This is a genomic window from Streptococcus sp. HMSC072C09 (genome assembly GCF_001813105.1).
In the GTDB taxonomy this organism is placed as follows: domain Bacteria; phylum Bacillota; class Bacilli; order Lactobacillales; family Streptococcaceae; genus Streptococcus.
Genome location: NZ_KV811500.1, coordinates 4,876 through 62,546 on the forward strand (window position 1 = coordinate 4,876; position 57,671 = coordinate 62,546).

Sequence of the window (57,671 nt, forward strand, 5' to 3'; positions counted from 1 at the left end):
GAGGCTAGGACTTTTGTCCCAGCCTCTTTTTCTTATGCATGTGGGGGGAGCCAAGAAAGATCGAACTGAAGCAATTGGGCTTCAAGGAGATCCTGATGGGAAATCTCTTGCTGCTCTTTGCCATTTAATCGGGCTTTTTGGATGAAATAGGCACCTGTAGTATGGGAGTTGGCGCAGATCTTGAGCTCTTGCTTGGGAAGATGGAGAAGGACTTCTTTAAAGAGGGGGAGCCCTAGATCATAGATTGGTTTTCCTGGGCAGGTTGGGTAGAGTCCAAGGGCCGACCAGATGTACCAAGCAGATAGGCTACCGTTGTCCTCATCACCTGGATAGGCTTGGAAATCTTGATGGAAAGCTTGGGAACGGATCTGGTGGATAAGGAGATTGGTATATTCGGGGTGAAGACTATGGCGGAAGAGATAGGGAATGTGAAAGCTAGGCTGATTGGAGATGGCGATCTGCCCAAATGGAGCCTGGGCCATCTCACTCATTTCGTGGATTTCATAGCCGTAACCTGTTGCTTCAAATTGAGGTCTTTGATTGGCCAGATCCAGCAGTCGTTGGGTGAAAGCTCTTTTCCCCCCCATCAATTCTATTAGACCTGAGAGGTCGTGTAAGGCTCCAAAAGTAGCCTGGATTGCAGAGCATTCTGCATAATCTCCTCCCCAGCTGGTAGGAGAGAAGGGTTCTTTAAAGTTTCCATTGGTGGATCGCGCTCTCATGAAGCCTGTTTGGGTATCATACAATGTTCGGTAGGAGAGGCTGGAAGTAGCATACCGAGTAGCTGTTTCTGCATGCCCCAATTGCTTTGCAACGCTAGCAATGCAAAAATCACTATAGGCATAATCGAGGCTGTGGCTAACGCTTTCGTGAAAATCATCGGGTAGGTAGCCAAGCACTTTGTAGGCTTCATTGCCATGGCGACCAAAATGTTGCGTGGGATCCGTTTTTTGGGCTGTCTGGAGCATGGCTGTGAGCATGTTTTCATGTAGGTCTGGTGCGATCCCTTTTGTGACAGCATCTGCGAAGACTCCATCAATGAGAGTGCCTGGCATCATCCCTCGTTCATCTGGGGCCAACCATTTTGGTAGAAAACCAGTATCCTGGTAAGTGTTTAAAAATCCTTCGAGAAAGTGACGGTAATAATCGGGGTAGACAAGGCTAAAGAGCGGAAAAGATGTTCGGAAGAGATCCCAGAATCCGATATTGGTATAAGCTTTTCCTGGTTTGATTTCATTATGGGTGACATCCAGGTGCCAGTCATTTCCCTCGGTATCTGTTTCATAAAAGGTTTGAGGAAAAAGGAGGAGTCGGTACAGGCAGTGGTCGAAAAAGGCTTGATCACATCCTCCGTTATCTTTCACTTCAATTCGTTTTAGTAGCTGATTCCATTGATCAGCTGCTTCTTTTTTAGCTTTTTCTAAAGAAAGGTGAGGAAGATGGCTGTGAGCCATGTCTTGGGACAGATAAGAGCTTCCTAATTGGACGGTCACCTCATTGCTAGCAAAGGTGAGAAAAAGATCCTGATCGATGTGAGTGACAGTCTCGATCGGCTGGCTAAATTGCCACTGGAGATAGAAAGAGTAGGAAGTATCTGCGGTATGGGCCTGATCCAGAATGTGGAAGTGACAGGTGTGGTCTGTAAGGGTCAAGTCCTCTAGTTCATTTGCTGCATGAAAGCAGAGAGTCAATTTTTCTGGCGCTTGAAAGCGCATGACAGCCCCGTAGTGGCTTGGAACCAGCTCGCTTTGAATCTGATAACGTTCCGAAAAAATACGGAGGTAGTGGGGCTGAAAAAGAGCTTCTTTGATCGAATAACTGCTCTGGCGACGGAAGAGGTCGGAACTTGTAACTTCTCCTGTGATGGGCGTGATGAGGCACCAAGCGTAGTCTCCGATCCAAGGACTAGGCTGGTGGGTGAGGCGAAAACCCTGAAAAATAGGGAGATTGGGGTTGAAAAACCAAGCTCCTTGTTCGTGTGTCGTCTGGGGAAGAAAGTAATTCATTCCAAAAGGGACTCCGGTATAAGGGAGGGTGTTTCCGTGCGAATAGTGGGGATGATTATCACTTCCCCAGCGGGTATCGATGGTCTGGCAAGTAGTGTGCATCTGGTCTCCTTTTTCTTCATCAACCTTAAATGGTCTGTGTTTTTCTTTGGACACGCAGTGGTATTTTCTTCATTGTATCAAAGTGTTGTCAAATATGATAGCGTTTTTATCAAATGGAAAATTTTGTAGAAAAAGGGCTATAGTTTGCGTATGTATTTCCCCATTGAAATCTTTTATACTGAATAGGAAAGAATCGATACGTGTGAGGAAAAAAATGACCTATTCAAAAGAAATTGTGCGAGAATGGCTGGACCAAGTAGCAGAACGTGCCAAGGAGTACCCTGAATGGGTGGATGTCTTTGAGCGTTGCTATACAGACACTTTAGACAATACAGTTGAAATCTTAGAAGATGGCTCAACCTTTGTGTTGACAGGGGATATCCCAGCTATGTGGCTTCGGGACTCGACTGCTCAGCTTAGACCATACCTTCATGTGGCAAAAAGAGATCCTCGTTTGCGCCAGACCATTGCTGGTTTGGTTAAACGCCAGATGACTTTGATTCTCAAGGATCCCTATGCCAACTCTTTCAATATTGAGGAGAACTGGAAGGGGCATCACGAGACCGACCACACCGATTTGAATGGCTGGATTTGGGAACGCAAGTATGAAGTGGATTCGCTTTGCTATCCCTTGCAGTTGGCTTATCTTCTCTGGAAGGAAACTGGTGAGACTAGCCAATTTGATGAAACTTTTGTTACGGCGACCAAGGAAATTCTTCATCTCTGGACAGTGGAACAAGACCACAACCATTCACCTTATCGCTTTGTTCGGGATACGGATCGTAAGGAAGACACGTTAGTGAATGACGGCTTTGGTCCAGAATTTGCCGTGACAGGGATGACCTGGTCAGCCTTTCGTCCAAGTGATGATTGTTGTCAATATAGCTACTTGATTCCGTCAAATATGTTTGCGGTCGTTGTCTTGGGTTATGTGCAAAAAATCTTTGCAGAGTTGAATCTAGCTGATAGTGAAAGCATCATTGCTGACGCTAAACGTCTGCAAGCTGAGATTCAAGAAGGGATCGAAAATTATGCCTACACCACTAATAGCAAGGGTGAGAAGATTTATGCCTTTGAGGTAGATGGTTTGGGAAATGCTAGCATCATGGATGATCCTAACGTACCAAGTTTGTTAGCTGCTCCCTATCTGGGTTACTGTGCTATTGACGATGAGGTCTACCAAGCCACTCGTCGGACTATTTTGAGCCCTGAAAATCCTTACTTCTATGAAGGGAAGTACGCAAGTGGACTCGGAAGTTCCCATACCTTTTATCGCTATATTTGGCCGATTGCTTTATCCATCCAAGGATTGACAACGACGGACAAGGCAGAGAAGAAATTCTTGCTTGATCAGTTGGTTGCTTGTGATGGTGGCACGGGTGTCATGCACGAAAGCTTCCACGTAGATGATCCGACTAAATACTCGCGCGAATGGTTCTCTTGGGCCAACATGATGTTCTGCGAATTAGTCTTGGATTACTTGGATATTCGTTAATGAGCTGTCGCTCAACAGATTCTTCTAAAGATTCACAAATCTATTTTTAAATTTAAGTTAGAATGAGGTTTTACTCATGGAAAATGTTGTTGTACATATCATTTCTCACAGCCACTGGGATCGTGAGTGGTATCTACCTTTTGAAAGCCACCGCATGCAATTGGTGGAATTATTTGACAATCTGTTTGATCTTTTCGAAAATGATCCTGAATTCAAAAGCTTCCACTTGGATGGCCAAACCATCGTCCTTGATGACTATTTAGAAATTCGCCCTGAAAACCGTGACAAGGTGCAGCGTTATATCGACGAAGGCAAACTCAAGATTGGACCCTTCTATATCTTGCAGGATGATTACTTGATTTCCAGTGAAGCTAACGTCCGCAATACCTTGATTGGACAAGCGGAATGTGCCAAATGGGGCAAATCTACGCAGATCGGTTATTTCCCAGATACCTTTGGAAATATGGGGCAAGCTCCTCAAATCCTTCAAAAATCAGGGATTCACGTAGCGGCCTTTGGGCGTGGTGTCAAGCCAATTGGATTTGACAACCAAGTTCTTGGAGATGAGCAATTTACTTCTCAATTTTCTGAAATGTACTGGCAAGGGGCAGATGGTAGCCGTGTACTGGGCATTCTCTTTGCCAACTGGTACAGTAATGGGAATGAAATTCCAGTGGATAAAGACGAAGCATTGGCTTTCTGGAAACAAAAATTGGCAGATGTTCGTGACTATGCATCGACCAACCAATGGTTGATGATGAATGGTTGTGACCACCAACCGGTTCAACGAAACTTGAGTGAAGCCATTCGTGTGGCCAACGAACTCTTCCCTGACGTGACCTTTATTCACAGTTCCTTTGATGACTACGTGCAAGCAGTGGAAAGTGCCCTTCCTGAACAGTTATCAACGGTTACGGGAGAATTGACCAGCCAGGAAACCGATGGTTGGTACACACTGGCAAATACGTCTTCTTCTCGGATTTATCTCAAGCAAGCCTTCCAAGAAAACAGCAACTTACTCGAGCAAGTGGTGGAACCTTTGACCATCATCACTGGTGGACATAACCACAAGGATCAATTGACCTATGCCTGGAAGACGCTCTTACAAAATGCGCCACACGATAGTATTTGTGGATGTAGCGTGGATGATGTTCACCGTGAAATGGAAGTTCGTTTTGCTAAGGTCAATCAAGTCGGAAACTTTGTCAAGACCAACCTCCTCAATGAATGGAAAGAGAAACTCGCGACTCAAAAAGCCCAGAGTGAGCATCTCTTTACGGTCATCAATACAGGCTTGCATGATAAGGTGGATACCGTCAGCACGATCGTCGATGTAGCGGTTTGTCCATTTAAGGAGTTGCATCCGACAGAAGGCTTCAAGAAAATGGCAGCTTTGACCTTGCCAGACTATCATGTAGAAGATTTAGACGGTCATCTTGTAGAAGCAGATATTGAAGACTTGGGGGCAAGTTTTGGCTATACCTTGCCTAAGGATAAATTCCGCCAACCCTATATTGCACGTCAAGTGCGCGTGACGGTTCCGGTTCATTTGGCAGCCTTGTCTTGGACGACCTTCCAGCTCTTAGAAGGTAAAGCACCTCATCATGATGGTCTGTTCCAAAATGGGGTGATCGATACACCATTTGTAACCCTTAGTATCGATGATGGTTTAACCCTCTATGATAAAACGACCAATGAGGCTTATGAGGATTTCCTTCGCTTCGAAGACCGCGGTGATATCGGAAATGAATATATCTACTTCCAACCAAAAGGAACAGAGCCGATCTTTGCTCAACTGAAAGGTTATGAAGTTCTAGAAAACAATGCTCGCTATGCCAAAATCTTGCTCAAGCATGACTTGACCATTCCAGTCAGCGCAGATGAAAAATTGGATGCAGAACAAAGAGGCATTATCGAGTTTATGAACCGCCAGGTAAGACGCTCAGAAGAGCTGACAACCATCCCTCTTGAAACGGAGATGACCATCTTTGTAGATGACCCGCAAATTCGCTTCAAGACGCGCTTCACCAATACAGCCAAGGATCACCGTATCCGCCTCTTGGTGAAAACTCATAACACGCGTCCAAGCAACGACTCGGAAAGCATTTATGAGGTGGTGACACGGCCAAATAAACCGGCCGCTTCTTGGGAAAATCCTGAAAATCCCCAACACCAGCAAGCTTTCGTCAGCTTGTATGATGACGTCAAAGGGGTAACAGTAGCCAATAAAGGTTTACATGAATATGAAATTTTAGGGGATGATACCGTTGCCGTGACCATTCTTCGGGCTTCTGGAGAACTTGGTGACTGGGGCTATTTCCCAACACCAGAAGCACAATGCTTGCGGGCCTTTGAGGTGGAATATGCAGTAGAATGCCATCAATCTCAGGGGCGCTTCTCCGCTTATCGCCGAGCTAAAGCTTTACAGACACCGATGACTAGCCTCCAAGTTGAAAAACAAGAAGGAAGTGTAGCGGCGTCTGGTAGCTTATTCAAGCATACAGCCTTGACACATCCTCAGGTTTGCCCAACAGCCTTTAAGGTGGCTGAGAATGAAGAAGGTTATGTCCTTCGTTACTACAACATGAGTCAAGAAAATATCCGCGTGTCTGAAAAACAACAAACCATTCTTGACTTGTTGGAACGCCCATACCCAGTCCATTTAGGATTATTGGCACCACAGGAAATTCGTACAGAACTCATTCAAAAAGAAGAAATTTAATTTCAAAAAGTAAACATAAACAGAAAGGAGGAGCGAAAAAGTAAGAACCAACTGCAGATTCGCTCCTTTTTGCAGGTGAAAGCAATGACCATTGCAACAATTGATATCGGAGGGACTGGCATTAAGTTTGCTAGTCTAACTCCTGATGGAAAGATTTTAGATAAGACCAGCACCCCAACTCCAGAAACTCTAGAAGATTTATTGGCTTGGTTGGACCAACGCTTGTCAGAACATGACTATCGTGGGATTGCTATGAGTGTTCCAGGAGCGGTCAATCAAGAAACAGGTGTGATCGAGGGGATTAGTGCCATTCCTTATATCCATGGTTTTTCATGGTACCAGGCCCTTGCTCATCACCAGCTACCTGTCCATCTAGAAAATGATGCCAACTGTGTTGGACTTAGTGAACTGCTAGCTCATCCTGAGATTGAAAATGCAGCCTGTGTTGTCATTGGCACAGGGATTGGCGGGGCCATGATTATCAATGGCAAAATTCATCGTGGTCGCCATGGCTTGGGTGGAGAGTTTGGTTACATGACTACTATCGAACCAGCAGAAAAACTCAACAACTGGTCACTATTAGCTTCTACAGGAAACATGGTTCGCTATGTCATCGAAAAATCTGGTCAAACCGACTGGGATGGCCGTAAGGTTTACCAAGAGGCTGCAGCAGGCAATGCCCTTTGCCAAGAAGCCATTGAGCGGATGAATCGTAATCTTGCTCAAGGCTTGCTCAATATCCAGTATCTAATCGACCCAGATGTCATTAGCCTAGGTGGTTCTATCAGTCAGAACCCTGATTTTATCAAAGGGGTGCAAAAAGCAGTAGACGTCTTTGTGGAAAGATATGAAGAGTATACAATTGCGCCAGTTATCCAAGCTTGCACCTATCAGGCAGATGCCAATCTCTACGGTGCCCTTGTCAACTGGTTACAGGAGGAAAACCAATGGTAAATTTTACCGGAATTAGCAGTAAACAACAGCAAGCTATAGACTTACTTCAAAAGCACATTTCTCTACCAGATGTAGAAGTGGCAGTCGCTCAGTCTGACCAAGCTTCTATCTCTATCAAGGGTGAGGGCGGAGAATATCAATTGACTTATCGCAAACCTCACCAACTCTATCGCGCCTTGTCTGTTCTCGCAACAGTATTAGCAGAAGGTGATAAGGTGGAGATTGAGGAGCAAGCGGCTTATGAAGATTTAGCCTACATGGCTGACTGTTCGCGAAATGCGGTTCTAAATGTTGCATCTGCTAAGCAGATGATTGAAGTCTTGGCGCTCATGGGTTATTCAACCTTTGAGCTCTACATGGAAGACACCTATCAGATTGAAGGGCAACCTTATTTTGGTTATTTCCGCGGGGCTTATGCAGCTGAAGAATTACAGGAAATCGAAGCTTATGCCCAGCAGTTTGATATGACCTTTGTACCATGTATCCAGACCTTGGCCCACTTGTCAGCTTTTGTCAAGTGGGGTGTCAAAGAAGTCCAGCAACTCCGTGATGTAGAGGACATTCTCCTTATCGGCGAAGAAAAAGTTTACGACCTAATCGACGGCATGTTTGCTACTTTATCTAAACTACAAACACGCAAGGTCAATATCGGCATGGACGAAGCCCACTTGGTTGGTTTGGGACGCTATCTCATCTTAAATGGTGTTGTGGATCGTAGCCTCCTCATGTGTCAACATTTGGAGCGCGTGCTGGATATTGCAGACAAGTATGGTTTCCACTGCCAGATGTGGAGCGATATGTTCTTCAAACTCATGTCAGCAGATGGTCAGTACGACCGTGATGTCGAAATTCCAGAAGAAACTCGTGTTTACTTAGACCGTCTCAAAGACCGTGTGACCTTGGTTTACTGGGATTATTATCAGGATAGCGAAGAAAAATACAACCGTAACTTCGGTAACCACCACAAGATTAGCCAGGATATTGCCTTTGCAGGTGGTGCTTGGAAATGGATTGGTTTTACGCCCCACAACCAATTTAGCCACTTAGTAGCTATTGAAGCCAATAAAGCCTGCCGTGCCAATCAGATCAAGGAAGTCATCGTGACGGGATGGGCAGATAATGGTGGTGAAACAGCCCAATTCTCTATCTTACCGAGCTTGCAAATTTGGGCAGAACTCTGCTACCGCAATGACCTAGACCGTTTGTCAGCTCATTTCGAAACCAATACAGGTCTATCCGTTGAGGACTTTATGCAGCTTGACCTTGCCAACCTCTTACCAGACCTGCCAGGTAATATACATGGTATCAACCCTAACCGCTATACCTTTTATCAGGATGTTCTCTGCCCAATTCTTGACAAGCACATGACACCTGAACAGGACAAACCACACTTTGCCCAAGCAGCTGAGACTCTTTCTGACATTAAAGAAAAAGCTGGAGTCTACGCTTATCTTTTCGAAACTCAGGCCCAGTTGAATGCTATTTTAAGTGGCAAGGTTGATGTAGGCCGACGCATTCGTCAAGCCTATCAAGCAGATGATAAAGAAAACTTGCAACAAATCGCTAGGGAAGAATTACCAAAATTAAGAAGCCAGATTGAAACCTTCCACAAGCTCTTTAGCCAGCAATGGTTGAAAGAAAACAAGGTCTTTGGCTTGGATACAGTAGACATCCGTATGGGTGGACTCTTGCAACGCATCAAGCGAGCAGAAAATCGGATTGAAGACTATCTAGCCGGTTCTATCTCACGTATCGATGAACTAGAAGTAGAGATTTTGCCATTCAACGATTTCTACGCAGACAAGGATTTCGCAGCAACAACAGCTAACCAGTGGCATACCATTGCGACAGCTTCGACCATTTATACAACCTAAAAAATGCCAAGTTGGATGACAGATGTCTCATCCACGGTGGATAGGAGTAGAAGAGGAGCTGTGTTTACAATCGCCCTTTTCTACTCCTTTTTTAAAGCTATGTCATAAATTTGTAGAATTTTTTCTATAATTAGGAGTTTGAAAATAGAAAATGGCTATCTTATAATAAGTATTGTAAACGCTACCAAAGCAAAAACACGCTCAAGGCTCAAAGGGGGGAGTTAAATGAAAAAGTTTGTAAGGACTCTGAGAGAAAATTTCATTTTTCTTTTAATGGTCTTACCGGGTGCAGCGTGGTTAATCTTATTCTTCTATATTCCGGTTTTTGGGAATATCGTAGCATTTAAGGACTATCATATCACAGGAGAGGGCTTCATCGACAGTGTCATGAAGAGTAAATGGGTTGGTTTTGACAACTTCAAGTTCCTCTTTAGTTCCAAAGATGCCTACATTATTACAAGAAATACGGTCTTGTACAACTTAGGATTTATCTTCTTAGGATTGATTGTTTCCGTTGGGATCGCCATCATCTTTAGTGAGTTGAGATCAAAAAGAGTGGTCAAGGTGCTTCAAACCTCCATGCTCTTCCCATACTTCCTATCATGGGTTATCATCAGCTTCTTCACCGATGCCTTCCTGAACGTGGACAAAGGATTGGTCAACCACATCTTAGCTTCGTTTGGTATGAAAGCCATCAATTTCTACTCGGAATTGTGGATCTGGCCAGCGCTTCTCCTCTTCTTAGGAATCTGGAAAGGCTTTGGTTATAGCAGTGTCATGTACTATGCAACCATCATGGGAATTGACCCAACTTACTATGAAGCAGCGACCGTGGATGGTGCGTCTAAGTGGCAACGCATTCGCAACATCACCATTCCTCAGTTGTCTTCCTTGATTACAGTCTTGACCATTCTTGCAGTCGGAAATATCTTCCGCGCAGACTTCGGTCTCTTCTACCAAATCCCGCATAATGCTGGAGCGCTCTATAGTGTGACCAACGTTATTGATGTTTATGTCTACAACGGTTTGACCAAGTCAGGGGATATCGGGATGACAGCAGCAGCCGGTCTTTACCAATCGGTAGTCGGTTTGGTTCTTGTTTTAATCTCAAATATCATTGCCCGTCGCATTGATAAGAATGCCGCTCTCTTCTAGAAAGGAGGATCGTATGAAAAAATCAACCATTCAAAAAGAAAAAATTGATAATGTCGGGATCCATTCTTTCAGTAAGAAGAGCAACTTCTTCTTTACCTTGTTGTTGACCTTAGTCGGATTGACCTGTGTACTTCCCTTCATCTTCGTTGTCATGATCTCTTTGACAGACGAACAAAGTTTGGCAGTCCATGGATTCCAATTCTGGCCAGCAAAATTTGGATTTGATGGTTACCTTTTCTTGGTACAGTTCAAAGACAAAATCTTGCAAGCCCTCTTCATTACCTTGTTTGTGACTATTGTGGGAACAGCATGTAATGTCTTTATCACAACAACCTATGCTTATGCTATCTCACGGAGTACCTTTAAATACCGCAAGTTCTTTACCGTATTTTCACTCCTTAGTATGCTCTTTAGTGCAGGGTTGGTTCCAAGCTACATTGTGACCACTCAACTCTTGCAGTTAGGTGATACCATCGGGGCTTTGATTATCCCAATGTTGCTCAGTCCATTTAACATCATCTTGATGCGGACCTTCTTTAAACGGACCATTCCAGAAGCTATCCTTGAATCCGCTCGGATCGATGGGGCAAGTGAAACACGGATCTTTTTCCAAATCTGCTTGCCATTGTCTCTACCAGGGATTGCGACTATCAGTTTGTTCACTGCTTTAGGGTTCTGGAACGACTGGTTCAATGCCCTCCTCTATATTAAGAGTGACAACCTTTACCCATTGCAATACCTCTTGATGCAAATCCAAAACAATATGGATTACATCGCTAAAAACGTCGGGGTATCCGGCCAATTGGCAGGAGCTGTACAATCCATCCCACGGGAAACAGGACGTATGGCCATGGTGGTTGTGGCAACAGTGCCAATCGCCATTCTCTATCCATTCTTCCAACGCTACTTTGTAAAAGGCTTGACCATCGGTGGTGTGAAAGAATAACATCGTTCATTGAAAATCAGCAGGATTTTCAACTCATAACTTAGTCTAAAAAGAAAATAACATAAAGGAGATTTTTCTTATGAAAAATTGGAAAAAATACGCGTTAGCATCTGCTAGTGTCATCGCTCTTGGAGCTACTCTTGCTGCTTGTGGAAACCTTACAGGGAACAACAAGAAGTCAGCAACAACTGAAGACGGTAAACCAATCATCAAGATGTACCAAATCGGTGATAAACCAGATAACTTGGATGTTCTTCTTAAAAACGCCAACAAGATCATTGAAAAGAAAGTTGGCGCAAAATTGGATATTCAATATCTTGGTTGGGGTGACTACGCACAAAAAATGAACGTTATCATCTCATCTGGTGAAAACTATGATATTGCCTTTGCTAATAACTACGTGATCAACGCTCAAAAAGGTGCTTATGCTGACTTGACAGAATTGTACAAGAAAGAAGGGAAAGACCTTTACAAAGCACTTGACCCAGCTTACATCAAAGGGAACACTGTAAATGGTAAGATCTATGCTGTTCCAGTAGCAGCTAACGTGGCATCTTCTCAAAACTTTGCCTTCAACGGACCACTTCTTGAAAAATATGGTATCGACGTTTCAAACGTGAAAGACTATGCTTCTCTTGAACCAGTCTTGAAAGCTATCAAAGAAAAAGATCCAAACGTTGTTCCATTTGCAATGAACAAGAGCTACGGTGGACCTTCAGATGACTTCGACTATGTGGCTGTTGATGGACTTCCATTCGTTGTTGACTTGAAAGGTGACACCACTAAGATCGTTGACCGTTACACAATTCCTCGTTATGTAGAAAACTTGAAGACTCTTCACAAATACTACGAAGCAGGATACATTCCAAAAGACGTAGCAACGAGCGACACTGGTTATGATCTTTCTCAAGATACATGGTTGGTTCGTGAAGAAACAGTAGGACCAGCTGACTACGGTAACAGCTTGCTTTCTCGTGTAGCAAACCGTAAGATCGACATCAAACCATTTACTGAACTGTACAAGAAAAACAACACCACTCAAGTAGCTAACTTTGTTATCTCAAACAACTCTAAGAACAAAGAAAAAGCTATGGAAGTGTTGAATCTCTTGAATACTAACCCAGAACTCTTAAACGGTCTTGTTTATGGACCAGAAGGCAAGAACTGGGAAAAAGTTGCCGGCAAAGAAAACCGTGTCAAAGTCTTGGATGGCTACAACGGAAACACTCACATGTCTGGATGGAACACTGGTAACAACTGGATTCTTTACATCAACGAAAACGTAACTGATGAACAAATTGCACAATCTAAGAAAGATTTGGAAACTGCAAAAGAATCTCCAGCACTTGGCTTCATCTTTAACACAGATAAAGTGAAATCAGAAATCACTGCTCTTACAAATACTTTGAACCAATTTGCAGGTGCTATCAATACTGGTACTGTGGATCCTGAAGTAGAAGTTCCTAAGATGCTTGAAAAATTGAAATCAGAAGGTGCTTACCAAAAAGTGCTTGACGAAATGCAAAAACAATACGACGAATTCCTTGCTTCTAAAAAATAAGAACAGGTAGTTCGAAAAAGGCTTTGGAGGAATCTCCAGAGCCTTTTCATGTCTTTATGAAAATAGAACTGTAAATGAAAATCAATATTTCAATTTACCAATGCAAATAAGGGAAAGCGTTTTATTTTTATGGTATAATAGAATCACTAATTGGAAAAGAGGCTGAATGATGGGAAAAATCATCGAGTTCATTTTTACGAGAGTCTATGTTGCTATGCTGGTAACAGGGATTTTTTGGGTCTTGACGATCTGTGGGGGTGTTCTACTAGGAGTAGGACCGGCTAGTGCCACTATCATGAGCCTCTATGCGGAAAATGGCATGACCTACAAGGACTATCATTGGTCACGCGCTTGGGAACTCTTCAAAGAAAATCTACGCCCGGCCAATCAAGTCTTTTATACCTTCTTTGCCATTGAAGGGGTTCTCCTCTATGGCATGTACCTCATGGTCCAGATTCCTCACTTGAATTTCTTCCAAATTTTGGTTCTCTTGTTTAATCTGGTTTTCCTCTTGGTTGCGCCTCTAGCTTACGCCGTTTATTTGAAATTGCAAGTTCATTTTGATCTCTCTTATGCCAACAGTATCAAGCTCAGTTTGATCGGAATGTTGCTGGACATTCGTCCGGTTCTCAAGCTCATCCTTGGAACCGCGCTACTTGGTGTCATTAGCTACTATATGCCAGCCCTTCTCTTTTTCGTCTTGATCGGTGTATGGCATTTCTTTGTCAATGATATCTTTGACCCTGTTTATCAAAACATCCACGAAAAATTGGTATCCTAACGATGAAAAAAATCTGGTTAAGTACGCTTTTAAAATTCTACGCCTATGTCATGGTGGTCATTTTGACCATTATGGGCCTGGTTGTTGCGGGGATCTCTTGGAAAAACCAGCAAGCTGAAGCCGACCGGATCGCCCAACGGGTCTTGACCGAAGTGGTGACGGATCTTGAGACCTCTTATCAGCGGGTCACACAAGAAGGGCGTAGCCTCGTTGAAAACCCTGCAAAATTAGAAGGAGTTTATCGCTATTTTACCTTGTCACCATCGGAGTATGAGACTTGGCGATTGAATGCCCAATTTCCTTCGTATATCCAATTGTCCCTACATAAGAATATTGACAGCCTCTATTTGAGCAATAAAAACATCGAGGGTATCGATGTCACCTTGTCTGATTACAAGACGGTATTTGTCTCTACCCGGCAATCACAGGGAGGCAAGCAAGTCTCAGCGGACCATTACAAGGCTCCTGCGACAGCCATTCCGGTTCCTTTGACAGATCCGACTACGGGTGCTGGAGTTGGGATAGCTTATATGACGCTGGACCAAGAAATTTTGACGGCAACGATTGATAATGCCAGAGGCGATCTTCCGATCGCTGTGCGGATTTTCACTCCCTTTGGGAAAGAGATGTACCATGAAGGGGATAAGGGGCAATCAAAAGATGTTAAATGGCAAACCCGTAGCACGATCTATGGCTACAAGGTGGATGTAGCTGTTTCTGAAAGTTATCTGGTCAAAAAGGGTCTAGCTAACCTGACCACTTTCCTCTCCATTGCTTTCCTAATTTTCTTGATCCTTTACTTGTTATTACGGCAGATTTTCAAAAATTACCGTCGCCAAGTCCTTGATCTGGTCGATACCATGAATCTAATCAGTCAAGGCGATAGTGAACGACGGATTGATACCTCGACCAAGGACCAAGAACTGCTGGTTATTGGTAATATGATCAATACCATGTTGGACAATATGGATAAGAATATTCGGGATATCTATCAGCTACAGCTCAGCCAAAAGGATGCCAATATGCGGGCACTACAAGCCCAGATCAATCCCCATTTCATGTACAATACACTGGAATTTATCCGGATGTATGCCGTCATGCAAGAGCAGGATGAATTGGGTGATATTATCTATGAGTTTAGTAGTCTCTTGCGCAATAATATCTCAGATGAGCGAGTGACGACGGTTGAAAATGAGCTCGAATTTTGTCGCAAATACAGCTACCTCTGCATGGTACGTTATCCCAAATCGATCGCCTATGGCTTTAAGATCGATCCAGGTTTGGAAAAAATGAAGATTCCAAAATTCACCATCCAGCCTTTGGTCGAGAACTATTTTGCACATGGAGTGGATCACAAACGCAAGGACAATGTGATTAGTGTCAAAGTCTTGCAAGGAGAAGGGCAAGTCATGATTCTAGTTACTGATAATGGGCGCGGGATGGAAGAAGAACAGCTAGAAAGCATTCAAGAAATGCTAGCCAATCGCAATCCACGCTCAGAAATCGAAGAAAAGAGTGGTCGGCAGTCCATCGGAATTGTCAATGTCCATGAACGCATGCTACTCTATTTTGGAGATCGCTACCATATCCAAGTCTTCTCCCAACCTCACCATGGAGTGACCTATACGATAACCATTCAAGATGAATAAAGGAGACAGAATGTACAAAGTCTTATTAGTAGACGATGAGTATATAATTACAGAAGGGTTAAAAAAATTAATCCCCTTTGACCACTGGAATATGGAAGTGGTCGCAACTGCAGAAGATGCAGACCAGGCCCTTGATTATGTGCGAGAGTATCCGGTAGATGTGGTGATCACGGATGTCAATATGCCTGGAAAGACCGGACTTCAGATGATTGCTGAGATGAAGGATTTGATGCCAGATGCTGCTTTTATCATTATGTCAGGCTATCAGGATTTTGAATATGTCAAAACAGCCCTCAATTTGCGCGTGGCAGACTACCTGCTCAAACCGGTCAATAAGGTGGAGATGGGCAATATCCTAGAAAAAATCCAGCACCAAATCCAGCAACCAAGCCAAGAGTTGGCCAACCGCTTGATTCACGATGACATCTCTGAGGAAGAGTTTTGTCGGTATATCGCAGGCCGGAATTCACTGTGGATTGGGATTGCTAAGGAGAAAAAAGGTTTTATCAGCTCGTCTTACCAAGTTCTCGGGCAAAATCTTCAACTCTTTATCTCAGATCAAGAAGAAGAAGCCATGATTGAGAAGGCCTTTGAGCCACCTTATAAGGAGCACTTTCATCAATTTAAGGACCTAGTGGAGCGGAGTCTCTTTTATGGAGCGACCCCTCTCAATCAAGATGAAGAGGTCTTCCATTACTACGAGCCGGCCTACCGGGTGATCATGCAAGGAAATATCCAACAGATCTTAGAAGAACTGGACTGGTTGGAAAAAATGATCCTTGAGAAGACACCCAAGGTTTCGCTGACCAAGCAACTCTTTATCCAATTTTTGATGGATGTCTTTCATTTGTTTGAATACCTACAAGGAGATGATTTGGCCGATGTGGTCAAGAAAGTCCAAGAAGCTGCTACCTTTAGAGAGATGATTAGCTTTATCCAGGAAGAATTGTCCCGTTTCTTATCCCACTATCGGATGAACGAAAATGTAGCGAGTGTCCTCCAAGTGATTAGCCGTGATTACCAAAAAGAGCTGTCGCTCAAGGACATCAGTCAGGCTCTCTTTATCAATCCAGTCTATTTAGGCCAATTGATTAAACGAGAAACCAATGCAACGTTCGCAGAACTCCTCAACAAACAGCGGATTAAGGCTGCCCAGCAGCTCCTCTTATCGACCAATGACAGCATTGAAGATATCTGCTATAAAGTTGGTTACAGTAATGTAGGCTATTTCTACAAGGTTTTCCGTAAACTCTGTGGGAAATCGCCTAAAACCTATCGCTTACAAGTCATGACAGAGCATACAGAAGATGAGTAAAAGGCTGAGACGATTTGTCTCAGCTTTTTAATTGAAGATAAAGTCTTCTTAGAAACTTTCCTTAGGTGAGTAGATAACAGAAGGTCAGAGACTCTGAAGCTAAGTTTTGAGTATTTTTTAATTTGACAAATATAAGTAGACAGTGTATACTTTATAAAAAGTAGACGGCGTATACTTTGATAGGGAAAGGTGGTCAAATGAAACGGAATACGGAAGAACTGAAAGAAAAGTTAATTTCGGTCGGCATTGAAGAAATTAGAACTAACGGGATTGACCGGATGTCTATGCGTACAATAGCTCAAAAATGTGGGGTGACTCATGGAGCTCCCTATAAGCATTTTGGAAGTAAAGATAGATATATTCAAGTGGTTATGGAACACTTATCAATGTTCTTTTTGACAAATATGATACAAGGGATTGATACTTCCATAGATGCAAGAACTCAACTAATTCTGATGGGCTGTAACTTTGTAAGGTTTGCCCAAGAGGAAACCTATCTATTTGAAGCATTATTTATCAAATTTCCATATAACTATTTGGAGCTATCCCAGGAAACTATTTCAGTCAACTCCTCTTTACCAGGATTTGAACATTTTAAGTCGGTAGCGTTAAGACTTAAAGATGAGGAAAATCTTTCTAGTAGTGACGCAGAAATTTTGATCCATTTTTGGAGTTTTATTGCTGGTTTGGCTCTATTGGTAAGGAGTCCCGTTGGAGAAAGCTTTAAAGAAAATGATGTTCAAAAGACCGTCAGAACGATGCTTGATATTTATATAAAAGGAGATAGCTGATGAATGTTTTAATAATCTATTCACATCCGAATGAAACAAGTTATAATGCATCAATCCTTCAAACTGTGCAAAAGCATTTAGCACCAGAGCATAGGGTTAAAATAGTAGACTTATATAAAGAAAACTTTGATCCGGTTTTACGTTTTGATGAAAGGCATAAAAGGAGAGATTTACAGCATAATGAAGACATGAAACCGTATAGAGATTTATTGAGTTGGGCGGATCAGTTGATTTTTATTTTCCCTACTTGGTGGAGTGGAATGCCAGCTATTTTAAAAGGTTTTATTGATCGTGTTTTTGTTGCAGGTTTTGCTTATCAGAATGGACCTCGAGGTCCGGTGGGGCAACTAGATGGAAAAGCATGGATCATTACGACGCATAATACGCCAAAAATTTTTCTTCCTTTTTCTCAAGACTACGCAAAGGTTCTAAAATCCCAAATCTTGAAACCCTGTGGTATTAAACCGGTTAAAGTGACACAAGTTACACGAGTGGAATATATGAGTGATCGTCAACGGAAAGAAGAACTCGAAAAAATCGCACAAATAGCAAAAAGGATTTAAAAAGTGCTTTACAAGTCATGACAGAGCATGCAGAAGATGAGTAAAAAGGCTGAGACAAATCGTCTCAGCCTTTTTACTTTAAGTCCTTTGTATCTTGATTTTCCCAACTAGAAGCTCAGCTTCAATGGTGATTTCTGTGAGTTGGGTCCAGTCGATTTTTTCTTGGTCAACGTGAAATAGAAGAGGGGTCATAGCGAGGAGCGCTTGGCGTTCTTCAGGAGTTAAACTCTTGGTGAGGCTGACTGTTTCGGATGAGAGAATTTGGCAGTGGTCTTCAAAGTGCTCCAAAATTTCCTGGTTGGAGTAGGATTGCTTGGTCAATTGATCTTGGGCCAACTGACGAATTTCTTTCAGATGAGAAGAGGTTGGGACGACTTTAATGATCACCCCTTCAGCCTTTAAGACACGCTCAAATTCAGCGTAATTAGCCGGGGAGAAGATGTCCAAAATGACCTCTATACTCTTGGATTGAATGGGTAAATGAGCCAAGTCTCCTACAAACCAATTGACCTTCCAGCTAGTGTCACTCTTGGCAGCTAGTTGCACAGATTCCTTTGAAAGATCAAAGGCATAGAAAGTAGCTTCGGGATAAGCTTCTTGTAGCTTTCGGGAGTAATAGCCTTCTCCACAACCGGTATCTAGAATCTTGGCATCACTGGTCGGAATTTTTTGTCCGATCGCTGTTAGAATCGGCTCATAAAAACCTGCTTCTAGGATTAGCTGGCGATTCTGGAAATTTTCTTTGTCATAGTCCTTTGATTGTTTGATCTGGGGAGCCAGGTTGACATAGCCAAATTTCGCCAAATCAAAAGAATGGCCCTTGGGACATTTAAAACTGGTCTCCACAAGTTCTAGGTCCAGTTGACAGATGGGACAGGCAAAAGCAGTGGCTGTTTGAAATCGTTGTAATTTTGGTTTAATCGGTGTATTCATATTAGTAGTGTAACAAAAGAGCCTCTAGATAGCAACCGATGCTCTAATAGAGTACCAAACAGAATATGAGCTGATAGAAAAAGGAAATTCACTGATGCCAATTTTAAAGGACTTGAATCAATGGGGAAAAGAATGGCTGCAATAAATTTTTTCCTCATTTTAATCTCTTCTATCTCGCCACTCATCTCTTCATTTTGACCACTTATCCCCAAAAGCCATTTTTTAAGCGGCTTTTTTGTTAGACTGGTTTTATCAAAAGGAGAGAGAACATGATATTACAAGCTAAAAACATCAGTAAACGATATGGAAATCATTTAGCCGTAAACAATATTCATTTACAGTTTGAAAAGGGAACCTTTAATGCGATTCTAGGACCAAATGGGGCGGGGAAATCAACGACGATTTCCATGTTGATTGGTTTGAAACAACCAACGCAAGGTGAAATCATCTATGAACCAGGTACTAAAATTGGTGTGGTCTTCCAAACCAGTGTTTTAGATGAGATGCTAACGGTTAGAGAAAATTTGACCATTCGTGCGAGACAGTACAAAGACCTAAAACCAAATCGTGTGTCTGATCTTATTGATCGGCTAGGTCTATCAGCTTTCCAAAAGCAGAAATACGGGACGCTTTCAGGTGGCCAAAAGCGTCGGGTTGACATTGCGCGTGCCCTGCTCTCACAACCAGATATTCTGTTCTTAGACGAACCAACGACAGGTTTGGATATCCAAACCCGAAAGTCTATTTGGGATTTGCTCTATCAATTGCAGAAAGAAGAGGGGATGACTGTTGTTTTGACCACGCATTATCTTGACGAAGCAGATGAAGCTGATCAGATTTATATTGTAGACCATGGGGAAGTGATTGCTCAAGGATCGGCACTAGATATTAAGAGTCAGTATGCTACTAATATCTTGAAGATTCGTTTCAAGGAGATGCAGCAGATAGAAAGTCTCAAATCTTCGGGAATGTCAGTAGAGCAACAAAGTCAATTGGAGTATATTTTTCAACCCAAGAGTGAAAGGGAAGCCATTGATTACCTGGCGCAAGTTAGAGATAATCTAGCCCATTTTGAGTTTCGTCCAGGGACCATGGATGATGCCTTTATTGCACTTACAGGAAGGGAGGTTCGCTAATGCTAGCCTTACTAAAGCGAAATTTTTTATTGTACTTCAGAAATCGTTCAGGAGTTTTCTTCTCTCTGTTGGGAGCCTTGATTTCCTTTATTCTTTATATTATTTTTCTTCAAAAAAATCTAACAGATGCTTGGGCTCAGCTCCCCAATAGTGGTCCTGTGTTAAATAATTGGTTAATGAGTGGGACGCTGGCTGTGACAGGGATTACGACAAGTCTGGCTGCCCTGACTCAGCTAGTAAAGGATCGTGAACATCAAGTAGATCAGGATCTTTATTTATCGGATCAAGGAAAGTGGCGGTTACCATTTTCGTATCTAACGAGCGCAATCATCATCTCTTTTTTCATGCAGGCCCTTATGTATGTGCTGATGTGTGGCTATTTTAGAGAAGTTCCACCCCTTTCTCTATTACCTGAAGTGCTCCTCATCATGCTGTTTAGTAGCCTGCTTTCTAGTTTAGTGAATGCCATTTTTGTTTATTTTTTCCAATCCGTAGACAGTCTTGGGAAGTTTGCGACCATAGTGGGTACAGCTTCCGGTTTTTTGGTAGGGACTTATGTACCTTTAGGTGTTCTACCTGATTTTGCACAACTACTAATGAAATGTACTCCAGCAACTTATATTGCTGCACTTTATCGACAAGCACTCATGAAAGAAGCAGTGAGCGAAACCTTTAAGGGGCGAGATGATCTTCTTCGAGAATTTCAAGAAAAAATGGGCGTTCAGCTCAAATGGCAAGCCTTATTGACAAAGGAACAAACATACCTTATAGTGTTAGGTGGTATTCTTCTAGCTTTGGGGATTTGGATTTCCTTAGCAAAAAGATCGAGTAAAAGAAAGTAAGTGAGAATTGGAGTAGGAATGAAGATTCGTTTTGAGGAAAAACAGGATATCCCAGAAAACGATCCCTGTGTGGTCATTCAAGCCAAGCAATTATCTGATCAAGCCCGAGAGGTGATGGACTATCTCGAACAATTTTCGACAGTGAATCAAGTAGTGATCCCTATCAAAACAGATGATCATTTGATCATGGTGAAAATTGATGACATTATTCTAGCCGAGATTGATAAGAATCAGCTAACCATTTATACGACAGACAAAACGTTCATCATCAGAGATACTTTGACAAATTTTCAACATCGGATTAATCGTCGTAATTTTTTACAGATATCCCGCCACGCGGTGATGAATATCGACCATTTGGAATCGCTATCGGATAGTTTTTCAGGCAATATGATGGCTAAACTGACACGCGGAGTGAAATCAAGTGTCAGTCGGAAATATGTCAAATCCTTGATGGATTATTTAGGGGTATAGGAGAAAGTGATGAAACGATTTATAGCTTATTTTGTATCTGGTATGAGGACAGGTTCCTTCTTTTATTTGTGTTTGGTGTTATTATCCCATCTCTATCCCAACATCGTATATCCTGCTGTGAATGTCCGCAACATCCTAGCGATCTTTTTAATGAGTGGAACAATGGGAGTCTTGACGTTCATTCTTGAGGAAGAAGAGTTTTTGACCTATAGTTTGCGTGTGGTCCTGCATTTAGTTGTGACAGCTACCATCTTAGCATTGACCTACTTGTTTTTTGGCTGGGGGACAGCCTTACGGAGCCCGATTCCTTGGTTAATCTTTCTAGCCATTTACGGCCTGATCTGGCTTTACCAGATTTGGCAACTCCATAAAAAAACTCAACGAATCAACCAAGCTTTGTTGCATCGCAGAAAAGGGAAGTAGTCCCAGAAAAAAGTATATAAGAAAACCACGAAGTTTCGTATTAACTTCGTGGTTTTACTTTCTTAATAAGTCAAAACAAAGTATTTTTTCTTACCGCGACGGATAACGGTCAATTCGTTCTCTAATTTATCGCTATCGCTCAAGACATAGTCAAGGTCTTGGATGCGTTCGCCGTTAACGTAGATAGCACCATTTTGAACATCTTCGCGGGCTTGGCGTTTAGAATTGACCACACCAGCTGTGACCAAGAGTTCAACAATGTTGAGGTTGTCTTCTGCTTGTACCTGGTAGTTTGGCACACCACGAAGGCCTTGTTTGAGTTCTTTGACAGAAAGGTTTTTGATGTTTCCTGCAAAGAGTTGTTCTGTGATGTTGAGGGCTTCCTTGTAGGCTTCTTCGCCGTGGACAAGGGTAACCACTTCACGCGCCAAGATCTTTTGAGCCAAGCGTTCATGAGGAGCAGCCTCAAACTGTTTACGGATCTCTTCAATCTCATCAAGTGACAAGAAAGTGAAGATCTTCAAGAAGCGCACAGCATCTGCATCCATCACATTCATCCAGAATTGGTACATTTCGTATGGAGATGTTTTGTCTGCATTGAGCCAGACCGCATTGCCTTCTGATTTACCGAATTTCTTACCAGTTGCATCTGTGATCAAAGGCACAGTCATAACATGACCAGTTTTATCTGCTTTACGACGCATCAACTCAGTACCAGCTGTCATGTTTCCCCATTGGTCAGATCCACCGATTTGAAGGGTTACATTGTGTTCTTGGTTGAGGACGTAGAAGTCATAGCCTTGCATAATTTGGTAGGCAAACTCTGTGTAAGAAATCCCTGTTTCAATCCGTTTTTTAACAGATTCTTTACTCATCATAGCATTGACTGTAAAGTATTTTCCGACATCACGAAGGAAGTCAATAAAGCTAATGCTTCCGAACCAATCGTAGTTGTTGACCATTTCGGCTTTATTGTCCCCATTTTCAAAATCGAGGAAACGAGACAATTGCCCTTGAATGGAGCGAACCCATTCTTGTACAGTTTCTTTTGTTTGGAGACTACGTTCAGCATCTTTGAAGGACGGATCACCAATGAGACCAGTCGCACCGCCAACGAGCGCATAAGGTTTGTGGCCTGCTAGTTGAAGGCGACGGCTCGTCAAGATGGCAACCAAGTGACCAAGGTGAAGGCTGTCAGCAGTTGGATCATAACCAGTATAATAAGAAACCTGACCTTCTTCCAGTGCTTTGCGTAAGGCTTCTTCATCCGTCGTTTGAAATACCAAACCACGCTCTTTGAGCTCATCAAAAATGTGCATGTGTCTTTTCTCCTTTATAAGTTTATTCATTTCTCTATTCTACCATAAACCACGGAAATGGCAATGGTTTCCATCATTTTCTTGTCCTGGCCCAAGAAGAATGAGTGACGATTTCTACGCTCTTGTGATTGAAAACAAAGGGCCTAATCTGCTATAATATAGGGAACAAGGAGAAAGAATCAGTGAATCAATTAAAAGAGAAACTGCAAGAGTTTTGGAAGAAAGTCCAAAAATTCTTTGCAAAGATGTATACAGAAACTCCGAATAAGGAAAAAAATGAGGAAAGTAGCTGGTCTGTCGGTGATATTTTTGCGACCTTTTTGCGAACCCTCAAACTCTTGTGGGATGTCATGATCGCCCTGTTCGTGTGCCTCTTTTTATTTGGCGCAGGGATCGGGATTGGTTATGCGGCGAGCCTCTTTAGTAACGTCAAGGTTCCAAAGACAGAAGAATTGGTCCAGCAGGTCCGCAACGTCAGCAGTGTTTCAAAACTGACCTATTCCGATAAGAGTTTGATTGCAGAAGTGGACAGTGATTTGATCCGCACACCAGTAACAGGAGACGCCATTTCAGACAATGTCAAGAAGGCTGTGATCGCTACTGAGGATGAGAATTTTGAAAGCCACAAGGGGGTTGTGCCTAAAGCCGTTCTTCGGGCAACACTCGGATCTGTAGCCGGTGTGGGCTCCTCTAGTGGGGGATCAACCCTGACCCAGCAGTTGATCAAACAGCAAGTCGTGGGAGACGCTCCAACCTTTACTCGTAAGGCGACAGAGATTGTCGATGCCTTGGCTTTAGAGCGGGGAATGGATAAAAATGAAATCCTAACCACCTACTTAAATGTTTCGCCTTTTGGACGCAATAATCGGGGACAAAATATTGCAGGTGTGGAAGCTGCAGCTCAAGGGATCTTTGGCGTCTCTGCAAAAGACTTGTCTGTTCCACAAGCAGCCTTTATCGCTGGTTTGCCACAAAGTCCGATTGTCTACTCTCCTTATGCTGCAGACGGTAGCCTAAAGAGCAAGGAGAATCTCGAGTTAGGTCTGGCGCGTGCCAAAGACGTTTTGTTCAATATGTACCGGACGGGAGCCTTGTCGAAAAAAGACTATGAGACCTATGCTCAATACGACTTGACCAAAGACTTCATGGCTCCAGATGGCATCGAGAAAACACCGCATGACTACCTCTACTTCCAAGCCATGGAAGAAGCAAAAGAGGCCATGTATGATTACTTGATCAAGCGAGACAATGTCACCAAGCAAGACTTGAAAAATAATGAAACCGTCAAGGCTTACCAGGAATTAGCTGAGAGCGAGTTGCGCGAAGGTGGCTACACCATTCAAACCACGATTAACAAACCGGTTCACAATGCGATGCAGGCGGCAGTAGCGAATTTTGGAAGCGTCTTGGATGATGGGACGGGTCTTGTAGAAGTTGGGAATGTCCTTATGGACAACCGAACGGGTGCCGTTTTAGGATTTATCGGTGGACGGAATTTTGACGGCAACCAAAACAACCATGCTTTTGATACAGAGCGTTCCCCAGGGTCTACTATCAAACCATTGTTGGCCTATGGGATTGCCATCGACCAAGGCTTGATGGGAAGCAATAGCATCCTTTCTAACTACCCGACTAATTTCTCAAGTGGTGAGCCAATCATGCACGTGGATAGCCGAGGGACAGCCATGATGGATCTCCGTGAGGCCCTCAATACCTCATGGAATATTCCAGCTTACTGGACTTACCGGACCCTTCGTGAAAAGGGTGTGGATGTCCCATCCTACATGAAGAAAATGGGCTATGATATCCCTGAATATGGCATTGAGAGTCTGCCAATGGGGGGAGGAATTGAGGTCACTGTTGCCCAACATACCAATGGTTTCCAAACCATTGCTAACAATGGGAACTACCTCAAACGCTACATGGTAGAGCAAATCATTGATCGAGATGGGGATGTAGTATACAAGCACGAGGCAGATCCTGTTCGTGTTTACTCTCCAGCGACGGCAACGATTATGCAGGATCTCTTGCGCGGGGTTATTACGTCTGGTGCTACAACGACCTTTAAGTCACGGATTAGCCAAGTCAATCCAACGCTGGCAGGTGCTGACTGGATTGGAAAAACCGGTACCACTAACTCAAATGGGGATATGTGGCTCATGCTGTCCACCCCTAATGTTTCTTTAGGAGGTTGGATTGGCCATGACAACAATGCTTCTATGCAGACCTTGACTGGATACAACAACAATGCCCAATACATGGCGCAGTTGGCAAATGCGATCTACCAAGCAGATCCAAGTCTCTTCGGAATTCAGGATAAATTCACTCTCGATAAGAGTGTGATCCGCTCTGAAGTGCTCAAATCGACTGGTGAAAGACCGGGTCGCGTCAATGTCAATGGCCGGGATATCGATGTGAGCGGTCAAATGGTGACGAGCCTTTGGGCCAAAAACGGAGCGCCAACCACTCAATACCGCTTTGCCATCGGGGGATCGGATAGCGATTACCAAAGTGCTTGGGCAGCGATTCTCGGTAATAGCAGTGGAAATCAGTCCAATAATAAGAACAATTCGACAACCAATAGTTCATCCAGCAATAGTTCAAATCGAAACAGCTCAAATCGTGGCAATCGACGCTAGTCTGAGCCAGTAGAAAACCTGGAGAAAGCCTTGATTTTTGGAGCAAAAAACGGTATAATAGTGATAACTAATTTGTCGTGTGCTTTATTTGAAATATTGTCCAAATAAGAGCTTACAGCAGTTAAATCTTACTTGAATAAGTCGATTTAGCTGCTCTTTTTGTGCCTATTTTTCAGAAAAAACCTAGTTTGTTACACAAATTTAATTTTTCTAAAAATTACAAAAAGCGACGAATGAGGTGAAGAGACAGCTCTTCACGTGATGCAAATCACACAATTGTAGTTAAAACCGGATAGGTGGTGAAAGTCATTTTACCAAGCTATCCTAGTATGGAAAAAGGAGCTAAAAACTTTGGCAGGACATGACGTTCAATACGGGAAACATCGGACCCGTCGTAGTTTTTCAAGAATCAAAGAGGTTCTTGATTTACCAAACTTGATTGAAATCCAGACAGACTCATTCAAAGATTTCTTGGATCATGGCTTGAAGGAAGTATTTGAAGATGTGCTTCCCATCTCAAACTTCACGGATACAATGGAATTGGAATTTGTGGGTTATGAAATCCGCGAACCTAAGTATTCGCTTGAAGAAGCGCGCATCCACGATGCCAGCTACTCAGCACCAATCTTTGTGACCTTCCGTTTGGTCAACAAAGAAACAGGTGAAATCAAGACCCAAGAAGTTTTCTTTGGTGATTTCCCAATCATGACTGAAATGGGAACCTTCATCATCAATGGTGGAGAACGGATTATCGTATCTCAGTTGGTCCGCTCACCAGGTGTCTACTTCAATGATAAGGTGGACAAGAATGGTAAGGTTGGTTATGGATCAACTGTTATCCCTAACCGTGGGGCTTGGTTAGAGCTTGAAACCGACTCAAAAGACATTGCTTACACACGTATCGACCGCACGCGTAAAATTCCATTTACAACGCTTGTGCGTGCTCTTGGATTCTCTGGAGATGATGAAATCATCGATATCTTTGGGGATAGCGAATTGGTTCGCAATACCATTGAAAAAGATATCCACAAAAATCCAATGGATTCACGGACAGATGAAGCCCTCAAAGAAATCTACGAGCGTCTTCGTCCAGGTGAACCAAAAACAGCGGAAAGCTCACGTAGCTTGTTGGTAGCTCGTTTCTTTGATCCACGTCGTTATGACTTGGCACCAGTTGGTCGCTACAAGATCAACAAGAAACTCAATATCAAGAACCGCTTGTTGAACCAAACAATCGCAGAACCATTGGTAGATGCTGAAACAGGTGAAATCCTTGTAGAAGCTGGTACTGTCATGACGCGCGATGTGATCGACAGCATCTCAGAACAATTGGATAACGGTTTGAACAAAATTACCTACATTCCAAATGATGCTGCTGTTTTGACAGAACCAGTTGAATTGCAAAAATTCAAAGTTGTCGCTCCGACAGATCCAGACCGCGTTGTCACCATCATCGGAAATGCTAACCCATCTGACAAAGTACGGATTGTGACTCCAGCTGACATCTTGGCAGAAATGAGCTATTTCTTGAACCTTGCAGAAGGTATTGGCCGCGTGGATGATATCGACCACCTTGGAAACCGTCGGATTCGTGCCGTTGGTGAATTGCTTGCCAACCAAGTGCGTCTTGGACTTTCACGGATGGAACGAAACGTTCGCGAACGGATGTCTGTACAAGATAACGATGTCTTGACACCACAACAAATCATCAACATCCGTCCAGTAACTGCAGCAATTAAAGAATTCTTTGGTTCTTCACAGTTGTCACAGTTCATGGACCAACACAACCCGCTTTCTGAGTTGTCTCACAAACGTCGTTTGTCTGCCTTAGGGCCTGGCGGTTTGACACGTGACCGTGCCGGATATGAAGTGCGTGACGTGCACTATACCCACTATGGTCGTATGTGTCCAATCGAAACACCTGAAGGACCAAACATCGGTTTGATCAACAACTTGTCATCCTACGGACACTTGAACAAATATGGTTTCATCCAAACGCCATACCGTAAAGTGGACCGTGAAAAAGGTGTAGTCACCAACGAAATCGTTTGGTTGACAGCTGATGAAGAAGATGAGTACATCGTTGCTCAGGCCAACTCTAAGTTGAACGAAAAGGGTGGCTTTGCTGAGCCAATCGTTATGGGACGTCACCGTGGTAACAACCAAGAATTCCCATCTGATCAAGTCGACTACATGGACGTATCTCCAAAACAAGTAGTTGCCGTTGCGACAGCATGTATTCCTTTCTTGGAAAACGATGACTCCAACCGTGCCCTCATGGGTGCCAACATGCAACGTCAGGCTGTGCCATTGATCGATCCAAAAGCCCCTTATGTGGGTACTGGTATGGAATACCAAGCAGCCCATGACTCAGGAGCTGCAGTCATTGCTCAACACGATGGTAAAGTTACTTATGCGGATGCGGACAAGGTAGAAGTTCGTCGGGAAGATGGATCTCTTGATGTCTATCACGTCCAAAAATTCCGTCGTTCAAACTCAGGTACTGCTTACAACCAACGTACCCTTGTAAAAGTTGGCGATGTCGTTGAAAAAGGCGACTTTATCGCTGACGGTCCATCTATGGAAAAAGGGGAAATGGCCCTTGGTCAAAACCCAATCGTCGCTTACATGACTTGGGAAGGGTATAACTTCGAGGATGCCGTTATCATGAGCGAACGCTTGGTGAAAGAAGATGTCTACACATCTGTTCACTTGGAAGAATTCGAATCAGAAACACGCGATACCAAGTTAGGCCCTGAAGAAATTACCCGTGAAATTCCAAACGTTGGGGAAGATGCTCTTCGTGACTTGGATGAAACAGGTATTATCCGTATTGGTGCGGAAGTAAAAGAAGGCGATATCCTTGTCGGTAAGGTAACACCGAAGGGTGAGAAAGACCTTTCTGCTGAAGAACGTCTCCTTCACGCGATCTTTGGAGATAAATCTCGTGAAGTGCGGGATACTTCTCTTCGTGTACCTCACGGTGGAGATGGAGTCGTTCGCGACGTTAAGATCTTTACACGTGCAAACGGAGATGAATTGCAATCTGGTGTCAACATGTTGGTTCGTGTTTACATCGCACAAAAACGCAAGATCCGCGTCGGAGATAAGATGGCCGGTCGTCACGGAAACAAAGGGGTTGTGTCTCGTATTGTTCCAGTTGAAGACATGCCTTACCTTCCAGACGGTACACCGGTTGATATCATGTTGAACCCTCTTGGGGTACCATCACGTATGAATATCGGTCAGGTTATGGAACTTCACCTTGGTATGGCCGCTCGTAACTTGGGTATTCACATCGCAACACCAGTCTTTGACGGAGCAAGCTCAGAAGACCTCTGGGATACTGTGAAAGAAGCTGGTATGGATAGTGATGCCAAGACGATTCTTTACGATGGACGTACAGGTGAGCCATTTGACAACCGTGTCTCTGTCGGTGTCATGTACATGATCAAGCTTCACCACATGGTTGATGATAAACTCCATGCCCGTTCAGTCGGACCATACTCAATGGTTACTCAACAACCACTCGGAGGGAAAGCTCAGTTTGGTGGACAACGTTTCGGGGAAATGGAAGTGTGGGCCCTTGAGGCTTATGGTGCATCAAATGTCCTTCAAGAAATCTTGACCTACAAGTCAGATGATGTCAACGGACGTTTGAAAGCTTATGAAGCGATTACCAAAGGTAAACCGATTCCAAAACCAGGTGTACCAGAATCCTTCCGCGTTCTTGTCAAAGAATTGCAATCTCTTGGTCTTGACATGCGTGTCTTGGACGAAGATGATCAAGAAGTGGAACTTCGTGACCTCGATGAAGGGGAAGACGATGATGTGATTCATGTGGATGACCTTGAAAAAGCACGTGAAAAAGCAGCCAAGGAAGCAAAAGCAGCCTTTGATGCTGAAGAATCAGAAAAATAATCAGTAAAAATGATTGTCCTGTGAGAAACGAATGCTTCTGACAGGATGATTCGATAACAAGATACAGACACAAGGAGGTGGCAAGAAAGTTTCCTTTCTTCCCCCCACCTAAGCTGTATCCAAATGAAACAAGTATGAAAACAAGGAAAGGTAAGAAATAGTGGTTGATGTAAATCGTTTTAAAAGTATGCAAATCACCCTAGCTTCTCCAAGCAAGGTCCGTTCATGGTCTTATGGAGAGGTCAAGAAACCTGAAACAATCAACTACCGTACATTGAAACCCGAACGTGAAGGTCTCTTTGATGAAGTCATCTTTGGACCTACAAAAGACTGGGAATGTGCGTGTGGGAAATACAAACGGATCCGTTACAAAGGGATCGTTTGTGACCGCTGTGGGGTTGAAGTAACACGTGCGAAAGTTCGTCGTGAACGCATGGGACACATCGAGTTGAAAGCGCCTGTATCACACATCTGGTACTTCAAAGGCATCCCTTCTCGTATGGGATTGACCTTGGATATGAGCCCTCGTGCCCTTGAAGAAGTCATTTACTTCGCAGCTTACGTGGTGATCGATCCAAAAGATACACCACTTGAGCACAAATCCATCATGACGGAACGTGAATACCGTGAACGCTTGCGTGAATACGGACCAGGTTCCTTTGTGGCTAAGATGGGTGCAGAAGCGATCCAAGACCTCTTGAAACAAGTGGATTTGGAAGCTGAAATTGCTCTCTTGAAAGAAGAATTGAAGACTGCAACTGGTCAAAAACGTGTGAAGGCTGTTCGTCGTTTGGATGTCTTGGATGCCTTCTACAAATCTGGTAATAAACCAGAATGGATGGTTCTCAACATCCTTCCGGTTATTCCACCAGATCTTCGTCCGATGGTCCAATTGGATGGTGGCCGTTTTGCTGCCTCTGACTTGAACGACCTCTATCGTCGTGTGATCAACCGGAACAACCGTTTAGCACGTTTGCTTGAGTTGAATGCCCCTGGTATCATCGTGCAAAACGAAAAACGGATGCTTCAAGAAGCCGTTGATGCTTTGATCGATAACGGTCGTCGTGGTCGTCCGATCACAGGACCAGGTAGCCGTCCATTGAAATCATTGAGCCACATGCTCAAAGGGAAACAAGGACGCTTCCGTCAAAACTTGCTCGGTAAACGGGTTGACTTCTCAGGACGTTCTGTTATCGCCGTTGGTCCAACTCTTAAGATGTACCAATGTGGTGTACCACGTGAAATGGCGATCGAGCTCTTCAAACCATTCGTGATGCGTGAAATCGTTGCGCGTGATATCGTGCAAAACGTCAAAGCTGCAAAACGCTTGGTCGAACGTGGAGATGAACGCATCTGGGATATCCTAGAAGAAGTGATCAAAGAACACCCAGTTCTCTTGAACCGCGCACCGACCCTTCACCGTTTGGGGATCCAAGCTTTTGAACCTGTCTTGATTGACGGGAAAGCTCTTCGCTTGCACCCACTTGTCTGTGAAGCCTACAATGCCGACTTTGACGGGGACCAAATGGCCATCCACGTACCGCTTTCAGAAGAAGCTCAAGCAGAAGCTCGTATCTTGATGTTGGCTGCTGAGCACATCTTGAATCCAAAAGACGGTAAACCAGTCGTTACCCCATCTCAGGATATGGTATTGGGGAACTATTACCTCACTATGGAAGAAGCTGGTCGTGAAGGCGAAGGCATGGTCTTCAAAGACCGTGATGAAGCGGTCATGGCCCTTCGCAATGGCTATGTTCACTTGCATACACGTGTCGGAATTGCGACAGATAGCTTGAACAAACCATGGACAGAAGCGCAACAACACAAGATTCTCTTGACAACTGTTGGTAAGATCCTCTTTAACGATATCATGCCTGCAGAGCTTCCATACCTTCAAGAGCCAAATAATGCCAACTTGACAGAAGGCGTTCCAGCTAAGTACTTCTTGGAGCCTGGTCAAGATGTCAAAGCAGCGATTGAGAAATTGGAATTAAACGTTCCATTCAAGAAGAAAAATCTTGGAAATATCATCGCAGAAATCTTCAAACGCTTCCGTACAACTGAAACGTCTGCTTTCTTGGACCGCTTGAAAGACTTGGGTTACCATCACTCAACCCTTGCTGGTTTGACAGTGGGGATTGCCGATATTCCGGTCGTTGAAGATAAGGCAGAAATCATTGAAGAATCTCACAAACGTGTGGAACAAATCACTAAACAATTCCGTCGTGGTTTGATCACAGATGACGAACGCTACAATGCCGTTACAGCTGAATGGCGTGCAGCCCGTGAAAAATTGGAAAAACGCTTGGTGGATAACCAAGATCCGAAGAACCCAATCGTTATGATGATGGACTCTGGAGCCCGTGGTAACATTTCAAACTTCTCGCAACTTGCCGGTATGCGTGGTTTGATGGCCGCTCCAAACGGACGGATCATGGAATTGCCAATCCTGTCAAACTTCCGCGAAGGTTTGTCAGTACTCGAAATGTTCTTCTCAACTCACGGTGCCCGTAAAGGGATGACCGATACGGCCTTGAAGACAGCCGACTCAGGTTACTTGACTCGTCGTTTGGTTGACGTGGCCCAAGACGTCATTATCCGTGAAGATGACTGTGGAACAGACCGTGGACTTGTGATCCGTGCCATTACTGATGGTAAGGAAATGATCGAGCCACTCGAAGAACGCTTGACTGGTCGTTATACCAAGAAATCTGTTAAACATCCTGAAACAGGTGAAGTCATCGTTGGTCCAGATACCTTGATTTCAGAAGACCTAGCACGTGAAATTGTCAAAGCTGGTGTTGAAGAAGTCACTATCCGCTCTGTCTTTACATGTAACACCCGCCATGGTGTCTGCCGTCACTGTTATGGTATCAACTTGGCGACTGGTGATGCGGTTGAAGTGGGTGAAGCAGTCGGAACTATCGCTGCCCAATCTATCGGGGAACCTGGTACACAGTTGACCATGCGTACCTTCCACACGGGTGGGGTTGCCTCAAATACCGATATCACTCAGGGTCTTCCTCGTGTCCAAGAAATCTTTGAAGCCCGCAATCCAAAAGGGGAAGCGGTCATCACTGAGGTCAAAGGGGAAGTCACAGCGATCGAAGAAGATGCTTCTACACGCACCAAGAAAGTCTTTGTTAGCGGAGCAACTGGTGAGGGCGAATACGTTGTCCCTTACACTGCCCGCATGAAAGTCGAAGTGGGAGATCAAGTCTCTCGTGGTGATGCTCTGACAGAAGGGTCTATCCAACCAAAACGTCTCCTTGCCGTTCGTGATGTCTTGTCTGTTGAAACTTACCTTCTTGCAGAAGTACAAAAAGTATACCGTAGCCAAGGGGTAGAAATCGGCGACAAACACATCGAGGTAATGGTGCGTCAAATGATCCGTAAAGTACGTGTCATGGATCCAGGAGATACAGACCTTCTCATGGGTACTCTGATGGACATTACAGACTTTACAGATGCCAACAAGGACGTCCTTATTTCTGGTGGAGTTCCTGCGACAGCTCGTCCAGTCCTTATGGGAATTACCAAAGCCTCACTTGAAACCAACAGTTTCTTGTCTGCGGCTTCCTTCCAGGAAACAACTCGTGTTCTTACAGACGCAGCGATCCGTGGTAAGAAAGACCATCTCCTTGGACTTAAGGAAAATGTTATCATTGGTAAGATTATTCCTGCAGGTACAGGTATGGCTCGTTACCGTAACTTGGAACCACAAGCGATTAATGAAGTTGAAATTATCGAAGAAGTGCCATTAACAGATGGAACAGTTGATGAAGTTCAAACAGCTGAAGTCGTAGAAGAATAAGAAAATTAGTCGGAACTACAAGTTCCGGCTTTTTTTTGAAAAAATTATAAAAATTTATTATTTGAAAAATAATTGTATAATTATTGAATTATTTTTTTACCAAAAATATTAGCCCGGTAAAAGTCGTGCTGTAAATACTTACAATTAGTGATTATATGGATATGTATTCTAAACACCAAAATAATAAAATGACTAACTATTAGTAATTTCTTTATAAAACCCAAAATCGGTTTGACATTTAAAGTCATTGGCGGTAGAATGAAAAAAGATGTACACAAATTAAAAAAATGTCGAATTACATGCATGTCGACGGGGGAAGTTTATGGGAAAATTGAAAATAATGGTTGTGTTTGGGACGCGACCGGAGGCCATTAAAATGGCCCCTTTGGTGTTGGAGTTGCAAAAGCAAAAAGAGGTTATTGAGACCATTACGGTGGTCACTGCCCAGCACCGTCAAATGCTGGACCAGGTTTTAGAAACCTTTAACATCGTACCTGATTACGATTTGGATATTATGGGGAAAAGCCAGACCTTATTGGACATTACTTCTAAAATCCTGAATCAATTAGATCCAGTTATCAAAAAAGAAAAGCCGGATATGGTGCTCGTCCATGGAGATACGACCACTACCTTTGCGGCGAGTCTGGTTGCCTTTTACAATCAAGTCCGCATTGGTCACGTCGAAGCTGGTTTGAGAACCTTTGATAAATATTCTCCATATCCAGAAGAGATGAACCGTCAAATGACGGATGATTTAGCGGATCTGTATTTTGCGCCGACGGGCGAAAGTAAGGCCAATCTCTTAAAAGAAAATCATCCGGAATCCTCTATTGTGGTGACAGGAAATACTGCCATTGATGCGCTGAAACTCACGGTTCAAGACGACTATCACCACGAAGTACTGGATCAATTGGATCCAGCTAAAAAAGTCATCCTGGTGACCATGCATCGAAGAGAAAATCAAGGCCAACCCATGCGAGCGGTCTTTGGAGCTCTGAGAGAAATGGTGGATCAAGAACCGACTATTGAAGTGGTTTACCCAGTGCATCTTAGTCCAGCGGTCCAAGAGGCGGCAAACGATCTATTAGGAGATCATGATCGGATCCACCTCATTGAGCCTCTAGATGTGCTAGATTTCCACAACTTAGCTTCGAGAAGTTACTTTATCATGTCGGATTCAGGTGGGGTGCAAGAGGAGGCACCATCATTAGGAAAACCGGTATTGGTATTACGCGATACAACGGAACGCCCAGAAGGGGTCAAAGCGGGAACTTTGAAATTAGTTGGAACGGATCCTACCGTCGTTAAAACGACGATGACAGAGCTCTTAACCAACGAAAGCCTGTATCTTCAAATGGCAAATGCCCAAAATCCTTATGGGGATGGAAGAGCTTCTGAGCGAATCGTACAAGCCATTAAACATTACTTTGGCCAGGGAGAGGCTGCCGAAGAATTTCATGAGGGAGAGAAAGAATAAATGAAAAAAACGGAAAAGTTAAGTAGATGGTTGCTGATTTTGATTGTTTTCGAAGTACTTCTTTTACTTTACTGCTTGTTTTTTGCAAGAGAGATTCTGATTGAGGAAGGATTGTTCTTTGTTTTAGGATTATTTTCTGCTATTGTCTTATCGGATTTATTGTTGACATGGACCATCCTGTTGTCATTTGCCCTTGGGATTGTCTTTTTGGTGGCGGGTGTCGTCTATATCCCATTTCATCAAGCCTTGCTCTTGCTCTTTAGTTTTCCGGTCTTGATTGGAATCTTGACCCGAATTCGCTATCACCTCTTTAAAGAGATTGCAAAAGTGAAGGATCAAGAGCCAGAAGCTTACGCAGATTACCGCAACCGCATCGCTTCTTATGGCGGACAAACCAATGATACGATTCAGGCCTTACTCATTCACTGGTCGCACGAGGAATTGTTCTTCCAATTGCAACCGAGAGAGTACAATCGGACCTTGAACCAAATCAACTATTTGTTAACGCATCATCTGAAGCCAAATGAAAGCTTGTATTATGTATCAGACGGTAATTTCTTGATTTTATCTTCTGATAGCGAGCGGGATCTGAAGAGCGATTATATGACGGTCTTAAAACCACAATTGGAAGGCCTTGTATTCCAAGGTGAAGATGGGCTGCAAGCCATCCAATTTCAGTCAGGCTTTCTTGTAGTGGATCAATCAAATCGAACCAAATACCATCGCTATAAAGAAATGATGCGTTACTTAAAACGTCAACTTGAAACAGATATTATTGTGGAATATTAGGAGGAACAAATGACTCTTACAAATATATTTTTTAATATAGCTGTGGGCATTAGTGTATTTTTTGCCCTGTGCTTTATTGTATTATTTGTAGCTTATATGGTAATTTACCATCGTGTGAATAAAAACTTTAAGGCGGTGGATCATGATTAGTCAAATTATGATGATTATTGCCTTGATTTCAATTTGGCTGTCCTTGGCCTGGGGCCTTGTCATCCTCTTTTCAGCTGTTCATTTTTGGTTCAAACACAGTGATTTTCGTGTCAATACGGATCCGCTTCCTTATTATCCAAAAGTGACGATCGTTGTACCCGCCCATAATGAAGATGTGGTCATCGCACAAACAGCCAAAGCGATCCTTGATATGAACTATCCACATGATCGTGTAGAATTACTGCTATTTGCGGATAATTGTTCCGATCGTACCTATGAAGAGTGTTTGGCGGTTAAAGCATTGCCAGAGTATGCAGGACGTGATTTGACCATTATCAATCGAAGTGGGACAGGTGGGAAAGCCGGTGTGCTAAATGACGCTTTGGCGATGGCGACTGGAGACTATATCTGCGTCTATGATGCAGATGCCATGCCTGAAAAGAATGCTCTTTATTTCCTTGTGAAAGAAGTCCTCAAAGATCCAGAACGTCATGTGGCTTCTTTCGGCCGCAATAAAACGCGGAATGCCAATCAAAACTTCTTGACTCGCTGTATCAACCAAGAAATTGTCGTTACCCAACGGGTTCATCATGTGGGCATGTGGCATCTCTTTAAGATTGGACGGATTCCAGGAACTAACTTCATTATTCAAACCGAATTTGTCAAGAGTATTGGAGGATGGAAAAACGGTGCCTTGACTGAGGATACAGATATTTCCTTCAAGATTATGCAAAGTGGGAAGTTGATTGCGCTAGCCTATAATTCAGAAGCCTTCCAACAAGAGCCAGAGACTCTGAAGAGTTACTATATGCAACGGAAACGTTGGGCCAAAGGGAATTATGAAGTGGTTCTTTCCAACTTCAAGCATTTATTTGGTAAGGGAAATTGGCGCGTGAAGTTGGAAGTGACCAACTATTCCTGTGTCTTCTTCTGGTTTAACGCAGCCATCGTCTTATCGGACTTGATCTTTTTTGCCAATATTCTGGCCATGTGTATCCATACAGTGGTGCCAGGTGTGCAAATTCCATTTGCCTTTGATTCTGAAAATATCTACATTGCGCAATTGATGCTCTTCAATTGGATCTTGATGATTGGGCTTTATCTGCTTCAGATTAATGTGGCTCTTGCCTCACAATTTGGTCAAGCCACTACCAAGCAAATTTGGTTGGCCTTGGCTGCCTATTTCACCTATTCTCAACTGTTTATCATTGTGTCGATTGATGCCATCTCTTCGATTGTGATGGATAAACTATTGCACCGGAAAGAAACCAAATGGGTTAAAACAAAACGATTCGCAGGATAGGAGAAATTATGAAAACGAAAAAGATGAGATATGTATGGTTTCTAGTCATCCTTTGCATTTTCTGTTTGACCTTGTTTTTAGCGAGAACGAGAAGTAAAGTGGAGATGCGAAATCGAATTTATCATCAGTGGAATGAGCATTTTGTTGTTTCAAAAGGGAAAGAATCCTATGTTCGAACCACCAATGATAGCAATCAAACAGTAGTGTTATCCGAGGCACAAAGTTATGGAATGCTCATTACTGTTGCAGCTGCCGAAAAAGGACAAGCCCAACAAGCAGACTTTGACCGACTCTATCACTATTATCTAAATCATCGCTTAGAAGGTACCCAATTGATGTCTTGGAAACAAACCATCAGCAATGGAAAAGCAAAAGATGAGGATCATAACGCCACAGATGGGGATCTCTACATCGCCTATGCTCTTCTAAAAGCTGCTCAGCAATGGCCAAAGCAAGCCAAAGACTACCAGGTTCAAGCCAAAGCGATTTTAGAAGATATTCTCGCACACAACTACAATGAAGAAACTGGTGTGTTAACGGTGGGGAATTGGGCCAATCAGGATTCGGAGTTTTATCATTTGATGCGGACGTCTGATACACTGCCAGCGCAATTCCAGATCTTTTATGAAGTGACAAAAGATTCGAAGTGGTTGGATATCAAAGAAAAGATGTTGCAGCAACTCCAAACGATCAGCTCCCAAACCAAAACAGGTTTACTACCTGATTTCATCTGGGTAGATGAGCAAGGAACGCGTGTAGCGGATCCCAAGACGATTGAATCCAAGTATGATGGTGCCTACTCGTATAACGCTTGTCGCCTTCCATACAACCTTGTTCAAAGTAAGGACAAAACCAGTCAACAATTGGTGAAAAAGATGCTTAACTTTTTCAAGAGTCAACGAAACCTGTATGCAGGTTATGACTTGAAAGGGAAGGCCTTGAACAATCATCAGGCAGCAAGCTTTTTGGCACCGATTGTCTATGCCTCTGAACATGAAAAAGGCTATTTGAAGTTGGTTCAACAGAACAAGTATATCTTTACACAAGATCTACCTCTGAACAACTATTACGATGCAACCATGACAACTATGATTGCACTAGAATTGTTCTAAATACTTGAGAAAAGAGAGTTCCCAGGATGGTCTGTCCATTTTATTGGGACTCTCTTCTTTTGATTCTCGAAAAAAGGACCCAATAGCAATTAGGCAGTCTATTTTTGGAAAATAATGGCGAAAATCACCTGAAAACTACCTGAAAAATCATGCTCTGAGCAGAAAACTTTTATTCTCAAAGGATTTTCTATATAATAGAGGATACAAAGGATGGAAGAGTTTATGTATCGAGTGATTGAAATGTACGGGGACTGTGAACCCTGGTGGTTTTTAGAAGGTTGGGAAGAAGATATCGTCAGTAGTCGGAAGTTTGAAGACTATTACCAGGCTTTGAAATACTACAAGCAGAAGTGGTTGGAGTTAAATGAGCACTTTCCAAGTTATAAGAGTCGGAGTGATCTCATGACGATCTTTTGGGATACCAAGGAGCAAGAGTGGTGTGAGGACTGCAGTGAAGATGTGCAGTTTTTCCATTCGATTGTCCTTCTAGAAGACGAGCACAAGATCCCTAAAAGCAAGTTCCGCCCAGGCTACGAAAAGGAAAGAGGCAGTCGCAAACACCGTTCTTGTCAATATACACTCGATTCAAAAAAGGGGACAACCCTGTCATAAGAGACATTCGGAAGATTTTTTAGAGCGATCTAGAAAGTCTTCTTTTTTTGTCTTCTTTTTCGAATAGTATAAGTGAGAGGAGGAACTATGGTTCAAGAAATTGCAAAAAAATTGATCCGCATGGGGAAAAAGGAAGAAGCTCAGGATCTTTACTTCATTCCTCGGAAGGAGGAGTACCAGGTTTTTATGAGAGTGGGAGACGATAGGCGCTTTGTGCAGTCCTTCCCTTTTGAGGACATGACGGCTATGATTAGCCACTTTAAGTTCGTGGCAGGGATGAATGTGGGAGAAAAAAGGCGCAGCCAGCTGGGGTCGTGTGATTACCCTTTGGAGAATGGAGTGGTCTCGATTCGCTTGTCGACGGTGGGGGATTATCGTGGTTATGAAAGCTTGGTCATTCGGCTCTTGCATGATGAGGAACGTGAATTGCGGTTTTGGTTTGATCAGTTGCCGGACTTGAAGAAGAAATTGGCTGGTCGTGGCCTCTATCTCTTTGCAGGTCCTGTTGGCTCGGGAAAGACCACTCTCATGCATGCTTTGGCGCAAGAGCGCTTTGCGGACCAGCAAGTCATGTCTATTGAAGATCCTGTCGAGATCAAGCAGGATAATATGCTTCAGCTTCAGCTGAATGACCAGATCGGCATGACCTATGACAACCTGATCAAACTCTCCTTGCGCCATCGGCCGGACCTTCTCATCATTGGGGAAATCCGAGATAAGGAAACAGCTCGTGCAGTCGTACGAGCTAGTTTGACAGGAGTCACCGTCTTCTCTACGATTCATGCGAAAAGCGTTCGAGGTGTTTATGAGAGGCTCTTAGAACTTGGAGTGAGTGAGGAAGAACTCAAGATTGTTTTACAAGGTATTTGCTACCAACGATTAATTGCAGGAGGAGGTGTGGTCGATTTTGCGACGGAAAACTACCAAGAGCACTCAGCCAGCCGCTGGAACCAACAAATGGATCTCTTGGCTCAATCGGGATATATCCAGCTGGCTCAGGCGCAAGCCGAAAAAATTATCTACCGCTAAACAAAAGCAAATCATCGAATTGTTTTTGAATCTTTATTCGAGTGGTTTTCATCTGTCTGAGATTGTCGATTTTCTGGATCGCTCTCACCTAGTGGAGAGTCGTTTGGTTTCCCAGATGCGAGAGGACCTCTCGAGGGGGCGGAGTTTTTCAGAAATGATGGCAGGGATCGGTTTTTCAGATGCGGTCACGACACAGCTGTCTCTCGCTGAGCTCCATGGCAATCTTGCATTGAGCTTGGAGAAAATCAGTGCTTACCTAGAAAACATGCGCAAGGTCAAGAAAAAGCTGATTGAGGTGAGCACCTATCCTCTTATCTTGCTTGGGTTTTTAGTTCTGATTATGCTAGGCTTGCGCAATTATTTGCTTCCTCAAATGGATGCTCAAAATATTGGGACGCAATTGATCAGTTCCTTCCCCCAACTCTTTTTGGCCTTAGGAGTGGGACTGGTGACCTTCTTCTTACTCGGCTTTCTCTATTACCGCCAGTCAGGCAAGATCAACGTTTTTAGAAGCTTGTCTCATCTGCCTTTCGGGAAAGGCATGATTCAAGCTTATTTGACAGCCTATTATGCCAGAGAATGGGGCAATCTGATTGGGCAAGGATTGGAGTTGTCTCAGATTTTTTCCATGATGCAGGAGCAAAAATCCCAGCTTTTTCAAGAAATTGGAAGGGACTTAGCTCTTTCTTTAGACCGTGGCCAGTCCTTTTCAGAGACGGTCAGGGGGTATACTTTTTTCAAAAAAGAATTGCCCCTTATGATTGAATACGGTGAAGTCAAATCAAAGCTCGGAAGTGAGCTAGAGATCTACGCTGAAAAAACATGGGAAGATTTCTTTCGTCGGGTTCACAAGGCCATGAATGTAATACAACCCTTGGTGTTTGTCTTTGTGGCTCTTGTGATTGTGTTACTCTATGCAGCCATGTTGCTGCCGATTTATCAAAATATGGAGGTCCATTTATGAAAACATTAAAAACCTATAAGGTTAAAGCCTTTACACTGATTGAAATGTTGGTGGTCTTATTGATCATCAGTGTGCTCTTATTGCTCTTTGTGCCGAATTTGACCAAGCAAAAAGACTCCGTGAAAGAGACAGGAAATGCAGCGGTTGTGAAGGTGGTCGAAAGCCAGGCTGAATTGTACGAGCTCAATCATACCAATGACCAAGCTACTCTAGCAAAGCTGATTGCTGATGGAAATATTACCAACAAACAAGCAGAGTCCTACCGTGCCTATTATGCGAAAAATAGTGGAGAAACTCGTGCGGTTGCAGATTAAGGCCTTCACCTTGGTGGAGACTCTTCTGACCTTGATGATCGTCAGTTTTATCTATCTGGGCTTATCGGGATCGATCAAGACGAGCTTTCAGCAGGTGGAAGAAAAAGTATTTTTTGCAGAGTTTGAACACCTCTATCAAGAAAGTCAGAAGAAAGCACTGGCAAGGCAAACGGAATTGGATGTTGAAGTGACTGCAAGGAAGATTCAAACGCCCTACCAGACGGTGGAGATTCCTGATTCTGTCATTTTGCAAGATCCTAAAACTATTCGTTTAGACCGTGCAGGTGGCAATTCATCCCTGGCCAATGTTCACTTTCAGACACAGAGAGGAGTGGTGACCTATCAACTGTCGCTTGGAAATGGGAAAATTAAAAAAAGCATCCGTTCCCGCTAGTATTCTCATAGAATCTTTGGTAGCCTTGGGTTTATTTGCCATGATTACGACCTTATTGTTAGGGGAGATCCGGCGTTCGCGCAAGGAGCGACTAGCGGATTTCAAAGAGGTAGAGGTCTTATCTGTCGCTCAAATGGCGCTTCAGACAGGGCAAAATCATCTAGAGGCCAATGGTATTCAGGTTCAAGTCGAAAAGGATGCCGATCAACTCACGGTCTATCATCAAGGAAAGGTGGTGCTGCATGTGGAATAAAGGAAAGGTCAAGGCCTTTACCCTGCTCGAAGCCTTGGTCGCTCTCTTGGTGCTTAGTGGGGGAGTGTTGGTCTTTCAAGGCTTGACCAAGCTCCTGCATGCTGAATTGGACTACCAGGCGCATCAAAAGCAGGAAGAATGGATACTTTTTCAGCAACAATTGCAGGTGGAATTGGATCGGAGCCATTTTGAAAAAGTAGCGGACAATCATATCTACTTGGTTCAGAATCAAAAACCAATTGCCATTGGTCAATCTAAAGGAGATGATATCCGAAAAACAGATGATAAGGGCAGGGGCTATCAGCCTATGATTTCAGGAGTTCGCTCTAGCCAAATTTGGCAGGAGGGAGAGTTGATTCATCTGCGGTTGAATTTCGAAGAAGGTCTAGAAAGGGAGTATGTCTACCATGTGGTACCAGCGATGCAAAATGAAAAAAGTTAAGGCTGGTGTCTTGCTCTACGCCCTCTTGATGGCAGCGATTTTTAGTCTCTTGCTTCAGTTTTACCTGCACCGTCAGGTTGCGGAGAGACGGATCTTAAAGACGAGTCAAGATCGCCTTCGGGCCTATGCTTTGGTGCAATTGGCTCTTGAAAAGAGAAAGAGTGATGAGAAGACATCAGAGATTCATTTAAAGTCTGGAACAGTTCAGCTAAGGCAGGATACTGGTTTTCTTCATGCTCAGGCTAAGATGGATGGCGAAAGCTATGAGTTTGTCCTTCCTGTAAGGGAAGAGAAGGAAAGCAAGAAGAGTCAAAAAGAAAAGAAGAAGACGCAGAAAGATAAGGAGAAGGCAGGGAGCGAAACGCCTTCTGAAGAGACGCCAAAAGAGGCCAAGGAGCCATCAGAAAATAGCGAAAAAGACTAATTTTTGGTATGATAGGGTGCGGAGGAAATCATGAATTTCGAAAAAATTGAACAAGCCTATACCTATCTATTAGAAAACACTCAAAGTATTCAAAATGAATTGTCGACCAACTTTTATGACGCCTTGATTGAACAGAATGCCATGTATTTGGATGGCAAGACGGATCTAGACATTGTTAAAAACAATAGCAAAAAATTAAAAGAACTAGGTTTAAGTAAGGAAGAATGGCGTAGAGCCTACCAATTCCTTTTTATGAAAGCCGCTCAGACAGAACCTTTACAAGCGAATCACCAGTTCACACCAGATGCGATTGGTTTTATTATTACATTTTTGATCGATCAGTTGGCTAAAAGCGACCAACTGGATGTCTTAGAAGTGGGAAGTGGAACCGGAAATCTCGCTGAGACTATTGTCAACAATAGCCGTCTCACGATTGATTACTTAGGATTGGAAGTAGATGATCTCTTGATTGACCTATCTGCTAGTATCGCAGACGTGATGGAATCCAGTGTTGTCTTTGCACAAGGAGACGCGGTGCGTCCTCAAGTGTTGAAAGAAAGTGACTTGATCGTTAGTGACTTACCGATTGGCTATTATCCAGATGATGCGATTGCACAGCGCTATCAGGTAGCGAGCTCCGAAGGCCATACCTATGCCCATCACCTCATGATGGAACAGGCCCTGAAATACCTGAAACCTCAAGGAGTAGCCATCTTTTTAGCTCCAAACAACCTCTTGACAAGCCCTCAGAGTGATCTGTTGAAAGCTTGGTTAACAGACAAGGCCCAAATCCTTGCCATGTTGACCTTGCCAGAATCTCTCTTTTCAAATCCAGCCTATGCTAAGACGATTTTCGTCCTACGAAAACAAGAAGAAGAGTCTGTTCAGCCCTTTGTCTATCCGTTTACCGATCTCCAGGATCAAGACCAGGTGGTTCACTTTATGGAAAGTTTCCAAAACTGGTTAAAGGATAGTGAAATTTGATCAAAGATCTGATATAATAGAGGAAGTGAAAACGCTTAATGAGGTGAATATATGTCGAAAACAATTTCTATTAATGCAGGAAGCTCTAGTTTGAAATGGCAATTGTACCAAATGCCAGAGGAAACTGTTCTTGCAAAAGGGTTGATTGAACGGATCGGTTTGAAGGATTCTATTTCAACCGTTAAATTTGATGGACGCTCTGAAAAACAAGTATTAGATATCCAGGACCATACACAAGCTGTAAAAATTTTGTTGGATGATTTGATTCGCTTTGATATTATCAAATCCTACGATGAGATTACAGGTGTGGGCCACCGCGTCGTTGCTGGTGGAGAATACTTCAAGGATTCTGCCTTGGTAGATGACGAAGTCCTTCGAAAAGTAGAAGAATTGTCTTTGTTAGCACCTCTTCATAATCCTGCAAATGCAGCTGGAATTCGTGCCTTTAGAGAGATTTGTCCAAATATTACCAGTGTTGTGGTATTTGATACTTCTTTCCATACAACCATGCCGGAAAAAGCTTATCGTTACCCTCTTCCAACTAAATATTACACAGAAAATAAGGTCCGTAAGTACGGCGCTCATGGAACCAGTCATCAGTATGTAGCTGGTGAAGCTGCTAAACTTCTTGGAAAACCATTAGAAGAATTGAAATTGATCACCTGCCACGTTGGAAATGGTGTATCTGTTACAGCGGTTGACAAGGGAATCTCTGTCGATACCTCAATGGGCTTCACACCTCTAGGTGGTGTCATGATGGGAACCCGTACAGGGGATCTCGATCCAGCGATTATTCCTTACTTGATGGAACATACAGAGGATTTCAATAAGCCTGAAGATATTAGCCGTATCCTTAATCGTGAATCAGGTCTTCTGGGTGTTTCTGGATCTTCTAGTGACATGCGGGATATTCATACAGCGATGCACAATGGAGACGAAAAAGCCAAATTGGCTTACGATATCTTTATCGATCGTTTGCAAAAATACATCGGTCAATACTTGGCTGTCTTGAATGGTGCAGATGCCATCATCTTTACAGCAGGAATCGGTGAAAATGCAGTAAACGTTCGTTCTTCTATTATCAATGGAATCAGCTGGTTTGGCTGCAAGGTCGACCCTGAAAAGAACGTCTTTGGAGTTGTCGGAGATATTTCCACAGATGATTCTCGTGTGAAGGTATTGGTGATTCCAACTGATGAAGAGTTGGTGATTGCGCGTGACGTTGAACGTTTCAAAAATCAGTAAACTGAAATAATGTGAGAAGGCTAGAGGCGAAAGCCCCAGTCTTCTTATTTTATACAAGAAAGAGGTTGTCCATTGAAAAATATACAGTCTTTTGTTCGAAAGCACCCATTATGTAAGAATGCCCTCTGGCTCCTTCTTTTTGTGCCCTTATTCTTTCTCTCACAATTTCCCCTCATCACTATGGTTTATTCCCTTCAAGAAGGAGTAGATGCAAGGTGGATCACTATCCTCACTCTCTTGGTAACAGTGACGGTGCTATTTATTTTTTATATAGTCATAAAGAAGAGCCCTCTGGAAAACTTAGATGTTCGGGTCATAACCTGGCCGGCTCTGGGGAGAAATTTTCTTTTTCTTCTCTTGTTGATGGCTAATAATCTGCTCGCCTATCCCTTGTTGAAACAAGAGGCAGGTGGTACAACAGCAAACCAAGCGGCTCTGAATGAGCTGCAATCTCATGCTCCTTTTCTTGCTATGGGCATGGTCGTGATCCTTGTCGCTCCGATTCTAGAAGAGCTGCTTTGTCGGGCCATCATCCCTCGTTTGATCTTTCGAGGAGCAGAACCGATCGGTTACTTAGCCGGTGCTCTCTTTTTTACTTATTTGCATGGACCGAGCGCCTTGGGGGAATGGGTAGCCTACGGAGGTATGTCTTTGATCTTAACTTGGGTGGCTTATCGCTACCAGCGGATCGAGTACAGTATTTGCCTCCATATGACCTTGAATGCGCTAGCTTATTATTATCCTGCTGTATTCCTCCTTTGTTTATTGCCGGTATCGAGAGTTTTCTTCCATGATAAATTATGATAAAATGGTAGGTACCAATGAGTTTTGATGCAGAACCATCCTACAGAAGGTCAGATAAAATCAGAAATCCGTATGGAGAGTAGACTCAGGGGTTTAGAACACTTGTTCTAGCCTCTTTTGTTCGCAAGCATGCTGTAGGAAGGGAATCGAAGGAGAACGAAAATGATTGATAATAAATGGCTGAGTGGCCAAGGGACCCTTCTTTGTGGGATCTTAAATGTCACTCCGGATTCATTTTCTGATGGCGGTAAGTATACGAGTGTGGATGCAGCCTTGCAGCAGGCGAGAAAACTGATCCAAGAAGGAGCTCAGATCCTCGATATCGGGGGAGAATCAACCAGACCAGGTAGTCATTATGTAGAGATCCAAGAAGAGATTGACCGCGTGGTTCCAGTAATTAAAGCCATTCGGAAAGAAAGTGATGTCTTGATCTCGGTGGATACCTGGAAGTCCCAGGTGGCGGCGGCGGCGCTCGAAGCTGGGGCTGATATTGTCAACGATATTACTGGTTTTCTTGGAGATCCTAAGATGGCTGCTGTCGTCGCGGAGCATGAAGCGAACGCAGTTCTCATGTTTAATCCAGTGATGGCAAGACCGCATCATCCAAGTTCCACTATCTTTCCAAGTTTTGGTTTCGAACCAGTCTTTTCAGAGCAAGAGCTTCAACAGATGGCTCAAGAACCGATTCAAGACTTGATGTGGACCTTCTTTGACCGCTCGCTTGCTGAAGCGAAAGCAGCCGGTGTCCAGATGGATCGTATTATGTTGGATCCTGGGATCGGATTTGGGTTGACCAAGCGAGAGAACTTACTCTTATTACAAGAACTTGGGACGATTCACCAAAAGGGGTATCCGATCTTTCTAGGGGTCTCCCGCAAACGCTTTGTGGTCAACATTATTGAGGAAGCTGGATTTGAGACAGATCCTGCAACGGAGACTGGTTTTTGGAATCGGGACCTGGCTTCGAGCCATTTGACGAGTATTGCAGCCAGTCAAGGAGTCGAAGTGGTGCGGGTGCATGATATTCCCCTTCACAAGATGGCAGCAAGTCTAGGCCAAGCCATTTTCCAAGCCCAAGAGGCAGCAGATACCAATTTAAAACAATACAAGTAAATGAAGACAAAAGAACATCAGTTGGATCTTCGTTGGCTAGAAGCCTATCGTTCTCAAGATCCACATTTCGGCTTGGAGCGCATGGAAGCTCTCTTGGCTTTGAGAGGAAATCCTCACCTAGACTGTCGGGTCATTCATGTTGCGGGGACCAATGGCAAAGGCTCTACCATTGCCACCTTGTCCCAACTCTTGAGGCAGGCAGGTTTACGAGTTGGAGTCTTTACCTCTCCTTATCTGATCCATTACAATGACCAAATCACCATTAATGGCGAAGCCATTTCGGATCAAGACCTGCAAACCTACCTGGATAGTTACCAGCAACTCCTGGAAGCTGAACAATCAAGGGCTGTTTTTCAAGGGTTGACGGAATTTGAAGTGATGACGGCCATCGCCTATGATTATTTTGCTCACGAGGAGCTGGATTATGTGATCATGGAAGTCGGTATGGGGGGACGACTAGATAGTACCAATGTCTGTCAGCCTGTTCTGACTGCGATCACTTCGATTGGCTTGGATCATGTTGCCCTTCTTGGGCCAGATCTGGCTTCCATTGCCCGTGAAAAGGCAGGCATCATTAAGCCAGGAATTCCTCTGGTTCTAGGGAAATTAGAAGCAGAAGCCAGCCAAGTCATTGAAGGCATTGCGATTCAGAAGCAGGCACCGATAACAGCCTATGACAGAGATTACCAAGTTGAGCTAGAAGCCTCTTGTCTATTGGGCCAATCCTTTTCTTATCACAGTTCCAAAAGAGAAAAATCCTCTTATCAAGTAGCGCTCTTAGGTCATCACCAGGCCAGAAATGCAGCTCTTGCGATCAGTATCTGTGATGTACTTTTTGAAAGAGTAGGGCGTGAACTCTTGTCAAGAGAGTTAGTGGATGAGGCCTTGCATCAAGTCGTCTGGCCTGGCCGGATGGAAGTGGTCTCGCAAAATCCCATGATCTTGCTAGATGGGGCCCATAACCCCCACGCCGTTGCGCCTTTAATCGCAAGTCTTCGGGAACTTTTCCCAAGTCAAAAAAAGACCATTCTTTTTACCTGCATCCGGACCAAAGCCTTAGAAGAGATGCTCATTCAGTGGCAGGAACTAGAAAATAGTCGCTTGATCCTAACGACCTTTGAAGATCCAAGAGCCTATTCTCAAGAAGAGATAAGAGCTGCTGCGAAAAACCATCAGCTTGAGGAAGTCAACTGGCAAGAGTTTCTACAAAACTGGCAAGCTGAAGGCAATGAGCTCCTCATTGTAACGGGGTCGCTCTACTTCCTTAGCCAGGTACGACCTTATTTATTAAAAACAGAAAAATCCAACTAGGAGATGATATGGATACAAAGAAAATTGAAGAAGCAGTGAAAATGATCATCGAGGCAGTCGGTGAAGATGAGAAACGTGAGGGACTTCAGGAAACACCGACCCGCATTGCCAAGATGTACCAAGAAATCTTTGCAGGACTAGGGCAGACAGCAGAAGAGCATCTGTCTAAATCATTTGAAATCATTGATAACAATATGGTGGTTGAGAAGGATATCTTCTTCCATTCCATGTGTGAGCATCACTTTTTACCATTTTATGGAAAAGTGCACATTGCCTACATTCCAAATGGCCGTGTGGCTGGGCTTTCAAAACTGGCTCGTACGGTCGAAGTATACGCTAAAAAACCACAGATTCAGGAACGTTTGACGGTAGAAATCGCAGATGCCTTGATGGAATATCTTGGAGCACAAGGAGCACTTGTCTGGGTAGAAGCAGAGCATATGTGTATGAACATGCGTGGTGTCCGTAAACCTGGAACTGCTACAGTGACAACTGCTGCGCGTGGACTGCTTGCGACAGATAAAGACTTAAAAAATGAAGCCTATAAACTCATGGGCCACTAATGGCTGGCTATAAGAGGTGAACAGAGTGGATCAATTACGGATCAAGGACTTAGAGGTATACGCCTATCACGGTGTTTTTCCAGCAGAAAAAGAATTAGGACAACGCTTTGTCCTAGACCTATGGGTAGATTATGAGATGACCCGTGCTGCTCGCACAGGTGATTTGGAAGCTTCGATCCATTATGGGATCTTGGCGGAACAGTTGACCGAGTGGATGCAGGCAGAAAAAATCGATCTGATTGAAACGGTGGCCTTTCAGTTGGTGCAAAAGATTTTTGAAAGCTATGCCTTTGTAGAAAAAGTTCGTCTGGAGTTGAAAAAGCCCTGGGCTCCTGTTCCCTTGCCATTAGAGACTTGTTCGGTGACAATCGAACGGGAGAAAAAACGGGCCTTTATTGGGCTTGGCACCAATATGGGAGATAAACAACTGCAACTAGAGACGGCGCTAGAAAAAATCAAGGATCGAGGCATTCGTCTTCTTCAGACATCCACAAGGATTGAAACAGAACCTTGGGGAGGGGTGGAGCAGGACACCTTTTTGAATCAGGTGGCAGAGGTTGAAACCTGGATGACCCCAGAGGATTTACTAGAGACCTTACTTGCCATTGAGCAGGAAATGGGGCGTGTCCGTGAGATCAAGTGGGGGCCACGTGTGATCGATCTAGATCTGCTCTATATGGAGGACACCATTTGTTACAGTCCAAACTTGATCTTGCCGCATCCTTATGTGGCAGAACGTGCCTTTGTCCTAGAGTCTTTGAATGAAATTGCTCCTCATTTTGTGGACCCTGTTCAAAGAAAGCCCATTCGCCAATTATGGGAGGCTGTCAAATAGTCTCTCTTCTTTGCATCATAATAAAAAACAATCCCTGTTCGAGGGATTGTTGAGAGCGTAGAGAAACGAATCTTTAATAAAATTTAATCAATTCTTTAAAAATTATACTCGTTATAGTTATTCAATCATATTCTGAAACTTTCCGCCGTGAGAAAAGTGCCTGAAACGACTCAGTTTCAGGCACTCGGAATTATTGAGACCTTAGGCTCAATAATTAGTCATGGAACTTCTTCGAAGTTCGCTGACGTCCGTACTCACCTAAGGAAAGTTTTTTAAGAAGACTTTGTCTTCAATCTGAACAATTCCTAGAGCAGGGATTGTTTTTGTTTGTCTGAGTTTATTTACGATATAAGCGATCGTATTGGTAGACAGGATCCATGGTGACGTTGATACCGAGCTTACGAAGGACATTCTTGTCTTCGTCTGTCAGCATCACGGTTGAGTGGGCTTCACTGCCTTTCAACTTGCCTAATTCTTGCATAGCAAGTTTAGCGTCTTCATTGCTCATGGCTGTAATGGCAAGGGCAATGAGGATCTCGTTCGAGTGAAGACGAGGGTTACGGCTACCCAAATGATTGATCTTCAGGCCTTGGATGGGTTGAACGTATTCTGGCTCGATTAATTTGGTTTCTTTATCAATATGCGCCAATTTCTTGATCGCATTGATTAAGAGGGCTGCGGTTGGGCCAAAGAGATCAGAGGTTTTTCCGGTTACCATCTCGCCGTTTGGTAATTCAAGGGCTAAGGCTGGCTCACCTGTTTCTTCTTCTTTTTGGCGGGCAAGCACGGTTACTTTCCGATCATTTGGAGTAATGCCCAAATCATTCATCAAGAGCTCAATCTTTTTGACAGCTCCTTCACCGACACGCTCGGCTTTGACATCCAAAATGGTTTGGTAATAGCGACGGATAATTTCTTGTTGGGAAGCTTCAATCGCAGCGTCATTGTCCACAATGGCAAAGCCAACCATGTTGACACCCATGTCTGTTGGAGAAGCATAAGGAGAGGTTCCTAAGATGCGTTCCAACATGCGCTTCAAGACAGGGAAGATTTCGATATCGCGGTTGTAGTTGACCGTCGTTTCCCCGTAGGTTTGGAGGTGGAAGGGATCGATCATATTGACATCGTCTAGATCTGCAGTCGCTGCTTCATAAGCCAAGTTGACTGGGTGGTGCAAAGGAAGATTCCATACTGGGAAGGTTTCAAACTTAGCATAACCTGATTTGATCCCATTTAATTGGTCATGGTACATATTGGACATACAAGTTGCCAGCTTACCAGAACCAGGGCCAGGAGCTGTCACAACGACCAAATTGCGACTAGTTTTGATGTAGTCGTTTTTCCCCATCCCTTCAGGAGAGATGATGTGGTCCATATCAGTCGGATAGCCCTTGATCGGATAGTGGAGATAAGAGGCGATCCCGCTCTTATCCAGTTGTTTGCGAAAGGCGTCTGCTGCAGCTTGTCCAGCATATTGGGTGATGACGACAGAGCCTACAAAGATCCCTAATTCATTGAATTTGTCGATCAAGCGCAGTACTTCTTGGTCATAAGAAATTCCTAGATCTCCACGGGCTTTTGAGTGCTCAATGTTGTTGGCGTTGATGGCAATGACAATTTCCACCTGGTCGCGCAATTCTTGGAGCAACTTGATCTTATTGTCTGGTTCGTATCCAGGGAGGACACGAGCAGCGTGGAAGTCTTCTAACATCTTACCACCAAATTCAAGGTAGAGCTTGCCATCGAATTGGTTGATCCGCTCAATAATGTGGTCACGTTGCAAGTTCAAATACTTTTCAGAACTAAAAGCTTGTTTTTTCATGTAAAACTCCTGTATATAAGGGAAGGGTCTGCCACACAAATCCAAGGATGAGTGTTCCGTTCCCTACCATTTCATTCTTTCATATTATATCAGAAAACAGATGGAAGATAAAATATTCTAAGATACTTTCCTAAGGGGAGTGTGGATGCCAAGGGGCTCAATGGTGACTCACGGTGGAAAGTTTCCAAGAGAAGTTTGTTTTCCCTCTAAAAAAGCCCCTTACGGGGCTTCAGATCGATGTTGTTTAATAGTGTTTGATCAAATCAACTGTAGAGCGATCCAATTTCTTAACCAACGCTTGTAAGAAGGCTTGCGCTTGCAAGAAATCATCCATGGCATAGAGGGTTTGGTGAGAGTGGATGTAACGTGCACAGACACCAATAGTGGTTGATGGGACTCCACCATTCTTCAAGTGCGCTGCACCTGCATCGGTACCACCTTTGGCACAATAGTATTGGAATTTGATGCCCGCTTCTTCAGCAGTAGTGAGCAAGAAATCTTTCATATTTGGTAGCATGATGTGACCTGGATCATAGAAGCGAAGCAGTGTTCCTTCCCCAATCGCGCCTTGGTCTCCAAAGACATCGGCTGCTGGCGAACAGTCTACAGCAAGGAAGATTTCAGGATCAAATTTAGTGGTTGAAGTGTGGGCTCCACGAAGTCCCACTTCTTCTTGAACGTTGGCTCCTACATAGAGTTCGTTGTTTAAGGCTTGTCCAGAAAGACTCTTGGCCAATTCGCTGACCATCAAGACGCCGTAGCGGTTATCCCATGCTTTGGAGATGACGTTTTTACCATTAGCAGTGAGAATCGCAGAGCTATCTGGGACCAAGGTATCTCCAGGACGGACCCCATAGCTTTCAGCTTCGGCTTTAGAGCTAAAGCCTGCATCAAAGACGATGTCGCTAATGGCAGGTACGGTTGGTCCACCTGTTCCACGTGTCAAATGAGGAGGAACAGATCCTGAAATCGCAGGGTATTCACGTCCGTCACGTGTAAAGAGTTTGAAGCGTTGGCTGCTAACGACCATCGGATTCCAACCTCCGATTGGGACAACACGGAAAGTTCCGTCAGCTTTGATTTCGCTGATCATAAAACCAACTTCGTCCATGTGGGCAGCTACTAAGATACGAGGAGCATCGGCTGCTGTTGAGTGTTTCACCCCAAAGATCCCACCGAGACCATCTGTCACGATTTCGTCCACATGAGGGGTCAATTGTTGGCGCAAATAATCCCGTACAGGAGCTTCATGACCTGAGATAGCAGGGATTTCAGTTACTTCTTTGATTTTAGAAAATAAATCAGTCATAGGTTACCTTCTTTCTGATGCTATTTTATCACTTTTTATACAAGGATGGTAGCGTTATTATGGAAATCAGTCCCAAAAAGCAGAGGGAGAGATCCAGCTTAGACCGTTGTCCCTCTGCTTATTTTGTGTTACAATAGGCACTATGAAAGCTAAAAAAATTATTTTGTCTAGTCTGGCTCTAGCAAGTGCAGGAGCTCTTGCGGCCGGTGTTTATAAAATTGCCAAAGATCAAAAGCGTCTTCGTACCCAAGAAGAATTGGTAGCAGAAGTACGGGAGCAAATGGAAGCCATGGGGACGATTGCGACTCTGTATGTGGAACTCTACGAGTCGAGTGAAGAGCGCTTAGTAGGTGGTGTCATTTTTGAAGATGAGCGCCATTACCGCTTTATCTACGAGGACGGTCTCTTGCATTACGAAGAGGAAAAACTATGATTATACCAAATTCTCTAGAAGAAATTGCTTCATATGTAGAGCAAGATGGCAAGAAAGTGTTTGTCTTTTCAGCAGATTGGTGTGGGGATTGTCGTTACCTCAAGCCTTTTTTGCCGGAGATTGAGACTGAAAATCCTGAATTTACCTTTATCTTGATTGACCGAGATGCCTATATGGATCTGGCGAAAGTCTGGGATGTTTATGGGATCCCTAGTTTGGTGGTTCTGGAAAAGGATAAGGAAATCGGTCGGTTTGTCAATCGAGATCGGAAAACCAAAGCGCAGATTACAGCATTCTTAGCAGGATTAAAATAGGAGAAAATCATGATTGTAACATACAACAAAGAACAAGTCGGCGATGTCTTGATGCTGACCTTGAAAAATAGTGGAGATGCAAAGCTCGCGGTGGAGAGAAAAGGAAAAGTGGCTCGCGTTTACCGTGAGGACAAGCAAGAAACCGTTGCCTGGAATATCTTTGACGCCTCATCTTTCTTCGCCATCGAAGGCAAGGGCCAAGTCTTTTTGACAGATGAGCAAGTGGATCGTTTGAACCAAGAATTGGAAAGAGAAGGCTTCGCAGAACGTTTGGTCAACGATCGGGAACCAAAATTTGTGGTGGGAGAAATCCTTGAAATGGTGGCCCATCCAGATAGTGACCACTTGAATATCTGCCAGGTAGCAGTTGGACCAGATAAGACAGTTCAGATCGTAGCAGGAGCTCCAAATGCGCGGGTGGGTCTAAAGACCATTGTTGCTCTTCCAGGTGCCATGATGCCGGATGGTAGCTTGATTTTCCCAGGGGCTCTTCGTGGAGAAAAAAGTTATGGCATGATGTGCAGTCCGCGTGAATTGCACTTGCCAAATGCTCCTCAAAAACGAGGCATTATTGAATTGGATGATGCAGAAGTAGCAGGGACACCTTTTGATCCTGCTCGTCACTGGCACGAATAAAGAGAAGAATCTAGGATATTTTGAATCCTAGATTTTTTGATTTTGGTTTGTCACCTCCATTTTTTAAAATTTTTTCGAATAAATAGATAGGAGGTAAATGATGTATAATAAAGTTGTTTTAATCGGTCGCTTAGTAGCGGCTCCAGAATTGCATAAAACCAGCACAGACAAATCCGTTGCCCGAGTGACCGTTGCGGTCAATCGTCGCTACAAGGACCAAAACGGGGAGCGAGAGACTGATTTTGTCAATGTCGTTGTCTGGGGGAAATTGGCTGAAACCATGGCTAGTTATGCTAGCAAAGGGAGCCTGATCTCTTTGGATGGAGAGATTCGGACGCGCCACTACGAGAAAAATGGAGTTATGCAGTATGTGACAGAGGTCCTCTGCCAAAGTTTTCAGTTGCTAGAGAGCCGCGCTCAGCGAGCGATGCGTGAAAATGGTGGAACGGGAGATTTAGCCGATATCATCTTAGAAGAAGAAGATCTTCCTTTTTAGGATCAAAAAAGAAAGCTGGTTCGTTTATAGACCAGCTTTTTTGATACTTGCTAGGGATTTCATTCGGGAACTACTCTTTTAAAAATAAAGCAAAAATATGCATCTGTACAATAAAAGCCAGCACTTTTCTTGAAAAAGTAGTAGAATAAAGTAATATATATTCAAAATTTTCAGAAAAGGAACGGAGTTTGAAGGGGAAAGAAGAAAGAAAAGAACGGTTGAAATGGCTGATAAAACGGGTTTTACTGGTGATTCCAGTGGCCTGCATCCTCTTGTGGATCTATGCCGTTTGTCAAACCAGTAGCATCAAGGATCAGACCAAGATCGGTGTCACCTATATGACCATGAACAATGAGTTCTATAAAAGTATTCATTCGGAAATTAGTCGAATTGCCGATGAGAGAGGGGCTCTTGTATCTGTCCGAGATCCGGAATTGGATGAAAAAAGGCAGAGCCAGCAGATCGATGATTTTTGCGCCCAAAAAGTAAATGTGATTGTGATTAATCCGGTCAAAGGGGATAGTCAGCCCATTTTAAGAGCTCTTAAAAAAGCTAGAAAACAAGGAATTAAGATCATTGCAGTTGATACCCAGCTCAAGCATTTTAAGCCGGATGCCAGCATTGTCTCTGATAACTACCAAGCAGGAGTCTTGATTGCGAAAGAGTTGATGAAACGCTCTTCAAATGCTCGGATCCTTCTCTTGGAGCATAAGGGAACTGTTTCAGCAGATACGCGGATTCAGGGATTTAAGGATACCATCAAAGGGCATGGGTCTTATGAGATCATCTCGGAACTAGAAACCAAGGGTCAGACGGAGATCGCCATGCCCGCTGTCCGTAAGTTTTTGCAGTCAGGGGGGAATGTCGATACTCTAGTCGCCTTGAATGACCGTTCAGCTATAGGAGCTTTAGCAGCGATCAAGGAGCAAGGAATCACCCATCCCATTGCGATCTATGGGATTGATGGCTCACCAGATATGAAAGCCTTGCTGCACTCGACAGATGATGTCGTAGGAACCGTTGCCCAGTCTCCGTTGAAGATGGGAGACCGTGTGATGGAGGTCATCCAAGATATGACGGCTGGGAAGAGCTACCAAAAAGAGATAACCATTCCGGTTCAAATGATGACAAAGGAAAACATCGATCACTTTGATGTGAATGGGTGGCAGTAATGAGAAAATTTAGAGGTGTGAGATACAGTTTGGCAATTCTGATGGTCGTGAATTTTATCGCTGTGATGCTCAACAGTATCATCTATCTTCAAGCAACCAACTATATCATTGCCCAACGACAAGCCTCCCTATTAGTAGAACGTTTAGAGCGTATTCCTTTTGCGCCTTCGACAACTTTTTGGTTGTCTGCGCTCTTATTTGCTGGGATTGCCTTGATCTCCATGAGTCGTTACCGGTCTCAAACGAGTCGATGGTCCATTTTTGATAAGTGGAACATTCTGGAGATCCTCCTGATGTTGCTCTTGATGTGGGTCCAAAATGTAGCTTATAACGGGCTTATTCTATTAGTTTTTGCGGATATCTTCTATGGTTCCAAAGAGTTGAATACCAAGCGCGACCGCAAGTATTGGTTTGCGTTTATCCTAGTGAGTTTCTTGATGCTTCTTGTGACCAACTCAGACGTCTTTTCGCTTTTCTTTCCGATACCTTCTCTGGATGTCTATATTCATTTTTATCCTGCCTCCATTCGGATTCTGGCCTTTTTCTTAAAGAATTCCCTCTATGCCTTGAATATGGTGCTCTTCATTATTTCGCTTTTGTTCTATATTATGAATGTTCTTGCGGAAAACCACGAAGTAGAAGAAGAGTTGGCCATGGTTTCGAAGGTCAATACGGAGTTGAACAACTATATGGCCTTGTCTGAGAAGATTGCAGAGGATCGGGAGCGCAAGCGGATTGCTCGGGAAATTCACGATACCTTGGGGCATGCGCTAACAGGGATCTCAGCAGGTTTAGATGCTGTCGGAGTCTTGATTGATATCGATCCCAATCGGGCAAAAGAGCAGGTGAAAAGTGTATCAGAAGTGGTTCGTGAAGGAATCCAGGATGTGAGAGGCTCTCTCAACCGCCTCCGTCCAGGTGCCCTTGAGGGACGAACCCTCAAAGATGCTTTAGAAAAGATGATCCGCGAGTACCAGACGCTTTCCAAGTTGCAGGTTGATTTACACTATGAATGGGTCGATGTCGATATGGACGTCATGATTGAAGATACGATCTTTCGTGTGATCCAGGAGTCTATGACCAATGCGGTTCGTCACGGTCATGCCAGTCAGATGAGCCTTCATTTTTTTGAGAATGAAGAAGATTACCTGATCGAGTTGCAGGACAATGGGGTTGGGTTTGAAACCTTGACCTATGGCTATGGGCTCAAGCAGATGATGGAGCGCATTTCCATCCTAGGAGGACAGCTTCAATTTGAAAGTCGCGATGGATTTTTCACGCGCGTCAGTTTACCGAAATATAAAGAAGGGAGATAGAGATGGTGATAAAAGTAATGGTGGCAGATGACCAGGCCTTGATTCGAGAATCTCTGAAAATTATTTTGTCAGCCCACCCCGATATCGAAGTGGTGGCCACAGTGGAAGATGGGAATCACGTCTTGTCGAGCATTCCACAGACACATCCTGACCTGATCTTAATGGATATTCGGATGCCAGGCATGGATGGGGTTTTGGCGACAAAAGAGGTAAAAGAGCACTATCCGGATATCAAAATTATTATTTTAACGACCTTTGATGATGATGAATTTATCTATAGTGCACTCAAGTATGGTGCTTCAGGTTATCTTTTAAAGGGAGCCTCGACAGAGGAACTCTATGAAGCGATTAAGGTGGTGTATCAAGGCGGAGCCATGATCAACCCGAATATCGCTAGTAAAGTCTTTCAAATTTTCTCACAAATGGCCAAAACCAACTTCTCTATTGCTGTAGATGAGGACAATGTCAAGGATTTGAGCACGACGGAATGGCGCATTATCCAAGAAGTCGGCTATGGGGAGTCCAATAAAGAAATTGCGGCCAAACTCTTCTTGTCAGAAGGAACCGTGCGCAATTACTTATCAACGATTTTGGCGAAATTAAACCTACGAGATCGAACGCAATTAGCGATCTGGTCAGT

At 43.7% G+C, this 57,671-nt stretch carries 51 protein-coding genes and 1 pseudogene (1 of these 52 running past the window's edge); 47 read left to right on the forward strand and 5 right to left on the reverse strand.

All coding sequences use genetic code 11. The annotated features are described in order from the left end of the window. Window positions 1-32 precede the first annotated feature (32 nt). Window positions 33-2,108 carry a GH92 family glycosyl hydrolase gene (locus HMPREF2893_RS04490; protein WP_070674591.1) on the reverse strand — a complete coding sequence of 692 codons (2,076 nt, stop codon included), beginning with the start codon at window positions 2,106-2,108 and terminating at the stop codon, window positions 33-35. Between the two features lie 214 nt (window positions 2,109-2,322). On the opposite strand from HMPREF2893_RS04490, the gene HMPREF2893_RS04495 reads away from it, so the two are divergent. From HMPREF2893_RS04495 to HMPREF2893_RS04550, 12 genes are all read left to right on the forward strand, one after another. Continuing rightward, complete coding sequence (locus HMPREF2893_RS04495; RefSeq protein ID WP_070674594.1) at window positions 2,323-3,603, forward strand: glycoside hydrolase family 125 protein; 1,281 nt, start codon at window positions 2,323-2,325, stop codon at window positions 3,601-3,603. A 76-nt stretch (window positions 3,604-3,679) separates the two neighbouring features. After that, complete coding sequence (locus HMPREF2893_RS04500; protein WP_070674598.1) at window positions 3,680-6,325, forward strand: alpha-mannosidase; 2,646 nt, start codon at window positions 3,680-3,682, stop codon at window positions 6,323-6,325. Between the two features lie 84 nt (window positions 6,326-6,409). Then, the gene (locus HMPREF2893_RS04505) at window positions 6,410-7,279 is read left to right on the forward strand and encodes an ROK family protein (protein WP_070674601.1); all 870 of its coding nucleotides are present in this window, start codon (window positions 6,410-6,412) and stop codon (window positions 7,277-7,279) included. Next, window positions 7,273-9,153, forward strand: coding sequence for a beta-N-acetylhexosaminidase (locus tag HMPREF2893_RS04510; protein WP_070674604.1), 1,881 nt, complete (start codon window positions 7,273-7,275; stop codon window positions 9,151-9,153). The genes HMPREF2893_RS04505 and HMPREF2893_RS04510 overlap by 7 nt, the downstream gene beginning before the upstream one ends. 225 nt (window positions 9,154-9,378) lie before the next feature. Continuing rightward, window positions 9,379-10,308 (forward strand): ABC transporter permease, encoded by a 930-nt coding sequence (locus tag HMPREF2893_RS04515; RefSeq protein WP_070674606.1) that lies wholly within the window; start codon window positions 9,379-9,381, stop codon window positions 10,306-10,308. A 13-nt stretch (window positions 10,309-10,321) separates the two neighbouring features. Next, window positions 10,322-11,254 carry a carbohydrate ABC transporter permease gene (locus HMPREF2893_RS04520; protein ID WP_003004100.1) on the forward strand — a complete coding sequence of 311 codons (933 nt, stop codon included), beginning with the start codon at window positions 10,322-10,324 and terminating at the stop codon, window positions 11,252-11,254. A gap of 79 nt (window positions 11,255-11,333) precedes the next feature. After that, entirely contained in the window at window positions 11,334-12,815 is a 1,482-nt protein-coding gene (locus HMPREF2893_RS04525) for an ABC transporter substrate-binding protein (RefSeq protein ID WP_045758982.1), read from the forward strand. A 169-nt stretch (window positions 12,816-12,984) separates the two neighbouring features. Then, window positions 12,985-13,596: a YesL family protein gene (locus HMPREF2893_RS04530; RefSeq protein WP_045758983.1), complete on the forward strand. Its 612-nt coding sequence runs from the start codon at window positions 12,985-12,987 to the stop codon at window positions 13,594-13,596. 2 nt (window positions 13,597-13,598) lie between these two features. Beyond that, a complete protein-coding gene (locus tag HMPREF2893_RS04535) occupies window positions 13,599-15,245 on the forward strand; it encodes a sensor histidine kinase (protein ID WP_070674609.1) in 1,647 nt (548 codons plus the stop codon). Between the two features lie 10 nt (window positions 15,246-15,255). After that, window positions 15,256-16,560: a response regulator transcription factor gene (locus tag HMPREF2893_RS04540; protein WP_070674612.1), complete on the forward strand. Its 1,305-nt coding sequence runs from the start codon at window positions 15,256-15,258 to the stop codon at window positions 16,558-16,560. A gap of 197 nt (window positions 16,561-16,757) precedes the next feature. Then, window positions 16,758-17,351 carry a TetR/AcrR family transcriptional regulator gene (locus HMPREF2893_RS04545; RefSeq protein WP_003004492.1) on the forward strand — a complete coding sequence of 198 codons (594 nt, stop codon included), beginning with the start codon at window positions 16,758-16,760 and terminating at the stop codon, window positions 17,349-17,351. Next, window positions 17,351-17,914, forward strand: a complete 564-nt coding sequence (locus HMPREF2893_RS04550) for an NAD(P)H-dependent oxidoreductase (RefSeq protein ID WP_014712763.1) — start codon at window positions 17,351-17,353, stop codon at window positions 17,912-17,914. The genes HMPREF2893_RS04545 and HMPREF2893_RS04550 overlap by 1 nt, the downstream gene beginning before the upstream one ends. A 78-nt stretch (window positions 17,915-17,992) precedes the next feature. Here HMPREF2893_RS04550 and HMPREF2893_RS04555 read toward each other — a convergent pair whose 3' ends face one another. Continuing rightward, on the reverse strand, window positions 17,993-18,847 hold the full coding sequence (locus tag HMPREF2893_RS04555) for a putative RNA methyltransferase (protein WP_049472888.1): 855 nt from the start codon (window positions 18,845-18,847) through the stop codon (window positions 17,993-17,995). 58 nt (window positions 18,848-18,905) lie between these two features. Here HMPREF2893_RS04555 and HMPREF2893_RS10565 point away from each other — a divergent pair. The 5 genes and pseudogenes from HMPREF2893_RS10565 to HMPREF2893_RS04580 all read left to right on the forward strand — a co-directional run. Next, a pseudogene (locus HMPREF2893_RS10565) lies at window positions 18,906-18,992 on the forward strand (winged helix-turn-helix transcriptional regulator); the annotation flags it as partial. Window positions 18,993-19,116: 124 nt separating this feature from the next. Further along, window positions 19,117-19,983, forward strand: a complete 867-nt coding sequence (locus HMPREF2893_RS04565) for an ABC transporter ATP-binding protein (RefSeq protein WP_070674615.1) — start codon at window positions 19,117-19,119, stop codon at window positions 19,981-19,983. Then, entirely contained in the window at window positions 19,983-20,825 is an 843-nt protein-coding gene (locus HMPREF2893_RS04570) for an ABC transporter permease (RefSeq protein ID WP_070674618.1), read from the forward strand. The genes HMPREF2893_RS04565 and HMPREF2893_RS04570 overlap by 1 nt, the downstream gene beginning before the upstream one ends. An 18-nt stretch (window positions 20,826-20,843) precedes the next feature. Continuing rightward, window positions 20,844-21,299, forward strand: a complete 456-nt coding sequence (locus tag HMPREF2893_RS04575) for a LytTR family DNA-binding domain-containing protein (RefSeq protein WP_070674621.1) — start codon at window positions 20,844-20,846, stop codon at window positions 21,297-21,299. Window positions 21,300-21,308: 9 nt separating this feature from the next. After that, entirely contained in the window at window positions 21,309-21,722 is a 414-nt protein-coding gene (locus HMPREF2893_RS04580) for a DUF3021 domain-containing protein (RefSeq protein WP_070674624.1), read from the forward strand. A 62-nt stretch (window positions 21,723-21,784) separates the two neighbouring features. On the opposite strand, the gene tyrS is transcribed toward HMPREF2893_RS04580, so the two are convergent. Beyond that, window positions 21,785-23,041, reverse strand: a complete 1,257-nt coding sequence (tyrS, locus tag HMPREF2893_RS04585; RefSeq protein WP_003004779.1) for a tyrosine--tRNA ligase — start codon at window positions 23,039-23,041, stop codon at window positions 21,785-21,787. A gap of 182 nt (window positions 23,042-23,223) precedes the next feature. Between tyrS and pbp1b the strand changes: the two genes are divergently transcribed. From pbp1b to folK, 23 genes are all read left to right on the forward strand, one after another. Continuing rightward, window positions 23,224-25,680: a penicillin-binding protein PBP1B gene (gene pbp1b / locus HMPREF2893_RS04590; RefSeq protein ID WP_070674627.1), complete on the forward strand. Its 2,457-nt coding sequence runs from the start codon at window positions 23,224-23,226 to the stop codon at window positions 25,678-25,680. Between the two features lie 351 nt (window positions 25,681-26,031). Beyond that, window positions 26,032-29,601, forward strand: coding sequence for a DNA-directed RNA polymerase subunit beta (gene rpoB, locus HMPREF2893_RS04595; protein ID WP_070594717.1), 3,570 nt, complete (start codon window positions 26,032-26,034; stop codon window positions 29,599-29,601). Window positions 29,602-29,761: 160 nt separating this feature from the next. Beyond that, entirely contained in the window at window positions 29,762-33,415 is a 3,654-nt protein-coding gene (gene rpoC / locus HMPREF2893_RS04600) for a DNA-directed RNA polymerase subunit beta' (RefSeq protein WP_003009742.1), read from the forward strand. Window positions 33,416-33,737: 322 nt separating this feature from the next. After that, window positions 33,738-34,892, forward strand: coding sequence for a non-hydrolyzing UDP-N-acetylglucosamine 2-epimerase (wecB, locus tag HMPREF2893_RS04605; protein WP_070674630.1), 1,155 nt, complete (start codon window positions 33,738-33,740; stop codon window positions 34,890-34,892). Continuing rightward, window positions 34,893-35,681 carry a hypothetical protein gene (locus HMPREF2893_RS04610; protein WP_070674633.1) on the forward strand — a complete coding sequence of 263 codons (789 nt, stop codon included), beginning with the start codon at window positions 34,893-34,895 and terminating at the stop codon, window positions 35,679-35,681. Window positions 35,682-35,690: 9 nt separating this feature from the next. Continuing rightward, window positions 35,691-35,831, forward strand: coding sequence for a hypothetical protein (locus HMPREF2893_RS11075; RefSeq protein WP_009732064.1), 141 nt, complete (start codon window positions 35,691-35,693; stop codon window positions 35,829-35,831). Further along, complete coding sequence (locus HMPREF2893_RS04615) at window positions 35,824-37,134, forward strand: glycosyltransferase family 2 protein (protein WP_070674636.1); 1,311 nt, start codon at window positions 35,824-35,826, stop codon at window positions 37,132-37,134. The genes HMPREF2893_RS11075 and HMPREF2893_RS04615 overlap by 8 nt, the downstream gene beginning before the upstream one ends. 8 nt (window positions 37,135-37,142) lie before the next feature. Next, on the forward strand, window positions 37,143-38,246 hold the full coding sequence (locus HMPREF2893_RS04620) for a family 8 glycosyl hydrolase (protein ID WP_070674639.1): 1,104 nt from the start codon (window positions 37,143-37,145) through the stop codon (window positions 38,244-38,246). 222 nt (window positions 38,247-38,468) lie between these two features. After that, entirely contained in the window at window positions 38,469-38,858 is a 390-nt protein-coding gene (locus HMPREF2893_RS04625) for a DUF1033 family protein (protein WP_070674950.1), read from the forward strand. Window positions 38,859-38,945: 87 nt separating this feature from the next. Next, window positions 38,946-39,887 carry a competence type IV pilus ATPase ComGA gene (gene comGA, locus HMPREF2893_RS04630; RefSeq protein WP_070674642.1) on the forward strand — a complete coding sequence of 314 codons (942 nt, stop codon included), beginning with the start codon at window positions 38,946-38,948 and terminating at the stop codon, window positions 39,885-39,887. Next, complete coding sequence (comGB, locus tag HMPREF2893_RS04635) at window positions 39,820-40,851, forward strand: competence type IV pilus assembly protein ComGB (protein WP_186822243.1); 1,032 nt, start codon at window positions 39,820-39,822, stop codon at window positions 40,849-40,851. The genes comGA and comGB overlap by 68 nt, the downstream gene beginning before the upstream one ends. Further along, window positions 40,848-41,165 (forward strand): competence type IV pilus major pilin ComGC, encoded by a 318-nt coding sequence (gene comGC, locus HMPREF2893_RS04640; protein WP_003004178.1) that lies wholly within the window; start codon window positions 40,848-40,850, stop codon window positions 41,163-41,165. Before comGB ends, comGC begins: the two co-directional genes overlap by 4 nt. Beyond that, window positions 41,155-41,559, forward strand: coding sequence for a competence type IV pilus minor pilin ComGD (gene comGD / locus HMPREF2893_RS04645; protein WP_070674952.1), 405 nt, complete (start codon window positions 41,155-41,157; stop codon window positions 41,557-41,559). The genes comGC and comGD overlap by 11 nt, the downstream gene beginning before the upstream one ends. After that, window positions 41,525-41,812 carry a competence type IV pilus minor pilin ComGE gene (comGE, locus tag HMPREF2893_RS04650; protein ID WP_003004353.1) on the forward strand — a complete coding sequence of 96 codons (288 nt, stop codon included), beginning with the start codon at window positions 41,525-41,527 and terminating at the stop codon, window positions 41,810-41,812. Before comGD ends, comGE begins: the two co-directional genes overlap by 35 nt. Next, window positions 41,802-42,254, forward strand: coding sequence for a competence type IV pilus minor pilin ComGF (comGF, locus tag HMPREF2893_RS04655; RefSeq protein ID WP_070674645.1), 453 nt, complete (start codon window positions 41,802-41,804; stop codon window positions 42,252-42,254). The genes comGE and comGF overlap by 11 nt, the downstream gene beginning before the upstream one ends. Beyond that, window positions 42,241-42,678 (forward strand): competence type IV pilus minor pilin ComGG, encoded by a 438-nt coding sequence (gene comGG / locus HMPREF2893_RS04660; protein ID WP_261674177.1) that lies wholly within the window; start codon window positions 42,241-42,243, stop codon window positions 42,676-42,678. The genes comGF and comGG overlap by 14 nt, the downstream gene beginning before the upstream one ends. Before the next feature lie 30 nt (window positions 42,679-42,708). Continuing rightward, on the forward strand, window positions 42,709-43,662 hold the full coding sequence (locus HMPREF2893_RS04665; protein WP_070674648.1) for a class I SAM-dependent methyltransferase: 954 nt from the start codon (window positions 42,709-42,711) through the stop codon (window positions 43,660-43,662). 51 nt (window positions 43,663-43,713) lie between these two features. Next, entirely contained in the window at window positions 43,714-44,907 is a 1,194-nt protein-coding gene (locus HMPREF2893_RS04670; protein ID WP_023919646.1) for an acetate kinase, read from the forward strand. Between the two features lie 363 nt (window positions 44,908-45,270). Beyond that, complete coding sequence (locus HMPREF2893_RS11210) at window positions 45,271-45,711, forward strand: CPBP family intramembrane glutamic endopeptidase (RefSeq protein WP_261674178.1); 441 nt, start codon at window positions 45,271-45,273, stop codon at window positions 45,709-45,711. A gap of 162 nt (window positions 45,712-45,873) precedes the next feature. After that, the gene (gene folP / locus HMPREF2893_RS04680) at window positions 45,874-46,824 is read left to right on the forward strand and encodes a dihydropteroate synthase (RefSeq protein ID WP_070674654.1); all 951 of its coding nucleotides are present in this window, start codon (window positions 45,874-45,876) and stop codon (window positions 46,822-46,824) included. Further along, window positions 46,825-48,135: a bifunctional folylpolyglutamate synthase/dihydrofolate synthase gene (locus HMPREF2893_RS04685; protein ID WP_070674657.1), complete on the forward strand. Its 1,311-nt coding sequence runs from the start codon at window positions 46,825-46,827 to the stop codon at window positions 48,133-48,135. It abuts the gene before it with no gap. Window positions 48,136-48,143: 8 nt separating this feature from the next. Further along, window positions 48,144-48,698, forward strand: a complete 555-nt coding sequence (folE, locus tag HMPREF2893_RS04690) for a GTP cyclohydrolase I FolE (protein WP_070674660.1) — start codon at window positions 48,144-48,146, stop codon at window positions 48,696-48,698. A 25-nt stretch (window positions 48,699-48,723) separates the two neighbouring features. Further along, on the forward strand, window positions 48,724-49,533 hold the full coding sequence (folK, locus tag HMPREF2893_RS04695) for a 2-amino-4-hydroxy-6-hydroxymethyldihydropteridine diphosphokinase (RefSeq protein ID WP_070674663.1): 810 nt from the start codon (window positions 48,724-48,726) through the stop codon (window positions 49,531-49,533). A gap of 337 nt (window positions 49,534-49,870) precedes the next feature. On the opposite strand, the gene HMPREF2893_RS04700 is transcribed toward folK, so the two are convergent. Next, window positions 49,871-51,355: a DUF1846 domain-containing protein gene (locus HMPREF2893_RS04700; protein ID WP_003009791.1), complete on the reverse strand. Its 1,485-nt coding sequence runs from the start codon at window positions 51,353-51,355 to the stop codon at window positions 49,871-49,873. A gap of 244 nt (window positions 51,356-51,599) precedes the next feature. Beyond that, on the reverse strand, window positions 51,600-52,664 hold the full coding sequence (pepA, locus tag HMPREF2893_RS04705) for a glutamyl aminopeptidase (protein ID WP_014712788.1): 1,065 nt from the start codon (window positions 52,662-52,664) through the stop codon (window positions 51,600-51,602). Window positions 52,665-52,806: 142 nt separating this feature from the next. On the opposite strand from pepA, the gene HMPREF2893_RS04710 reads away from it, so the two are divergent. The 7 genes from HMPREF2893_RS04710 to HMPREF2893_RS04740 form a co-directional block, all read left to right on the forward strand. Continuing rightward, window positions 52,807-53,097 (forward strand): DUF4651 domain-containing protein, encoded by a 291-nt coding sequence (locus tag HMPREF2893_RS04710; RefSeq protein WP_070674665.1) that lies wholly within the window; start codon window positions 52,807-52,809, stop codon window positions 53,095-53,097. Further along, the gene (locus HMPREF2893_RS04715; protein WP_031572651.1) at window positions 53,094-53,411 is read left to right on the forward strand and encodes a thioredoxin family protein; all 318 of its coding nucleotides are present in this window, start codon (window positions 53,094-53,096) and stop codon (window positions 53,409-53,411) included. The genes HMPREF2893_RS04710 and HMPREF2893_RS04715 overlap by 4 nt, the downstream gene beginning before the upstream one ends. Window positions 53,412-53,420: 9 nt before the next feature. Beyond that, on the forward strand, window positions 53,421-54,047 hold the full coding sequence (gene ytpR, locus HMPREF2893_RS04720) for a YtpR family tRNA-binding protein (RefSeq protein WP_031572654.1): 627 nt from the start codon (window positions 53,421-53,423) through the stop codon (window positions 54,045-54,047). 100 nt (window positions 54,048-54,147) lie between these two features. Further along, window positions 54,148-54,543: a single-stranded DNA-binding protein gene (locus HMPREF2893_RS04725; protein WP_070674668.1), complete on the forward strand. Its 396-nt coding sequence runs from the start codon at window positions 54,148-54,150 to the stop codon at window positions 54,541-54,543. A 188-nt stretch (window positions 54,544-54,731) separates the two neighbouring features. Then, window positions 54,732-55,715, forward strand: coding sequence for a substrate-binding domain-containing protein (locus HMPREF2893_RS04730; RefSeq protein ID WP_031572659.1), 984 nt, complete (start codon window positions 54,732-54,734; stop codon window positions 55,713-55,715). Further along, the gene (locus HMPREF2893_RS04735; protein ID WP_070674671.1) at window positions 55,715-57,031 is read left to right on the forward strand and encodes a sensor histidine kinase; all 1,317 of its coding nucleotides are present in this window, start codon (window positions 55,715-55,717) and stop codon (window positions 57,029-57,031) included. The genes HMPREF2893_RS04730 and HMPREF2893_RS04735 overlap by 1 nt, the downstream gene beginning before the upstream one ends. Window positions 57,032-57,036: 5 nt before the next feature. Further along, window positions 57,037-57,671, forward strand: the 5' portion of a protein-coding gene (locus HMPREF2893_RS04740; RefSeq protein ID WP_037585171.1) for a response regulator transcription factor. It continues 49 nt past the right edge of the window; 635 of the gene's 684 nt are visible here — the first part of the coding sequence; its start codon is at window positions 57,037-57,039; its stop codon lies beyond the right edge, outside the window.

What these genes read in the sequence shown, in the direction of transcription:
- HMPREF2893_RS04490 (WP_070674591.1), bottom strand. Translation starts at nt 2,108, where the DNA reads ATGCACACTACTTGCCAGACCATCGATACCCGCTGGGGAAGTGATAAT.
- HMPREF2893_RS04495 (WP_070674594.1), top strand. Translation starts at nt 2,323, where the DNA reads ATGACCTATTCAAAAGAAATTGTGCGAGAATGGCTGGACCAAGTAGCA.
- HMPREF2893_RS04500 (WP_070674598.1), top strand. Translation starts at nt 3,680, where the DNA reads ATGGAAAATGTTGTTGTACATATCATTTCTCACAGCCACTGGGATCGT.
- HMPREF2893_RS04505 (WP_070674601.1), top strand. Translation starts at nt 6,410, where the DNA reads ATGACCATTGCAACAATTGATATCGGAGGGACTGGCATTAAGTTTGCT.
- HMPREF2893_RS04510 (WP_070674604.1), top strand. Translation starts at nt 7,273, where the DNA reads ATGGTAAATTTTACCGGAATTAGCAGTAAACAACAGCAAGCTATAGAC.
- HMPREF2893_RS04515 (WP_070674606.1), top strand. Translation starts at nt 9,379, where the DNA reads ATGAAAAAGTTTGTAAGGACTCTGAGAGAAAATTTCATTTTTCTTTTA.
- HMPREF2893_RS04520 (WP_003004100.1), top strand. Translation starts at nt 10,322, where the DNA reads ATGAAAAAATCAACCATTCAAAAAGAAAAAATTGATAATGTCGGGATC.
- HMPREF2893_RS04525 (WP_045758982.1), top strand. Translation starts at nt 11,334, where the DNA reads ATGAAAAATTGGAAAAAATACGCGTTAGCATCTGCTAGTGTCATCGCT.
- HMPREF2893_RS04530 (WP_045758983.1), top strand. Translation starts at nt 12,985, where the DNA reads ATGGGAAAAATCATCGAGTTCATTTTTACGAGAGTCTATGTTGCTATG.
- HMPREF2893_RS04535 (WP_070674609.1), top strand. Translation starts at nt 13,599, where the DNA reads ATGAAAAAAATCTGGTTAAGTACGCTTTTAAAATTCTACGCCTATGTC.
- HMPREF2893_RS04540 (WP_070674612.1), top strand. Translation starts at nt 15,256, where the DNA reads ATGTACAAAGTCTTATTAGTAGACGATGAGTATATAATTACAGAAGGG.
- HMPREF2893_RS04545 (WP_003004492.1), top strand. Translation starts at nt 16,758, where the DNA reads ATGAAACGGAATACGGAAGAACTGAAAGAAAAGTTAATTTCGGTCGGC.
- HMPREF2893_RS04550 (WP_014712763.1), top strand. Translation starts at nt 17,351, where the DNA reads ATGAATGTTTTAATAATCTATTCACATCCGAATGAAACAAGTTATAAT.
- HMPREF2893_RS04555 (WP_049472888.1), bottom strand. Translation starts at nt 18,847, where the DNA reads ATGAATACACCGATTAAACCAAAATTACAACGATTTCAAACAGCCACT.
- HMPREF2893_RS04565 (WP_070674615.1), top strand. Translation starts at nt 19,117, where the DNA reads ATGATATTACAAGCTAAAAACATCAGTAAACGATATGGAAATCATTTA.
- HMPREF2893_RS04570 (WP_070674618.1), top strand. Translation starts at nt 19,983, where the DNA reads ATGCTAGCCTTACTAAAGCGAAATTTTTTATTGTACTTCAGAAATCGT.
- HMPREF2893_RS04575 (WP_070674621.1), top strand. Translation starts at nt 20,844, where the DNA reads ATGAAGATTCGTTTTGAGGAAAAACAGGATATCCCAGAAAACGATCCC.
- HMPREF2893_RS04580 (WP_070674624.1), top strand. Translation starts at nt 21,309, where the DNA reads ATGAAACGATTTATAGCTTATTTTGTATCTGGTATGAGGACAGGTTCC.
- tyrS (WP_003004779.1), bottom strand. Translation starts at nt 23,041, where the DNA reads ATGCACATTTTTGATGAGCTCAAAGAGCGTGGTTTGGTATTTCAAACG.
- wecB (WP_070674630.1), top strand. Translation starts at nt 33,738, where the DNA reads ATGGGAAAATTGAAAATAATGGTTGTGTTTGGGACGCGACCGGAGGCC.
- HMPREF2893_RS04610 (WP_070674633.1), top strand. Translation starts at nt 34,893, where the DNA reads ATGAAAAAAACGGAAAAGTTAAGTAGATGGTTGCTGATTTTGATTGTT.
- HMPREF2893_RS11075 (WP_009732064.1), top strand. Translation starts at nt 35,691, where the DNA reads ATGACTCTTACAAATATATTTTTTAATATAGCTGTGGGCATTAGTGTA.
- HMPREF2893_RS04615 (WP_070674636.1), top strand. Translation starts at nt 35,824, where the DNA reads ATGATTAGTCAAATTATGATGATTATTGCCTTGATTTCAATTTGGCTG.
- HMPREF2893_RS04620 (WP_070674639.1), top strand. Translation starts at nt 37,143, where the DNA reads ATGAAAACGAAAAAGATGAGATATGTATGGTTTCTAGTCATCCTTTGC.
- HMPREF2893_RS04625 (WP_070674950.1), top strand. Translation starts at nt 38,469, where the DNA reads ATGTATCGAGTGATTGAAATGTACGGGGACTGTGAACCCTGGTGGTTT.
- comGA (WP_070674642.1), top strand. Translation starts at nt 38,946, where the DNA reads ATGGTTCAAGAAATTGCAAAAAAATTGATCCGCATGGGGAAAAAGGAA.
- comGC (WP_003004178.1), top strand. Translation starts at nt 40,848, where the DNA reads ATGAAAACATTAAAAACCTATAAGGTTAAAGCCTTTACACTGATTGAA.
- comGE (WP_003004353.1), top strand. Translation starts at nt 41,525, where the DNA reads ATGGGAAAATTAAAAAAAGCATCCGTTCCCGCTAGTATTCTCATAGAA.
- comGF (WP_070674645.1), top strand. Translation starts at nt 41,802, where the DNA reads ATGTGGAATAAAGGAAAGGTCAAGGCCTTTACCCTGCTCGAAGCCTTG.
- comGG (WP_261674177.1), top strand. Translation starts at nt 42,241, where the DNA reads ATGAAAAAAGTTAAGGCTGGTGTCTTGCTCTACGCCCTCTTGATGGCA.
- HMPREF2893_RS04665 (WP_070674648.1), top strand. Translation starts at nt 42,709, where the DNA reads ATGAATTTCGAAAAAATTGAACAAGCCTATACCTATCTATTAGAAAAC.
- HMPREF2893_RS04670 (WP_023919646.1), top strand. Translation starts at nt 43,714, where the DNA reads ATGTCGAAAACAATTTCTATTAATGCAGGAAGCTCTAGTTTGAAATGG.
- HMPREF2893_RS11210 (WP_261674178.1), top strand. Translation starts at nt 45,271, where the DNA reads ATGGCTAATAATCTGCTCGCCTATCCCTTGTTGAAACAAGAGGCAGGT.
- folP (WP_070674654.1), top strand. Translation starts at nt 45,874, where the DNA reads ATGATTGATAATAAATGGCTGAGTGGCCAAGGGACCCTTCTTTGTGGG.
- HMPREF2893_RS04685 (WP_070674657.1), top strand. Translation starts at nt 46,825, where the DNA reads ATGAAGACAAAAGAACATCAGTTGGATCTTCGTTGGCTAGAAGCCTAT.
- folE (WP_070674660.1), top strand. Translation starts at nt 48,144, where the DNA reads ATGGATACAAAGAAAATTGAAGAAGCAGTGAAAATGATCATCGAGGCA.
- HMPREF2893_RS04700 (WP_003009791.1), bottom strand. Translation starts at nt 51,355, where the DNA reads ATGAAAAAACAAGCTTTTAGTTCTGAAAAGTATTTGAACTTGCAACGT.
- pepA (WP_014712788.1), bottom strand. Translation starts at nt 52,664, where the DNA reads ATGACTGATTTATTTTCTAAAATCAAAGAAGTAACTGAAATCCCTGCT.
- HMPREF2893_RS04710 (WP_070674665.1), top strand. Translation starts at nt 52,807, where the DNA reads ATGAAAGCTAAAAAAATTATTTTGTCTAGTCTGGCTCTAGCAAGTGCA.
- HMPREF2893_RS04715 (WP_031572651.1), top strand. Translation starts at nt 53,094, where the DNA reads ATGATTATACCAAATTCTCTAGAAGAAATTGCTTCATATGTAGAGCAA.
- ytpR (WP_031572654.1), top strand. Translation starts at nt 53,421, where the DNA reads ATGATTGTAACATACAACAAAGAACAAGTCGGCGATGTCTTGATGCTG.
- HMPREF2893_RS04725 (WP_070674668.1), top strand. Translation starts at nt 54,148, where the DNA reads ATGTATAATAAAGTTGTTTTAATCGGTCGCTTAGTAGCGGCTCCAGAA.
- HMPREF2893_RS04735 (WP_070674671.1), top strand. Translation starts at nt 55,715, where the DNA reads ATGAGAAAATTTAGAGGTGTGAGATACAGTTTGGCAATTCTGATGGTC.